Source organism: Bacteroides salyersiae WAL 10018 = DSM 18765 = JCM 12988, assembly GCF_000381365.1.
Classification (GTDB): Bacteria; Bacteroidota; Bacteroidia; order Bacteroidales; family Bacteroidaceae; genus Bacteroides; species Bacteroides salyersiae.
The window spans coordinates 1,434,749-1,492,419 of the sequence record NZ_KB905466.1; the positions used below are offsets into that span (position 1 = coordinate 1,434,749).

Here is a 57,671-nt window from a genome sequence, read left to right on the forward strand (position 1 = left end):
GCAGCAGTAATCGTATGGTATATTATACTTTCACTTTTTACAAGAAAAAATAAATAAACAATCCTTTTGGCACGTTTGTTGTACTATCAGTTTCAAACAACGTATAAAACTAATAGCCCATGCATATCTTAGGATTAATATTCATTTTTATCATAGCTATCTTTATTATCGGCGTCTCAGTCATAGGCGGCATCCTACGAGCTATTTTCGGCTTCGGACGACGTTCACGACCAACTCCGCACACTTATGCAACATCCGGTGAGAGGAGACAACAGCAAAGTTCTCAAAGAAGAGAGGAAGAAGAGGAAGTATGCAATACGGAAGAGAACATCCACCCCCGAAAGCATAAGAAGATCTTCACGAAAGACGAAGGAGAATACGTTGACTTTGAAGAAATTAATTAATAATTATTCATCTTTTCGCTGCAAAAAAGGCTTTCATCAATGCAGCACACTCTTCCGCAAGCACCCCTTTGACAACGATCGTTTTGGGGTGCAATGCCCGAGCGGCATACCGTTGATATCCACGCTTCTCGTCTTCCGCTCCAAATACTAATCTTCCAGTTTGTGCCCAAGCTATAGCCCCGGCACACATTACGCAGGGTTCCACAGTTACATAGAGCGTACATTCATTCAGATATTTTCCACCAAGAACATTAGCGGCAGCAGTGATGGCTTGCATCTCGGCATGGGCAGTCACATCATTCAGTGTTTCCGTCAGATTGTGGGCACGCCCGATAATACGCTCCTTACATACGACCACAGCACCTACGGGAACTTCTCCCCTATCAGCCGCTTTCTGCGCTTCAACAAGCGCTTGCTTCATAAAATAAGTATCATCCAGCATATCATTACATTATCAGCGTCTCATATCGTGCTCACCAAAAAGGGTGGGATAATCTTCTTCCATATTCTTATGAATAAACATAAGAATCGTCTCGCGAAGCCAACGTGATTTATTTGTGATCTTATACTTTTCCAAATAACGATCTACAATCATCTGCTCGTCTTCGCTTAATAAAATGCTCATCCTCCGTTCACGCTTTGTAACTTCGTCGTGCATTCTCAGACACTTTTTCCCTCTCCTTTTCATATATTCTGCAAAATTACTTTTCCTTCTGTAAAAACAAAGAATAAAAAAGAGTATTTTTGCATTCCGACAGCTAAATTATGGTTATTAGCCACTAAGTCCCAGCTGCCAGCTACTAAATTCTAACTACTGACTACTCAAAAAATATGGCCGAGCACAACGAATTAGGAAAAGCCGGAGAAACTGCTGCGGTAGCTTATCTGGAAGCCCGTGGTTATGTGATCCGACACCGAAACTGGCGAAAGGGTCATCTCGAATTGGATATTGTGGCAGCTAAGGATAATGAATTGATCGTTGTAGAGGTCAAAACACGAAGTAGCAATGATGTCATGCAACCGGAAGATGCAGTAACCCACCAAAAGATAAAAAACACGGTGAGAGCCGCAGATACCTATATCAAACTTTTCCAAATTGACGCACCGGTACGCTTTGATATCATCACAGCCATAGGCCGGACCGGCAATTTTAAAATAGAGCATATAAAAGAAGCTTTTTATCCACCCTTATTTTAAAAAGACATGAATGTAGAAAGAGCCAGAGAATACTGTTTAAACAAAAAAGGAACGATTGAATGTCTTCCATTCGATGACGTGTCACTCGTAATAAAAGTAATGGGCAAAATGTTTGCTCTTATCGATCTGGAAAGCGCCAATACCATCGCCTTAAAATGTGATCCTGAGTATGCCCTTGAACTGCGTGAACGTTATACCGCCATAGAGGGTGCCTATCACTTCAATAAGAAATACTGGAATAAAGTCTGCTTTGACCTGGATGCAGACGATCGTCTGATAGAGCAGTTAATAGATCACTCATATGAAGAAGTCATAAAAAAATTCACGAAGAAATTACGCGCCGAATATGATGCACTTCCCTAAAACATTCCCTGTCCCTTTGATTCATTTGGAAGAGACAGATTCGACCAATAAATACCTGAATGAACTCTGTAACAAACAATGTGTAGAAGAGCTGACTACCATAACCGCCGATTTCCAAACTTCGGGCAGAGGTCAACGCGGCAACAGTTGGGAATCGGAAGCCGGACAAAACCTGATGTTCAGCTTTGTCCTCTATCCCACTTTTCTGAAAGCTCGCAGACAATTCCTGCTATCGCAAATCATATCATTGGCCATTAAAGAAGAATTGGAAAGATATGTTTCGAACATTTCTATCAAATGGCCGAACGATATATATTGGAAAGACAAGAAAATTTGCGGCATGCTCATTGAAAACGATCTGACAGGTGTACATATCAGCCGCAGCATCACAGGGATCGGGATCAACGTCAATCAGGAAACGTTCTGTAGTGACGCTCCCAATCCCGTATCTCTGAAACAAATCAACGGTCAGTCGTATGACTGTCCCCAGATACTCGCTTCCGTGATGAAACGGATAAAAACTTACTATAATTTGCTGGCAACCGGAAAAGCCGATATCCAATCTCTTATTGCCGACCGCTATGCCTGCTCCCTTTTTCGCAAGGAAGGTTTTCATCGGTACACCGATGCTAACGGAGATTTTATGGCCCGCTTGTTACGAGTAGAACCAGACGGACGGTTTATCCTTGAGGACCAAACAGGAACTATACGAAATTATCTATTTAAAGAGGTACAATACATACTTCATTAAAACTTCGCATTGCACAAAAACACAATCAGTCTGCCTTTTCAAATACCTTAAGCAGCTATTTCATTTCCGCTTCCATCTTTTTTATCTTCTCCAGCGTTTTCATTACCTCTGCAGAGGGAAACTGTCGGATCACATTCTGTAAATATTCTTTCGCCTTACCGTAGCCATCTGTCATAAGTTTACTTAATCCGTCTTTATAACGGGCATACTGCATCCGGGTAGGCGAACTGATCTTTTTATAATCACGCATCAGTTGCTGCTTTTCCTGCTCCGCCATCAGATAATAATAGTTTCCGACAAATATATTAGCGGCCAAATGATTTACATCCAGCGAAAGTACCTTCTGATAGGTCAGCAAGGCATCTTTTTCTTTTCCACGACACACTTCTGTTTCCGCGCAGGCAGCAAGCCACTTCACGTCATTAGGATTCTTTTGAAGCACTTCTTTACAGAAGAGGTAGGCTTTGTCATAATTCCGCATAGTTTTGTAATGAAAAGCAAGTTCCTGAGCCATTTTAGTACCCACACTGCTAGCCTTATCAACGCTTGTCCAATAAAACATCTCCGACTTATCAGCATTCAACTGAATAGCCTGGCGGAACAAACTGACCGCTTGCTCCCACTGTTCGGCAGTCATGGCCACCGAAACCTTCTGCAGTACACCTTCGGCGGACTGAGCCGAAAGTGCCAACGGAAAAGAAATTAAAAAAGTAAATAGCAAAGTTAAGGTTTTCATCTCATTAATATTTATTTAGTTAAGCGCTCTGCAAAGATAATGATTTTTATTCTCATTTGTTTATTACGAACTATTTAAATAGCGTTATTGTTCAGTTAAATTTCATGATATATATTTTTTAATATAACTTTGCCTTCAAATGGATAAAAAGAGATCGATCAACACCGGAAACAAACGCATCCTCAAGATAGCAATACCCTCTATTATTTCGAATATAACAGTCCCTCTGCTGGGGCTGATCGACGTCACGATCGTAGGTCATTTAGGTTCCGCCGCCTATATCGGAGCAATTGCCATAGGAGGCATGTTATTCAATATTATTTATTGGATTTTCGGTTTTCTGCGTATGGGAACAAGCGGAATGACCTCGCAAGCCTACGGGCAACGCAATTTGGACGAAGTTACCCGCTTATTGTTACGATCTGTCGGCATAGGATTGCTGATTGCGCTTTGCCTGCTACTACTCCAATATCCCATACAAAAAACAGCTTTTACCCTTATCACTACTACCCGTGAAGTAGAGAATCTGGCAACTCTCTATTTTCGTATCTGTATCTGGGGTGCCCCTGCCGTACTCGGACTTTATGGTTTTGCAGGATGGTTTATCGGGATGCAGAATTCACGTTTTCCCATGTATATCGCGATCACACAGAATATCGTGAATATAATAGCCAGCCTCAGCTTTGTCTACCTACTGAATATGAAAGTAGAAGGAGTCGCCTTAGGCACACTCATAGCCCAATACGCCGGATTCCTGATGGCTCTCCTATTATGGATGCGCCATTACAAACCGCTACGTAAACGTATTGCCATAAAAGGCATTTGGCAAAAGCAGGCTATGTCCCGTTTCTTTTCGGTGAACCGTGATATTTTCTTCCGTACCCTTTGTCTGGTAATCGTCACGATGTTTTTCACATCTGCCGGAGCCGCACAAGGTGAGACCGTACTTGCCGTGAACACTTTGTTAATGCAACTATTCACCCTTTTCTCTTATATTATGGACGGTTTTGCCTATGCCGGCGAAGCTCTGGCCGGTAAGTATATCGGTGCCCGTAACCGGACAGCCCTTCATCAGACTGTCCGGCAACTGTTTGGCTGGGGCATCGGACTTTCTCTATGTTTTACCCTGCTTTACGCTATTGGCGGTAGATCCTTTCTCGGATTACTCACCAATGAAGTCGATGTTATCAACGAAGCAGAAAATTATTTTTATTGGGTGCTTGCTATTCCTCTTGCCGGATTTTCCGCTTTTCTTTGGGACGGTATCTTTATCGGCGCCACAGCTACCCGGCAAATGCTTGTTTCTATGTTTATAGCTTCCACCTGCTTTTTTGCCACTTATTATTCCTTCCATAGCCTGATGGGAAATCACGCCTTATGGATGGCCTTTCTCATCTACCTTTTTCTACGCGGAATCATACAGGCTTTCCTTTCAAGAAAAATCCTGAATATCTTTCCCACTACTTAGAAAGTCCGTTTAGATTCTACTTTTTTTATACAGATCTCTATTTTGCATAGACCTTTGTGGAGTAAGTTGCCCTACCTTCATTCTGTATATTAGATACCGGCATGGATAAACCCGGTCATAGTCCCCCCTTTCACCCAGCTATTCTCCAATGAACTCATATAGATACAATTCTGATCGACGTTCGCTTTCGAACTGGCTGGAGTACGCTCGAAAGAGATGTGTAAATTCTCGATACCGATATTATGACGGATAGTCGTAATATTATTTATCTTATAAATATAGGCTTGTGCATAAGTCTTATCGAGCGTGTAGTACAACGGCGCATCCAATGTAACGACATTCCCTTCTATCTTCTTGATATTCGGTGATAAGACATGTCTACATCACTCGTTTTCCACTTCATCGATTCATCCGTATTCCGATTGGAGTTCCCACCATGCCACACAGCCTCCAGCCAAGCCGTCGTCGTGAGATACTTCACGCAAATAAGATACCCCACTTTGTAGGCATCCGCATCTGCCACACTGAAACTATAATCACCCGGCATCACTTTTTCCGTAGTAATATTAGTACGAGCACTTACCTTATTGATGGCAGCCTGAATGTGCGCCGTATTATCCGCAGCAACATCCGGCAGTGGACTGATCGTTTCCGTCCGGTCCGGCATATCTATTATCGGTACCGGTTCTCCATTCCTATATCCAGCCTGACTGAAATCAGGCAAAACAAATCCGTCGGCATTTTGAATATAAGTCAGTGCTCCGTCACCGGCCACCTTTAAGAGTTGCGACTGCCAACTGTCCTGGGCTCGGAGAATCCCGCAATAATGCAGAAACCACTCCCGTTAAAAGCAATTTAATACTATTCTTCATAATAATTATTTTTTTGACCTCCAAAGAAAGGCAATATCCCTTATACCGCTTTGCAGCATTGTCCCAAATGTTATTACAATTATCTCAATCCGAAGCCGGGCAGACAACCCCTCTTTTCCGTAAATTACAAACAGTCCCCGATTACATATTTCTCACATCCTGTAAGCCAAACAATATGATATTCATTTATATTCCTTATATTTGCACAAACTAAATAATATATATCTTATGACAAAATACAAGAGAATCCTATTAAAGCTCAGTGGTGAAAGCTTGATGGGAGAAAAGAAAAGCGGTATCGACGAGAAAAGACTGGCAGAGTATGCAGCCCAAATCAAAGAAATTCATGAACAAGGAGTACAGATAGGAATCGTAATCGGCGGTGGTAACTTCTTTCGTGGATTGACCGGTGCAGGTAAAGGATACGACCGCGTAAAAGGAGACCAGATGGGGATGTTAGCTACCGTAATGAACAGCCTTGCCCTTAGTTCGGCATTGGTGGCAGCCGGTGTGAAAGCCCGTGTACTGACAGCTATCCGTATGGAACCGATAGGCGAATTCTACAGCAAGTGGAAAGCCATTGAATATATGGAAGCCGGAGAAATCGTGATCATGTCTGCCGGAACCGGAAACCCCTTCTTTACTACTGATACCGGTTCTTCTCTCCGTGGCATCGAAATAGAAGCAGACGTCATGCTGAAAGGCACACGGGTGGATGGCATTTATACGGCCGATCCGGAGAAAGACCCGACTGCTACAAAATTCAATGACATCACCTATGATGAAGTGTTGAAGCGCGGCCTGAAAGTAATGGACCTCACAGCCACGTGCATGTGCAAAGAAAACAATCTGCCGATTGTAGTATTCGATATGGACACCGTGGGAAATCTGAAGAAAGTCATCGAAGGAAAAGAAATCGGTACAGTCGTGCATAATTAACAGTATATTTGCAGATAAGCAAAAAATAATCTACTTTTGTTCTATATTCAGTAAAAATAGCAAAACTATAAAAACTAAAAGATATGATAGACGTTAAGACTTGTATCAACGATTCACAAGAGAAAATGGATATGGCCATCATGTACCTGGAAGAGGCATTGGCTCATATTCGTGCCGGAAAAGCAAGTACGAGACTATTGGACGGAATCCGTGTGGATTCTTACGGAAGTATGGTACCAATCAGTAACGTGGCAGCTGTAACTACGCCGGATGCGCGTAGTATCACGATTAAGCCGTGGGACAAAAGCATGTTCCGAGTTATCGAAAAGGCAATCATTGATTCCGACTTGGGTATCATGCCCGAAAACAATGGAGAAATCATCCGCATCGGTATTCCTCCGTTGACTGAAGAACGCCGTAAACAATTGGCAAAACAATGTAAGGCCGAAGGTGAAACAGCCAAAGTCAGTGTACGCAATGCGCGCCGTGACGGTATAGATACACTGAAAAAAGCAGTTAAAGAAGGTCTTGCAGAAGATGAACAAAAGAATGCCGAAGCCAAACTGCAAAAGATCCATGATAAGTATATCAAGCAGATCGACGACATGCTGGCTGAAAAGGATAAGGAGATAATGACAGTGTAAATTTAGTTGAAAGTTGAGAGTTGAAAGTTGAAAGTTACTATTCAGCGTGATTGCATAAGTAATTTTCCACTTTTAAGTGACGGGTAACTCTCAACTATCTAAGAATTCTCAACTTTCAACTCTCAACTTTCAACTAAATAAAATATGCGTGGATTAGTTATAAAGAATACAGGAAGCTGGTATCAAGTCAGGACAGATGACGGACAATTTATCGAGTGTAAGATAAAGGGGAATTTCCGTCTGAAAGGAATACGGAGCACAAATCCTGTGGCAGTAGGCGACCGGGTGCAAATTATACTGAACCAGGAAGGTACTGCATTCATTAACGAAATAGAAGATAGAAAGAATTATATCATCCGCCGGTCTTCGAATCTTTCCAAGCAATCACATATTCTCGCCGCCAACCTTGACCAATGCATGCTGGTGGTGACAATCAATTACCCCGAAACATCCACCATCTTTATCGATCGTTTTTTAGCTTCGGCGGAAGCTTATCGTATACCTGTCAAACTGGTATTCAATAAAGTCGATGCATATGATGAAGATGAACTTCATTATTTAGACAGTCTCATTAACCTTTATACCCATATCGGCTATCCCTGCTTTAAGATTTCCGCTAAAAGCAAACAAGGAATCGATGCCATTCAAAAAGAATTAAAAGGACGGATTACGCTCTTCTCCGGACATTCGGGAGTAGGAAAATCCACACTTATCAATGCCATACTTCCGGGACAAGAAGTCAAAACGGCAGAAATATCTACTTATCACAACAAAGGAATGCATACCACCACTTTCTCCGAAATGTTTCCCGTTGAAGGAGGAGGGTATATCATCGATACTCCGGGCATCAAAGGGTTCGGAACATTCAACATGGAAGAAGAAGAAATCGGACATTACTTCCCCGAAATATTCAAATTTTCTGCCGACTGTAAATACAACAACTGCACCCATCGTCAAGAGCCTGGTTGTGCAGTAAGACAAGCCGTAGAGCAGCACTATATCAGCGAATCACGCTATACCTCCTACCTCAATATGCTCGAAGATAAAGAGGAAGGAAAATACCGAGCAGCCTATTAATTTATTAACTCTTTTTCACGCTACACATATTAAACTTTCCTGCCATACTCCTGTCTAACCTACAAGATTATCAATTGCTATATTTAACAGGTGCACTGCCACATGTACCTATATAACATAAAACATACATGGACAAGAGAATTAAATGGGGTATTATTATTCTTGTAGGTGCCGGATTAATAGGAGGTGGCATCTACTCTCAAATGCCTAAACAAAATGAAGAATTGGCTGCTGCCGATAAAGTATCCAAAGCTCAGAAAGGGAACAAGAGAATTCTAAATGTAAATGCACGGATTATCAAACCGCAACTGCTTACTGATGAAATCCGGATTAGCGGTAGCCTGCTGCCGGATGAAGAGGTAGACCTTTCATTCGAAACATCCGGAAAGATTGTAGAAATAAACTTTGACGAAGGTAGTACCGTTCAGAAAGGACAGTTACTGGCCAAAGTCAACGACCGACAGTTGCAAGCCCAACTTCAACGTCTCGTTTCCCAACTGAAACTGGCGGAAGACCGCGTATTTCGTCAGAATGCACTTCTTGAAAGAGACGCCGTAAGTAAAGAGGCTTACGAACAGGTAAAAACAGAACTGGCTACCCTGAATGCCGACATAGATATCGTAAAAGCCAATATCGCACTGACGGAACTCCGTGCACCGTTTGACGGAGTGATAGGTTTGCGCCAGGTCAGTGTCGGTGCATATGCCTCTCCCAGCACCATTGTAGCAAAACTCACAAAAATTTCCCCTTTGAAAGTAGAATTTTCCGTTCCGGAACGCTATGCCGGAGAAGTGAAAAGAGGAGCGAACCTGATTTTCAACCTGGAAGGAAAACTGGACGGATTCCCGGCTAAAGTATATGCCACAGAGTCTAAAATCAGTGATATGCACACCCTTACCGTACGCGCACTTTATCCGAACAGCAACGGGAGCATACTCCCTGGCCGATACGTCAGTGTCCATCTGAAAAAAGAAGAGATTCCGAATGCCATTGCAGTACCTTCGGAAGCGATCGTACCGGAAATGGGTAAAGATAAAATATACCTTTATAAAGACGGAAAAGCGCAACCAGTGGAAATATTGACCGGTATCCGTACCGAAGCAGAAGTGCAAGTATTGCGGGGATTGCAAGTAGGCGATACAATCATCACTTCGGGAACCTTGCAACTCCGTACAGGATTACCAGTAACTCTTGATAACATCGATTAAACCTGCCGCCTTATGAATATATCCGAATTAAGTATACGCCGGCCGGTATTATCGACGGTATTAACCCTCATTATCCTTCTCTTCGGATTCATCGGATACAGCTATCTCGGCGTCCGTGAATATCCGTCGGTAGATAATCCTATCATTTCGGTTTCCTGTTCCTATCCCGGTGCAAATGCCGATGTTATCGAGAATCAGATTACCGAACCGTTGGAACAGAACATCAACGGTATTCCCGGTATCCGCTCGCTTTCAAGCGTCAGCCAGCAGGGACAATGCCGCATTACCGTAGAGTTCGAATTGTCCGTCGATCTGGAAACCGCAGCCAATGACGTGCGCGACAAAGTATCGCGTGCACAACGTTATCTTCCCCGCGACTGTGATCCTCCTACGGTATCGAAAGCAGATGCCGACGCTACGCCGATCCTGATGGTAGCTCTCCAAAGCGAACGGCGATCGCTGCTGGAACTGAGTGAAATAGCCGACCTCACTGTAAAAGAGCAACTTCAGACAATATCAGATGTGAGCAGTGTATCCATTTGGGGTGAAAAGCGCTACTCCATGCGTCTGTGGCTCGATCCGATCAAGATGTCCGGTTACGGTATCACTCCCGTAGACGTGAAAAATGCAGTCGACAATGAAAACGTGGAACTTCCCTCAGGCAGCATTGAAGGAAATACGATAGAACTGACGATCCGTACTTTAGGTTTGATGCATACGGCAGATGAGTTTAATGATCTGATCATCAAGGAAGACAACAACCAGATTGTGCGTTTCAGCGATATCGGTCGTGCCGAATTAGGCCCGGCAGATATAAAGAGCTACATGAAGATGAACGGCGTTCCGATGGTAGGTGTGGTAGTCATCCCCCAACCGGGAGCTAACCATATCAAAATAGCCGATGCCGTGTACGACCGTATGGAAAGGATGCAAAAAGACCTTCCCGAAGATGTACATTACAATTACGGATTCGACAATACCAAATTTATCCGTGCTTCTATCGATGAGGTCGAACAGACTGTATACGAAGCATTCATATTGGTCATCATCATTATCTTCCTCTTCTTACGTGACTGGCGCGTAACACTCGTGCCTTGCATCGTGATCCCCGTTTCATTGATCGGTGCATTTTTCGTCATGTATCTGGCAGGATTTTCCATCAATGTGCTTTCCATGCTTGCCGTCGTACTATCGGTGGGACTTGTGGTAGACGATGCCATTGTAATGACAGAGAACATCTATGTGCGTATCGAACAAGGAATGGCACCTAAAGAGGCCGGTATCGAGGGAGCAAAAGAAATTTTCTTTGCCGTTATCTCCACCACCATCACACTGGTAGCCGTATTCTTCCCCATCGTATTCATGGATGGTATGACAGGTAAACTCTTCCGTGAGTTCAGCTTGGTTATTTCAGGATCGGTTATCATTTCCTCTTTCGCCGCATTGACTTTCACACCGATGCTTGCCACCAAGCTATTGATAAAACGTGAAAAGCAGAATTGGTTTTACAGGAAAACAGAACCCTTTTTCGAAGGGATAAACCGCATTTACAGCCGTTCACTGGCAGCTTTCCTGAAAAAGCGCTGGTTGGCACTTCCGGTTATCGCCGTTACCATCGGTATCATTGTCTTTTTATGGGGATACATTCCGGCAGAAATGGCTCCGCTTGAAGACCGCTCACAAATCAGTATAAATACACGCGGAGCAGAAGGAGTAACCTACGAATATATACGGGATTATACAGAAGATATCAATGATTTGGTAGACTCGATCATTCCCGATGCGGAATCTGTGACAGCCCGCGTTTCGAGCGGTAGCGGAAACGTGCGTATCACATTGAAAGACATGAAAGACCGAGATTACTCTCAGATGGACGTAGCCGAGGAGTTATCAAAAGCCGTACAGAAAAAAACAATGGCGCGTTCTTTCGTGCAGCAGTCCTCATCTTTCGGCGGACGTCGCGGTGGCATGCCGATACAATATGTATTGCAAGCCACCAACCTGGAAAAACTGCAAGAGGTACTGCCGAAATTCATGGCAAAGGTTTATGAAAATCCGGTATTCCAAATGGCCGATGTCGATTTGAAATTCAGCAAGCCCGAAGCCCGTATCAATATCAATCGTGATAAAGCCAGTATCATGGGAGTCAGTACCCGTAACATAGCCCAGACACTCCAATACGGTCTGAGCGGACAACGTATGGGATACTTTTACATGAACGGAAAACAATACGAGATTTTAGGTGAGATCAATCGCCAGCAACGCAATAAACCGGCCGATCTGAAAGCCATCTATGTGCGAAGCGACAAAGGGGATATGGTACAGCTCGACAACCTCATAGAACTGACAAACGGTATCGCCCCTCCGAAACTGTATCGTTACAATCGTTTTGCATCGGCCACGGTTTCCGCAGGATTGGCAGAAGGAAAAACTATCGGTCAGGGGCTGGACGAAATGGATAAGATAGCCAAAGAGACATTGGACGACTCTTTCCGTACCGCACTGACCGGAGACTCCAAAGAGTATCGCGAAAGTTCATCAAGTCTGATGTTTGCTTTCATATTGGCTATTTTCCTGATCTATCTGATCCTCGCTGCTCAGTTCGAAAGCTTCAAAGACCCGTTAATCGTAATGCTGACCGTGCCCCTCGCCATTGCCGGTGCACTGATATTTATGTACTTCGGTGGAATAACGATGAATATCTTCAGCCAGATCGGTATTATCATGCTCATCGGATTGGTGGCTAAAAACGGTATCCTTATCGTGGAGTTCGCCAACCAAAAACAGGAAAGCGGTAAAGATAAAATGAACGCCATCAAAGATGCTTCATTACAGCGTCTGCGCCCTATCCTAATGACGAGTGCATCTACCATATTGGGACTGATACCACTTGCCTTTGCCACCAGTGAAGGCTGCAACCAGCGTATCGCCATGGGAACGGCAGTAGTAGGCGGTATGCTGATCTCCACACTGATGACGATGTACATCGTCCCTGCCATATACAGCTATATTTCAACGAACCGTAATAAGTTAAGAGAATCATGAAACGAATCTTAATGCTCGCTATCGTTTGCAGCCTGCTCCTCACCGGACAGGCTCAGAAACAAGTATATACTTTAAAGTCCTGTCTGGAAGAAGGACTACAGAATAACTATTCGTTGCGCATCACCCATAATGAAGAGCAGGTCAGCAAAAACAATGCAACGTTAGGAAATGCCGGCTATCTGCCTACGCTCGATTTCAGTGCCGGATACAAAGGAACTGTAGACAACACACGAACGAAAGTCCGTGAAAGCGGAGAAACAATCAAAGAAAACGGTGTATTCGATCAAACAATCGATGTAGGGCTTAATCTCAACTGGACTATTTTCGACGGCTTCAACATTCAGGCCAACTACCAAAAGCTCAAGGAACTGGAGCTACAAGGCGAAACAAATACCCGTATAGCCATCGAAGACTTTGTGGCCAGCCTTGCCGCAGAATACTATAACTTTGTCCAGCAAAAAATACGTCTCGCCAATTTGCACTATGCCGTAAAACTGTCTAAAGAACGGCTCCGCATCGTGGAAGAACGCTATCACATCGGTAACTTCTCCCGTCTCGACTATCAGCAAGCCAAAGTAGACTTTAATGCAGACAGTGCCAAATATATGAAACAGCAGGAGTTGCTGCATACCTCCCGTATCAATCTGAATGAGCTGATGGCAAATGCGGATGTAGACCAGCCGCTCTTCATCGAAGACTCCATCATCAAAGTAAACGCCCATCTGAACTTTGAGGAGCTATGGAATGCCACGCTGCAAACCAATGCGTCTTTACTGAAAGCCGACCAGAATACTACCATTGCCCAACTGGACTATAAAAAAGTAAATTCACGTAATTATCCGTACCTGAAACTGAACACCGGTTACGGATATACTTTCAATAAATACGACATAGCTTCCAACAGTCAACGGGGGAACTTGGGATTCAATGGCGGACTGACCATCGGTTTTAATATATTCGACGGAAACCGCCGGCGTGAAAAACGCAATGCCAGCATTGCCGTAAAAAATTCCCGTCTGCAACGTCAAGAACTGGAACAAGCATTACGGGCAGACATCAGTAACCTGTGGCAAGCTTATCGCAATAACCTGCAATTGCTCAATCTGGAACGCCAAAATCTTATAGCCGCCAAAGAAAACCATGAGATAGCTATGGAACGTTATATGCTCGGTGACCTCGCCGGTATCGAAATGCGTGAAGCTCAAAAGAGCCTACTGGATGCCGAAGAACGAATACTCTCTGCTGAATATGATACAAAGCTGTGCGAGATCTCACTTTTACAGATTAGTGGCAAGGTATTGAAATACATGGAATAGGGATTAGGTATAAGTGATCATTTTTTCTCCCACATAAAACAATATTTACCTCTTCTTCCCCCTGTTTTCCCCTATCTTTGCCACATACAATAAGGTAATAAACAACAGCAAACCATGAAGAAAATTTTATTAATTGCCCTGTCATGCTTCTTTCTGACAGGTCTTTCTGCCCAAACGGACACCAATTACAAAGAGAAACACCCATATAAAGACTGGGTAAAGATTGCACCGAAATTTGACGATGCATTTTTTAAAACGCCGGAAGCCATCCGCATTGCCGACAATGTATTACTGTATCAGCAAATTACCGGAGGATGGCCTAAAAACATTTATATGGCGGCCGAACTGACAGACCAGGAACGTAAAGATGCTCTCAAGATGAAAGAGAACGTGAATTTAAGCACAATCGACAACCGTGCTACCATCACAGAAATGAATTATCTGGCCCGTATCTATCTGGCAACTCAAGATGAAAAATACAAAGACGCCTTCCTCCGTGGACTACAATATCTCTTCGAAGCACAATATGAAAATGGAGGTTGGCCACAATTCTATCCACGTCCCAAAGGGTATTACATCCATATCACATACAATGATGACGCCATGATCAATGTGATGAAGCTTTTGAGAGATATAACCAAAGCGAAAGCTCCCTATACTTTCGTTCCCGATGCGGCACGGCAACAAGCACAGGTAGCTTTGGACAAAGGAGTGGAATGCATTTTGAAAACCCAAGTAAAACAAAATGGCAAACTCACCGTATGGTGTGCACAGCACGACCGCGAAACACTTGCTCCTGCCAAAGCACGCGCCTACGAACTTCCTTCGCTAAGCGGACAAGAATCAGACGATATCGTACTCTTCCTTATGTCCTTATCTAAACCGACTCCGGAAATGATTGCTTCCATCGATGCTGCTATCGAATGGTTTAAGGAATCGGAAATAAAAAATATAAAGAAAGAGTATTTCACCAATGCAGATGGCAAAAAAGACTACAGAATGGTACCTTGTACAGATTGTGAACCACTATGGGCCCGTTTCTACGAATTAGAGACCAACCGCCCTTTCTTCTGTGACCGTGACGGAATTAAGAAATATGATATCTCCGAAATCGGTTATGAACGCCGTAATGGTTATAGTTGGTACAACAATGGAGGTCTGAAAGTATTGGCAAAGTACAAAGAGTGGAAGAAGAAATTAGAGAAGTAATCATCCTCCCCAATATATAAATTATTAAATCCCATTATTTGCAGTTAGTACACCTACTGTAAATAATGGGATTTTTATCATAACACATCAGATAGTTTCTACTTATTGAAACCAATGGTTCCATCGGCATGGAACTGTTGGTTTCGTTCGTATGGAACTCTTCGTTTCATCCGTATGGAACCAATGGTTTCTCCGAAAGAAACCTTTCGTTTCATACGGGGAAACAAAATCAAACACAACATCTACAAAAACAGAGCAAGAAGCTTCATCCTATTGATTTTCATTAATCTTTATGTGTTTTTCCAAATTTCCCTCGATGAATTAATAATAAATTCTTAATATTGCAAATGTTACCATCATCAACTGCTATGAACAAATCGTTAACCATACTCCTCATTACTTTATGTAGTTGCTATTCTTATGCTCAATTACCGGTGATTCCGGTACCTGTTCCTAATGCGATGGATACTTATGGAACAAACATTAATTTCCCGTCTTCTCCCGGGCCATCTGCTCCCTTTACCCCAAGTAAACAGCAAAACAATATATACGACCCCAATGAACTGATACGCCGGAGACAAAGAGCACAACAAGAGATAGAGGAGGCAACCGCCATAATGAGAGAAATAGAAGAATGTTACAGTATAGCGAGCTCTCTGACAAAAAATGGCTTTCCATCTCAAGCCAATATCCCCGGCACAGAATATTTCCGTTCTGCTTATCAAGAAATTAGCGACATGTTGCATGACTCCATTACTCTAAATCTGAAACGGGCTATTTTCCTGATAGAAAACGCATTCCTGAACAACCAATTAAACTTTAACGATTTTCAAAAAGTATCAGTGAAAAGGCAGACTATTGTAAATGGAGAATGAGAGAACTAAAACTCAATCCGCATGACAGACTGGCACAAAATATGGCTATCTTCAGCTTGCTCACCGATACCTTGAATGTCCGGCAACCCGGAAACATTAAAGAAAATATCACCGGAAGCTTATAAACATTATGAACATATGCATAAGCTCTATAAGGAAATCGACAACAGTGGCTATGAGGATATGCCTAAAGAAATCTATGCACGTCGGTTACGCCATGTAGAGAAACTTAAAAAAGAAGAAGACGGACATGACTAACCCGCTATAAGAAAAACAGTGAAATAACAATCTTAAACAAAATATGGACTGGATCGGATAAAAAGCAAGGTCACTCGATCATGGATTTTTATGACCAAATAACCAATCTTCCAGAGGGACGTTATCAATTTATAGATGGAAAGTTTATTTCATATTAAATTACGTATACAATGAAAGCACTATTTTCTAAAAAGAGTATCATAACGCTGTCGATCTTATTGGTAATTGATATAATTATGATTGGTTGTTGGACGTTGTATAGCCAACCTGATGAAAGTATGACTATCATATTATTATTCATTATTCCTATGGTATTTTTAGCCAATTTAATGATTGCCGGTATATTCTATTTTATCAAAATATATTACACTCCTTTTTTCGTGATTAATGCTTTTTTATCTTCTTTTTTAGTGTACCTTTTTTTTGTACAATATATTGAAATTGATAAACGTATTCGTATGGATAGTTGGAAGTTTTTTATTGGTGGAGTTGAATATACCATATCGTGCGACGACATCAATAAAGATGGTAGTTATTATAGCATACAACATAGTCCTGAACCGGGTTTATCAATTGGTGGTGAGAATGAAAGAGGAATAGTTTTCACTCGAAACGATACTGTATATTTCACTGCCATAGATAGTACAACATATTTCATTTGTAACAATTATTTATATGGATACAAAAATATTGATAAAGTAAAAGTGAAAAAGAAGTATTAGTCGGGGGTTATTGAATTATTAATAGCAATATCATTGTAACATAATTCTCCCATTCCGCTTTCTGATAAATAATAAAAGACAAGAAAAAGATACATTATTAAAGCATTTCACTAATTATCAATCATTTTTTCATACTTTTCTTGATCAAGTAACAATAAATTCTTAATATTGCAAATATTACCATTATCAACTGCTATGAACAAATTGTTAACCATACTCCTCATTACTTTATTATGTAGTTGTTATTCTTATGCTCAATTACCGGGTATTCCGGTACCCGTCCCTAATGCGATGGATACTTATGGAATAAACATTAATTTCCCGTCTTCCCCCGGACCATCTGCTCCCTTTACCCCAAGTAAACAGCAAAACAATATATACGACCCCAATGAACTGATACGCCGGAGACAAAGAGCACAGCAAGAGATAGAGGAGGCAACCGCCATGATGAGAGAAATAGAAGAATGTTACAGTATAGCGAGCTCTCTGACAAAAAATGGCTTCCCATCCCAAGCCGGTATCCCCGGCACAGAATATTTCCGTTCTGCTTATCAAGAAATTAGCGACATGTTGCATGATTCCATTCCTCTAAATCTGGAACGGGCTATTTTTCTGATAGAAAACGCATACCTGAACAACCAATTAAACTTTAACGATTTTCAAAAGAGTATCAGTGAAAAGGCAGACTATTGTAAATGGAGAATGAGAGAACTAAAACTCAATCCGCATGACGGACTGGCACAAAATATGGCTATCTTCAGCTTGCTCACCGATACCTTGAATATCCGGCAACCCGGAACAGAAAAGACGGTCACACATTATCCCCTGAAATACAATTTGGACGATTATGACAGCCAAAAGAATTTTACCAGTCATTTTGTAAATACCCTACTGACAACCAATGTAGGGCAATGTCATTCGATGCCTCTTCTTTATTTGATTTTAGCAGAAAGGTTAGGTGCAAAAGCTTACTTGGCTTTGGCTCCTCAACATTCGTTTGTGAAAATACAGGATGATAATGGAGCCTGGTATAATCTGGAGCTTACTTGCCGCTCCATCTTGAGTGACTATCACTATATGAACAGTAGTTATATCAAAAGTGAAGCCATACGCAATAAACTATATATGAACCCACTAAGCAAGAAAGAAACGGTTGCTTCTCTTCTTACCACGCTGGGGCAATATTATCTCATGAAATATGGTTATGATCCGTTTATTTTGGACTGTTTACATACGGCGGAATCCTATTCACCTCATGATATTTATAATAAAATCATGGAAGCCGACTATGAAACCAGATTAACTTTGGAAATAGCCCGTTTGTTGAATGCCCGCCACCCGGAAACATTAAAGAAAATATCACCGGAAGCTTATAAACATTATGAACGTATGCATGAGCTCTATAAGGAAATTGACAACAGCGGCTATGAGGATATGCCTAAAGAAATCTATGCACGTTGGTTACGCCATGTAGAGAAACTTAAAAAAGAAGAAGACGGACATGCCCAACCCACTATAAGAAAAACAGTGAAATAACAATCTTAAACAAAATATGGATATGAAGAAATTTACGGGACTTATCATGTTGGTAATTGCAACCTGTTTGAAATTACAAGCCCAGCACTCCGAAGGAAATCCATTTGCACGTTTGGGGTATAAAGCCGATGTGTATACTTTCGGAGAGAAAGAAGAATTTCACGATCAAGAAACGATTGTAGAAATTGGGGAGGTACTGTTTAATACGAAGACAAACGAGGTAGTCGGCTTTGTAAACGGTGCAGATTCGTTGATAGAACTAAAACCGGAATTACAAAGTATGTCAATTGATCCGCACTGTGAGAAGTATTACTCGATTAGTCCTTATGCATATTGCATGAATAATCCGGTAAAATATATTGACCCAAATGGAAAAGATGCCGTTCTTGTCGTTTTTCCTGATTATAAAATATCAACTCCTATTGGCAAAATGGGAAATTTAGGGCATGCGGGAGTTCTTCTTATCAATAACAAAACAGGACTTACAAAATATTATGAATATGGACGATACGACAAAGAAGGGAAAGGAGAAGTTCGCAACATTAAAATCTCTAATGTAAAAATAGATAAAAACGGTAAACCAACCACGGAATCATTAAACAAAGTCATGGGAGAATTATCAAAAAAAGCAGGGCAAAACGGACGTATAGATGGAGCATATATCGAAAGCGATAAATTTGAAAATATGGATAAATATGCTACGATAAAGGAAAATGAAAATTCAAACCCATCCAGAAAAACATATAGCCTCACAGGGAATAACTGTGGAACATTCGCAGCTGATGTTGTAAATCAAGATGAAAATGTAAATAAGAAAGCACCTATTATAGTTGATCCACGCCCCAACAGTATAGTCGAAGAATACCAAGACAAATTTAAAACAATAACATATAATCCCAATATAAACAGAACTGAACTCAAATAAAAATGGAAAACCAATACCCTATTTCACTAATAGATCTAATAATATTAAACATATATTTAGGAAGTATTATATTCATATTAGGAACTATTTTACTCTTCTTTCTTATTAAAAGAAGAAACAAACTAAAAATTTCTTTTTTGGCTACAGTAGCGCAATTAGGTGGTAGTATCTTTTTGTCTTTATTAATATGGAAATTATGGCCTTTTAAAACAGATATAATGTACAGTTTTATCTTCTACCCTGCATTATGTTCAGAAATAGGAACTATTTTATTAACTTGGGGCATTTTTAACAAGTGGAATCCCCACTAATCAAATATTTTCGATAGATGAATCGTCTTATAAATCCCATTAAAAGAACATTGCTTACTTTAATGACATTAATAATACTATTAATCATAGGTGGGACTATCTTCATTGAAAAAGAAAAAGTAGACACTTTAACTTTTTTAGTATACTCTTTTTATCCAACTCCGTTTATTTGCATGGCATCTTTTGTTATAAGTTCGTTTTTTTTATCGGTCTTGGGTAAGGAAACACAAAATAGTAACTATTATAATCTCAACAATTCTAATCAGCTGGGTGTCATATATCTTTTTCTATATAAGTTCACTTTAAATAAAATATGTGGCACATTAAAACAAAGAAGTATAGATTATAAGAGATGGAAACAAAAAAATCGCTAACCCCAATCTATGAATTAGAATTGTCAGATGGCATTTCTTTAAAAATTCATGTAAAGAAAGCAAAAACAGGTATACTAAGTATTATTTTATTTTTTGCACTTTCAATCTTTTTTATTCCAATAATAGTCTTTATATATTTAGCTACAACCAGTGAAGGTATTCCTTTTGGTTTCATTATCACTTGTATAGTAGGTTTTCTTTCTTCAGGTTATTTATTGAAATTATATTTATGGAATAAATATGGGACAGAAGTCTTTATTATAAAAAAGAAAAATTTAGTACTATATTATGATTACAAACTATTCAAAGATAACTATAAAAAGATTCCTTTTGAGTCAATTCAAGTTTATTTTGAAGACAACGGTATATTGATGAATGCACCTCAGGGAGTTAATGTTCCTAAGGGGAATACGAATGTAAACAATGTGATTTGCTTTGATTTAGATGGTAAAGAAGTAAAATCTGAAGGTGAAATACCTCTTGAAGTAATTATAAAAATCAGCAAACATTTGCATCAAAATCGCTAATAAGTAGTTCATATATAGTATAATATCAGGAAAGTGCTTATAGAAAATGATATAGTTTTATCTCTCCTAAAGATAAACATGAAAGCATTAATTATTTCAGTAAAGATACTGGTTCCAAAGTTAATTTCAGATGTATCAAAACTAAAGAAAAGAAATATAGGATGAAAAGACTGATAAAAGCAATCGGGTTATTGTACGCATTATTAATCGTAACTGCATACCCTGTATATTCCCAGGCCGCCTACTTCAAAGAGCAATTAACACTTGCCAACATGCTTTCCGGCAAAGATTCTTTGAATCTTCAAAAAGCTGTTTATGCTGTCGAAAACGCTTATTACAACGATAACTTGAACGAAGAGGTTTTCAATCATCAGATAGAATGGTATGCTAATTTCTGCCGAGGAATTATGCAATCCGGCGACATCCGATACGAAGGACAGGGAGACGAACAAGCTGCCAAAGCACAATGTGCTGTTTTCGTATTCATGACGGATTCTATTCCTATGCAAATAGGAGATACAGTGGTAGCACATCTGCCTTTCGAATACAACTTCGATGATTATGCCGGACGTCAAAATTGGAGCAGCATGTTCGTATCGTATATGATGGAAACAAGAAAGGGAAATTGTCATTCCATGCCACTACTATACAAATTAATCATGGATAAGCTCGGTGAAAAGTGCTGGCTTTCATTGGCACCGAATCATATGTACATAAAAGCATGGAACAAACGTGCCGGATGGTACAATATAGAATTAACCTGTGCGGATTTTCCAACCGACGCTTGGCTGACAGCATCCGGATACATACACCTGGATGCAATAAGAAACGGCATATACATGGATACACTTTCCGTACAGCAATCAGTGGCACTATGCTTGACTGATCTGGCGCAAGGATACATGCATAAATATGGAACCGAAGACGGGCATTTCATTGTACAATGTTGTGACACTGCCTTGAAATATTATCCGGATTACATCAATGCGCTATTGCTAAAAGCACAAATCATTGCAGAGCAATATAAACGAAGCCCTTCGGTTACTTCCCAAAAACACATGAATGAATTATATGCCAAAATCCATCGTCTGGGATACCGGAAAATGCCGACCGATATGTATCTGAACTGGCTATATTCACTAAATGAATACAGTAACGAATACCGGATAAAGAAAATAATCAGCTATTCAAAGTAACGCTTACCAGAGAAAAACAAAAGGAGCGCATCAACAGTAATCTTTCTGACACACTCCTTAAGAAGAATTGAAAGCATTTTTACCCTATCCCACAATGTACTTCGCTTTCTTTCCGCAACAACGGTAGATCACCCAAACGATAAGCCATGATACGGCAAAAGCAATCACTGCCGCTACCGGAATCTGAACCGGGGCGGGTACACCGAGGGCACGTACCAACTCTACGCTCGGCCCTGTCAGGAAGTAATGCACCATATAGACGCCAAAACCGCAAAGGGTAAGATTAGCCAAAGCTTTCTGTACTTTCTCCGAACGGATTTGTACTTTCTTCGCCAGCATAAACACGGGAATCGTCATCATCACCACGTTGATGGAGCAATAAGTGAAAAAGAGTTCATACATTTCGTCCGTATATTCCGGCAGTGAAGAAATATAACGGAAACCGAAGAAAGTAATCGCATAACCGACAACAAACATCGGAATACCGATAGCCAAAGTTTTACTCAAAGACCAATCTAATTTTCTCAAATAATGCCCCAACAGCAGATACCCATTGAAACCGGCAAAAGCATAGAACATGCCAAACGCATTCCAGGAACATGTGCCCCACAGATACGAAGCAACAAACTGGTGATAATAAGGCAATAATAAGGTGACTCCCCAAGCTGCAAGAAACCAGAGCTTGGCACGATCGGACGCTTTTTCTACCCAAGCCGAAAAGATCGGCAGATAAAGATAAAGCCCTATCAGCAAGTAGATGTACCACATGTGTACGGCTATCGGAGAAAAATTCAGAGGAATCTGCGATATATACTCCAAAGCCACAGAGAAGGACTGACGCATCACTTCTTCACCGGCATAAGGGAAAAAATTAAGTATAACCTGCGGTTCAAAGCCCAATACTCCCGTTATCCACGGAAAAAGATTGTAAAGCACGGACCAGATGAGGAACGGAAAAAATACACGTGGAATACGTTTCTTATAAAACACGGAGGCATCGCCACGTACGGGCAAGAGTAAAGCTCCCGTAATCATTACAAACAGTGGAACGCAAGGACGCAGGACTGCTCCGTAAACCGCCCCCCAGAATTTTATTTCATCAATATTGGAGGCTGTGCCCGGATAGAAATTGAACGGATCGGTGCAATGGCAACAGACCACGGTAAACATGGCTATCAGTCGCACGACATCCAGCCAGACAATGTGATTTTTTTGTTGTAGCTCAATCGGTGCTTGTTTCATGATATGTATTAGTGTTTTTATTACAAAAAAGGGCATCTGTACTTAATAAGAAGATACAGATGCCCGGAATTATTTCAGTCGTTACAGGTCGTACAACGACGCAATATGAATATTATTTGCCATCACAACTACCACCTGCACAACGCGGCTTAATCTGTTTGAAGAAGTCATTGCCTTTGTCGTCTACCAGGATAAATGCCGGGAAATCCTCCACTTCGATCTTCCAGATAGCCTCCATACCTAATTCAGGATACTCCACGCATTCGATGCTCTTAATGTTATTCTGAGCGAGGATAGCAGCCGGACCACCGATAGAACCGAGGTAGAAACCACCGTATTTCTTGCAAGCATCGGTCACCTGCTGGCTACGGTTACCTTTAGCAAGCATAATCATACTTCCACCGTGACTTTGGAACAGGTCTACATACGGGTCCATACGTCCGGCAGTAGTCGGGCCCATAGAACCGCAAGCCATACCGGCAGGAGTCTTTGCCGGACCGGCATAATAAATAGGATGGTCTTTGATATATTGAGGCAGATCTTCACCACGATCCAAACGTTCTTTCAATTTGGCATGAGCGATGTCACGTCCTACGATGATCGTACCGTTCAGCGACAAACGGGTAGCCACCGGGTACTTAGTCAACTCTTTCAGAATCTCCGGCATCGGACGGTTCAAATCGATCTTCACTACGTTGCCTTCACCGGCATTGCGAAGTTCTTCAGGAATCAAACTGCCCGGATTTTCATCCAGCTTCTCAATCCAGATACCATCCTTGTTGATTTTACATTTGATGTTACGGTCGGCAGAGCAAGAAACTCCCAAACCGACGGGACATGATGCACCGTGACGGGGCAGGCGGATGATACGTACGTCGTGTGCCAGGTACTTACCGCCGAACTGTGCACCGAGGCCGATCTTATGAGCTTCCTCGAGTACCTGTTTTTCAAGTTCGATATCACGGAAAGCACGTCCGTACTCATTACCTGTAGTAGGCAATTCATCATAATAATGAGTAGAAGCCAATTTCACAGTCAGCAGGTTTTTCTCGGCAGAAGTACCACCGATTACGAATGCGATGTGATAAGGAGGACAGGCTGCCGTACCAAGGGTTTTCATCTTTTCGACTAAGAACGGAACCAGCGTAGCAGGGTTCAAGATAGCCTTTGTTTCCTGATACAGATAAGTTTTATTGGCAGATCCACCACCTTTTGTTACGCAAAGGAATTTGTATTCCATGCCCTCCGTTGCTTCGATATCGATCTGGGCAGGCAGGTTACATTTGGTATTCACTTCATCGTACATATTCAAAGGAGCATTCTGCGAATAACGCAGGTTCTCTTCCGTATAAGTTTTATAGACACCCAGCGAAAGGGCTTCTTCGTCGGAATATCCGGTCCATACCTGCTGTCCTTTTTCACCATGAACGATGGCCGTACCGGTGTCCTGGCAGAAAGGAAGTACACCTTTGGAAGCCACTTCCGCATTGCGCAGAAAAGTAAGTGCCACATATTTGTCATTCTCGCTTGCTTCGGGATCGCTCAGGATCTTCGCTACCTGTTCGTTATGCGAACGGCGAAGCATGAACGACACATCACGGAATGCAGCATTTGCCATAGCTGTCAGACCCTCTTTCGCCACTTTCAGAATCGGATTTCCTTCAAACTCGCTTACCGATACATAGTCTTTCGTAAGCAGATAATACTCAGTCTTATCTTCGCCATGCTCGAACATGGGCTGATACTTAAACGGAGGTGTTGCCATATTTTTACTTTTTATTACGTAATGTTAGTTAGTGTGGCAAAGGTAACAATAGTTTTTCGAAGTACAGAAAATGGAGGGCTAAAAAAGATAAACAGAAGATTATAGACATATTAGGACAAAAAAAGAGCGAAAAAAAGAAAAGGCTGAGCAATTACTGAAATCTTGCCAAAAACAGTCCGGTTGATTTTTATGAACAGTTTAAATATCAATATCATATAAATTAAATAATCGTTCCTTGATCTCATTCTTTTTCTGTTCTACATCTTGGCAACTATTCCGATTAACGATAAGATAAGAACTAACTTCCGGAAACTCATAGTCCTGAAAGATAGAATCACCAAACAAATGTTCAGCAACGTATTTATATAACCTAAAGCGTTGATTATTTGCTTTACTTTCAATTTTATCCGACTTCTTATCTATGGTCTGCGCACCATTGATAACAAACGAAGCAAATGGATGGTCAGACAGTATCAAAGGGACAACACTTGCACAAGTCAGAAAGATACGTAATGTTTGTGAATAGTTATATGCTTGAATAAGACGATTGTATTTGTTATCTAATTTACCATCACGTGCTGCATAGAACTTAATAGCAAATAAATCGCCAATAGCTTCCACCCGTATGATATACTTTAAACTTTGATATTTTACTGTTCTTTCCGTACGGAACTTATAAATATATGAAAAATCAAAAGCGTCACCATTGCTTGTCGGAGACGCTTTTTGGATAAAGTGAATATCGTATGGTTCTATACTGTCTAACATCAGGGAACGAGTTTAACTCTTGTAGAGCGGCATGTTTTTACTACTGGTATACCATCCCCTACAACAGTTCTTAAAGGCACAGGCCTATACCCGGACAAAGATTCCCATCCGAGACGCTCTCCTTTACTCTTCTTCTGGCCTTTAGTTTGGACAGAATTTTCTTTTCTTACATTAAATTGGTTTCCCATGTTGATCTTTGTTGTAATAACATTGTGCAAATATAGTGATTTTATTAAACTTATTACAGAACAGCCATTACATTTTGTATATAATTCACGATTTATACAATTCATCATGCTAAAAGTATACCCTCATATTTTTCCTTTCAGCAACAACCTTATTCCGTTTCAACGGTCAGTAGCGCTTTCTTCAATCCTTTTCCGGTTGCTTCCAGAACGATCTTCCCGGCTTTATCCGAAGATTGCACAATGGCTGTCATCATGCCGTTAAACACGTGCATCTGTGGCAAATGAAACTGTTCCAAGCTGGCCGGATTACCATTAGCACCGGCACGATAACTCCCTTCTCCTTTCACCCTGAATTGAATCAAAGTCTGTGCATCGGGACAAAGATTCCCATCTTTGTCAACCACTTTGACCGTCACAAACGCCAAATCTTTCCCATCTGCCCGAAGCCGGTTTCTATCGGCAACCAATTCAATGTGATGAGGCTTTCCGGCAGTATGCATTTCTGTTTCGGCAACCGCTTTCCCGGTTTTATCGTAGGCAACGACTTTCACCGTTCCCGGCTCATAACGTGTATCCATCCACATCAGACGGTAACGTTGCTGACGTTTAAACTCGAATATAGAAGTAGAATCGGCACTGTTGTGTACCGTAACGCTAAGGTCTTTCGTACGCCTTCCCTGGCTCTTCCCATTGATGAAGAGTTCGGCTGACGGATAGTTGGTATACACGAACACCGGAGTGACCTCTCCTTCGCGTCCTTCCCAATTCCAGTGGGGCAAAACATGCAAAATCTCTTGCTCCTTGTTCCAATGGCTGCGATAGAGAAAATACCGGTCTTTAGGCAATCCTGCCAGATCGACTACACCAAACAGAGAAGAATGGCTGGGCCAATCGGTATAGTATGGAGTCGGTTCTCCCAAATAATCGAATCCGGTCCATACGAATTCGCCGATGCAATAAGGTAAATCCTCGTGCTGGATAAAATCATCTTCCGGTAAATTAGACCATGCACAAGATTCTACGTCATAGGAAGAAGACTGATGATCATCGTATTTCTTCATCCACTGACGAGTTACGGGAAATTTGTATACTCCACGGGAACTGACGGTAGAAGCTGTCTCACTTCCTAAAATGATCTGTTGCGGCAATTTATCGTAAGCAAGCTGATATTTGTGAGGGCGATAATTGAATCCGGGAATATCCAACGTAGCAGCCATATTATTCTTTATAACGGCATCCACGCCATCCATCCCCATTGTAACCGGACGCGTAGGGTCTTCCCGATGACAGATATCCCGCAGGAAACGGGTAATCTTTGCTCCCAATTCTCCGGCTCCCCACTGTTCGCTCACTTCATTCCCGATGCACCACATGACAATACTTGGATGATTGCGATACTGATGCAACAGGTTTACCAGATCCTTTTCCGCCCATTCGTCAAACACTTTATGATAACCGTTCATGCATTTTTCTTTTTTCCATTCATCAAACGATTCGGCCATAACCATCATTCCCATTTCATCACAAGCCTTTATCAGTTCCGGAGCCGGCATGTTATGTGAAGTACGAATGGCATTGCACCCCATATCCTTCAAAATACGAATCTGTCGGCGGATAGCCGCATCATTGACAGCAGCACCTAACGGGCCTAAATCATGATGCATACAAGCACCCTTGAAATAAGTCTTCTTTCCATTCAAGAAAAAACCTTTATCGGGGATGAACTCAAGCGAGCGGATACCAAAGGGGGTGGTATGCTCGTCAATCAACTCCTGCCCGTCATAGACTCTCGAAACAGCAGTATACAGGACAGGAGTTTCAGGCGACCATAATTCCGGTGAACGTACCACAAAACTCTGCTCGAACACATTCCCGTCGCCATAAGCCAGTACCTTGTCACCACTCGCAACCACTTTACCCCACTGATCTTTCAGTTCTGTCACAATCCGATAACCGCTTGCTTCGGGTTGTCCCGTTTCCAAAGCCGTATTCAAATGAACTTTAGCATATTCACTTTTCACAACCGGAGTAGTGAGGTAAGTCCCCCAAACCGGTATATGCACCGGCTTATTCACCCGTAAATGCACATTACGATACAAACCCGCTCCCGGATACCAACGGGAAGACTCGGTCTCATTCTCCAGCCGGACAGCTAACAGGTTACTCTCTCCCGGCTTCATATAAGGAGTGGCATCCAGATAGAAAGAGTTATACCCATAAGGCCAATAGCCAATCTCATGCCCGTTCAGGTAAACTTTAGCATGACTCATCGCTCCATCGAATATCAATGTAGCTTTATCGGAGGAAGTAAACGCAGGTGCTTCAAACCGGAGACGATACCACCCAACTCCGACAAAAGGTAATCCGCCCGTACGTCCGGCATGTTCCAATGCCGCCTTTTGCCCATCCTGCACAATGGCTACTTTTTGCTGATCATTATGAATGCTGAAAGGGCCGTAAATAGCCCAGTCGTGAGGTATTTTCACCGATTGCCAACGGGCATCGTCATACCCGGGTTTCATAAAGTCTGTCCCGTCTTCACGGGTAAATTTCCATCCTTTTTCAAACAGGTACTCCGTACGTACCTGCGCCTTCGTACACAAAGTACACAACACTAAAAATAACAGTACACTCAAATTCTTCATCATACAATTCTATTCCTTACAATAATTATAAACTTTCAGATTCTCAACGCGACTCTTAAAATCACCGGCTTTTTGCAACGGAAAAACAAGTGTGCGGAAATACGGCATGGAATCTTTTCCGCAGTTATAATAAAGTTTCCGGGTATTCAACCGGTCAATCAGCTTTCCATCCACTTTAAGTGTTGTCGAATGAGGCGTACCTTCTATCTGTACATTCACTTTCTCACCTTCACGCACTTTGTATCTAAAGGTATCCAAATAGCCGTCACGTGCAAACCCAACCAATCCTTTCACTGGGTCGGCCAGATAAAAGACAGCTTCCGGAGAACGGAAAAGTATGGTGCCCGGAGTCTCTTCCCTGCCGGCCAAATCAAAGTTCACCATATAATCATACCCGATTTCAGTTAAACCATTTTCACTTCCTGCCGGAACATCCGATTTCTGATAAACTAAAGTCCCCGGCTTCCCGGCTCTACCCAACCGATTCACTCCCGGTGCCTCACTTAATGCGGCACGAGCCTCATCAAACACAGCATAAGGCAACGTCGGATTCTTACCCGTCCACATCTTCACTGCCAATGTCTGTAAGGCAGGAAAAGCCCGGTAATGAATATCTTTCACCGTAATACCATTACCCACATGATCATTCCATAGAGCAAACATTCCTCCGAGAATGGACGGATGCTTTTCTTCAAATACACTTTTTCCGATAACGGCAGGAGTCCACTCATTATACAACTTTTCTTCTTCCAGATAATCGTGATAGTAGGATGCTCCCGGCACAATATATACCGACTGGTCATTCATACTAATCAATTGATATCCTTCCGAAATCATCTCTTGAGGATCGGCAAAACCGGGATTCCATAAATTCATAATTACATTTTCCGACTTCACGGGAGTAGTCCCCTTGGCATGGGTCAATGCTCCCCATACGCAAGCCTGTTTCCCATATCCTTCTACCAGATCGATATAGTGATCCGTAAACTCACGAAACTTCTCCACCAATTCCTGCGTTTCATTCGAGTATTCATCCGTACCGATGTGTACGCGCTTTCCGCAGAATACCGGTTCATCACCTTCCAGATACTCTTTAAAAAGAGCATCGATAAAAGGATATGTTTCGGGAGCAAACAAATCCAGATGATCCATACCATATTTTTTACTGCCTATCCTTGGGGTATACTGCGTGAAAGCCAACGAATGAGCCGGAACATCGATTTCCGGGATAATCTCCACCCCTAACTCCATCGCCTGTTTCTGCAAATCAATAAACTCCTTTTTAGTATAAAACCCATCATAGGCAGCCAATCCCGGATACGTTTCCGACTCCAGACGGAATGCCGAATAAGTCTTACTCCAATCATGCTCGAAATACTGCTTGAAACCATTGTCATTCAAATGAATCTGTAATGTATTCATCTTATAGTAGGACATGATCTTTACCAAATCCTGCAAATAAGATATCGGGATAAACTTCCGACCGCAATCGAGCATAAAGCCACGTAAGGAATAATCGGGATAGTCACGAATTTCTCCTTTGGGCAAACAACCGTTTTCATTTTGTTCAGCCATTTGCAACAAGGTACGGGTTCCCCAGTACACACCTTCTGTCTGGGAAGCCGACAAAAATATTTTATCGGATATTTTAATGGAATATCCCTCTCTACCCAGATGCTTATCCGGCTTCAATGCCAATACGATATCACCGTTTTTTGCCTTGCCGGATACAACCTCCGGCTTCCGCTGAAACAACCTGAAACAATCATCGGCCATCAGTTCGGCTATACGGAGTAACTCCGGCTGCTTCGCGTCATACACAATTCTTGTTCTGCTGCCTAAGGTCATGCTTCCCTGGGCGGGCTTCCACTCTTTCAGTTCCGGAACCACAAATGGTTTTCCGGAAAAAGAAGCCATCAGCTTGGCGCTCATCACCAAACACAATAGCAACAGACTCCATTTTCTACAAATCATACTTTCCATTTTTTAAGGGGCTATCAAATACAAACGACTATAATTATTCGGTCAGAATACCGATCTCTCCTACGGTAACCAATTGTTTTCCATTGATTTCTGTCAGTGGCTCCAATTTCAAATAACGTGCAGATTGTTTCTGCCAACGTACAAACCGAGGCAAAGGATTGTGCATGATATTACTAAATTCTCCACTTACATCACATTTCGTCCATTGTTTGCCATCCCATGTTAGTAGTTGTTGTATAGTCAATCTTCTTATCATAACTTATATTCTCATAAAAGAAACGGTGGACAATATACGATTATTTTATCATTATTGCCCACCACCTCCAAGATTTATTTATAAAAACCTATCAAAAAAATCCACCTTATGGCTTCACTCTATCATCTCTATCTATCCTCATTTACTATATCCCGGATTCTGGTCATTAATAGAAATCATATCATTGGTGGTCAATTCCATTTGTGGAATAGGAATCAACTGATTACGTACCAGATAACTATTCCAATCCTCTTCTCCATCACTCGGATACCAATACTCTCTCCACGGAGCAGCATACCCATTTTCAAGGCCATAATGATAACAAGCAGAAGTTATATGGTGATTATTATTACGTTCAAGCAGTTTCTTGCGCCATTCAATACCTCTCCTTCTTGTGTCCGTAAACCCGTCAAACTCTGCTGCCAATTCGAAAAGACGTTCATGGAAAATATATTCCCTCACTGCCTCTTTCGACAAGCCGGCCGATAAATCTTTCGGATAAGTGGATGCCGGTTTCACCGAAGCACGTGCACGCGACAAAACCCTGTTTACCAAAGACACAGCAGTACCAGTATTCCCCAACTCATTCTCAACATCTGCCATCAGTAAAAGGAAATCAGCAAAACGATATACATATAGATTGTTATTAGCATAACGTCCGGAACAATCGTTAGTCATATACTTCCCAAAATAAGGCCAGTCATTGATGTTCCAATCAGACGGTCCTTTCGTCTTGCAATACGCTTCCTGTAACAAAGAATCCAGTTCTTCCACTTTCGGATTCGTCGGATCCTCATATCCGCCATTGATATAATCGATAGAATCTACCAATTCTCTGTGAGTTGTTACTACCGGCACCTTTATAGGAGGTCTTCCCGGTCTGACAATCGAATCTACCCAAACCGTATCATTAAAAGATTTCATCACATACGGATAAGCAGCCTGCCACTCGTCCGACGGCATTTTATTAACATACTTCACCCATTTAGAAATGAAAGTGACTTTCAAGCGTGGATCATCCTGATAAGTGCCATGCGCCCAGTCATAAAAAGATTTATTAGGTTGCGAACGTCCCCAAGTTTCCCCCTGAGAAGAGTTCTGAGGAGAAAATGTCCAATGTAGTGAATTGTATCCTACATTCTCTGTCGTATTTTTAGTAGCATCGATTACGAAGACAAATTCTTTAGAAAAGCTGAGACGTGTACCATTATATAAAGTATTAAAATCCGGTTCAAGGTCAAAATCACTTTTATCCAACACCAAGTCACCATATTCCTTCGCCTTCTTAAAATAAACAGTACTGGCCTGCATTTCCGGCCATGTTTGTTTCAGAATACCCGTAGCCCAATAGTCACCGTTTTCAGCAGCCCAGGCATTACATCCCATTACCCAATAAAGTTTTGCCAGATAAGCATATGCCGAATATTTATTAGGAGCAGTAGGCTTATTACTTGCCAAAGAAGAAGTTTCATCCAAATCAACAGCAGCCTCTGTCCAATCCTTTATAATTTGGTCGATTGTCTGTTGCCGGGTAGCACGTGATATCGCCAAACTTTCCCGATCAGACGGTTCTAACCGTAAAGGTACTCCTCCATAAAAAGAATAAAGAACATAGTAACATACTCCCCGCATAAACTTAGCCTGGGCCACCATATTGGCTTTCGTACTCCAATCAGCACTTTCACTGTCTTCACATGCCTTTATAAAAATATTACAGTTCGCAATAGCCTGATAAAGCGCACCCCATACAAGATTATTAAATTCATTTTCAGTAGGAATAGCTCCTGCAGTATACTGGCAACGGTTATCGGAGGTATTATAAGAAGTCCAGCACAAGCCGGAAGCCTCGGTATTAATCTCAGGAAGCAATTGTGCAAAGGATCCTTGTACAGCCATCAGACCATAAATTCCGGTCAGAGCCATTTGTGCTGACTGTTCGTCACTGTATACCACTTTAGAATTTGTAGTATACTTCGGATCCTCGTCCAAACAAGACCCGAAAACAGCCAACATTAAAAACAGATAAATTATATTGATTCTTTTCATAATCAAACCAGAATATTAGAATGAAACATTAAGTCCAAAAATAAACGAACGGGTATGAGGCATAGAACTCGTATCGATACCCGGACGCGTTCCGTCAAAAGCGAAGCTGTTTACTTCAGGATCATAACCGGAGTAATTGGTTATTATAAACGCATTTTTCACTGATGCATAAATCCCAATGCTATTAAACCCAATCTTTGAAACCAGATTTTTCGGCAGATTGTATCCCAATGTAATGTCCGAACAACGCAGATAACTTCCATCCTCCACATATCTGTCCATTATGACCTTAGGAGTGACCGCACTTGGTGAAGGCATTTCATTTCCATGATATTCCCCTATCCACGGATTATCGTTTCTCCACATTTTTTCAAAAGAGCTTTTATAAATCATACTGGTGGAGTTAGACGGCAAGATAGAATAACGTGCATTCGTATTTAAAATATCATTCCCCTGTACACCGGTAAATGCCATAGAAAGTGATAAGTCTTTCCATCTGAAATCAGTCTGGAATCCATAAGTAAAGTCCGGATTCGGATCTCCCAGAATGACCCGATCTTTTTCATTAATAGCGCCGTCACCGTTCTGATCTACAAACTTCAAGTTACCGGCCTTTACCGTTCCTATAGATTTTGTCGCATCTATCTGTTTTATATAAGGATCATTCTCCTGAATAATTCCATCCGTCTGATAGCCATAAAACAAACCGGGAGCTTTTCCGGCAATAAATATATTCGCTTCACCGAAGTGATCACCCAAACTGTTTCCCATATAGGCCTTCCAATTTTGTCCGGTTCCCCATTCTTCCTCCGGTAATCCGAAATCCAGAATTTCAGGCCGATTGAAAGCTATATTACCGGAAAGCGACCAAGTAAAGTCCTTCGTACGAATAATATCTCCATGCAACGAAACCTCCAAACCGTTGTTACGCAAACTTCCCTGATTGATTGTCATTGATTTATAACCTGTTGAAGGTGGCAAGTCACGCTGTATCAGCAAATCTTTCGTCTTTTTGGAATATAAATCAACAGTACCTCCGATACGATCCTGAAAAAAGGAAAAGTCAACTCCGACATTATAAGAAACAGTTCGTTCCCATTTCAGTCCATCATTTTCCATTTTGTCTACTACAAGTCCTATCAATTTATCACCACTACCGGTTGCTCCTTGTGCCGGTTTTTCCGCCCCCTGCGGCGTATTTGTAAATTGCGTACCATAGCTTGAGAATGTGCTGTACGGGTCAATAGATTGAGAACCCGTTTCACCGTAACCGGCACGTAACTTTAATTGATTAATCCATGAATGGTCTTTTATGAACTCTTCCTGTTCCAGACGCCATGCAACTGTTGCGGCAGGGAAGTATGCCCATTGGTTACCTTTTTTAAACTTACTGGAACCATCACCACGAATAGATGCCGTCAGTAAATAGCGCCCTTGCAAAAAGCTCAAATTGGCACGTGCCAGAAAAGACAACAGTTGATAATCCCGTTGAGCCGGTTGTTTATATTCCACATTGCCGGCCATATGCATGCCATTTGAACGGAAACTATAATTATTAAAATCATTTCCGACAGTCAGTGTATTTAGCGAACGGTAGGTATCATACGTAATACCGGCCGTAGCATTAATATCTACAATGCCCTTTACCTCGTGATTAAACTGGAACACGTTCTCTACCGAATAGTTGCTACGGTTAAAATCCGACTGAGTAATATAACCGTTCTGTGCAGAACCGGTATAAAGCGTAATGTTGAACCAACGATCACGGTCTTGAATAGAGATATTACCACCGGCACGTAGGTTATAAGATAAAAACTTGAATATTTTCCAATTCAAATCCAATGATCCACGGAACGTTTTCTCAATAGTAGTGTCGTCATAGTCTTCCACCCATGTCCAAACCGTGGCCCGGTCGGCAAGATTCGGAGTCGTCAGTTCCATTTCTTCCTGTGATTTAACATAAGGCGCACTCGACAGAGCCACATTCGAGATAGAACCTGTAGCACCACCAGTCGTATTACCACCGGACATCATATCATTCTGTTTGATAGACCCATTCACAGAAATTGCCATTGTGATATTCTTGGCAAGCGTAGAATTCAAATTCAAGCGAAAGTCACCTTGTTTCAGGCCAGTGCCTTCCACTAATCCTTCAATATCCTTATAAGAAGCCGAAGCAAAATAAGTTGTTTTCTCAGAACCACCATTTAGTGTAACTGAATAATTCTGTGAGAAAGCAGTACTATATATCTCTTTCTGCCAATCTATCGGATTCAACAGCGTCCACTTCTCTTTCAACTTAGAGTTTTCACCATTTTTCCTGTACACACCGCCATCTTGTAAAAAGAACTGGAAAGCATCGTTCCATTCATTTTCGCCTGTTTCCTTATTTATCTTCCATAAGTTCCAATCCCCGTTGTCATCCTTTTTATAACCTCCACCATATACCAAACGATATTGAGCATATTCCTCAAGACTCATCAAATCCAGCAAATTGGCAGCATTAGCAACCGTAAAGTTAGCCGATACTCCCACAGTCGTCTTTCCCGACTTACCTTTCTTGGTAGTAATCAAGATAACCCCGTTCGCACCACGAGAACCATAAATTGCAGTAGCCGAAGCGTCTTTCAACACTTCGATACTTTCAATATCGGCCGGATTCAAAGAGCTCAATGCATTGGTTGCAATGGTAAAAGTACCGTCATTACCGGAATTTGCAAATTCCCCAGTAGAAGCTTGGGGAATATTATCGATAACATACAAAGGCTGGTTATCTCCACGCAATGAATTGGCACCACGAATCGTTACCGACGAAGCAGCACCCGGAGCATCGATAGAAGCTCCGATCGAAAGCCCGGCAATCTTACCTTGCAACATGTTATCGATAGAAGCTATTTTACCAACTTCCTTTTCATCGGGACGATAGGAAGAAACGGCACCCGTCAAGTCACTTTTCTTCATAGTACCATAGCCTACCACTACCACCTCATCCAACATCTCACTGTCATCTTTCAGAACAACGTCAATAGTGCGTTGCTTACCCACGGTTATTTCCTGCGTAGACATACCGATGAAACTATAAACCAGTACCGATTTTTCGGATGGAACAGATATGCTGTAGTTACCATCCACATCAGTGATAGTGCCATTTGTAGAACCTTTCAGTAGTACATTGGCTCCCGGCATTCCAAAGCCGTCTTCTGCTTTCACTGTTCCTTTCACCATTATCTGTGAAAAAGCCAAAGCAGGAAGAAATAACAAACAAAACAACGCTAAGATGCGTCCCTGTGTTTTTCTTTCCATAATATTAAGATTTAATTAATATGTATTTTTTGTGTGTAATTTCCATTATGGGTACGTACTTGTATCAAATAAGTCCCCTTTGTCAAAGATAACGGAATTACATTTGTAACGGCATTCAGACACTCTTGCATTACAACCTTACCATCTATTGTACAAATCTCACAGAAAGCATTTCCTGCATCCTCTTCTACGGAAAGAGTTAAAGTTATCTGATTACCGGATGGACTGAGATAAAATGAAAATGTTTCAGTTTGACCTTTCTTTTCCATATTCTGTATTCCTACCGGTCCCAAATCCACATTCGTAATCAATGTATCCACATTGGATGCAAGTACATCATTTTGTGCACGTATCAAACTCTTATAATCACTGACAGGTTGATCATTCCCCATATCAAAGTACATTGTTCCACGACAATCTTTTTCTATAATAAACTCTTGCTTACGTTTCGTTTGATTCACCCCATTATAATACTTGACAATACCATCACAATCCCATGAATTCAAAGCCGGATCAAAATTACTATCATTCATTCCGTATTTTTCAAACAGATCTTTATAGCCTTCCTCGCCATTATTAACGAGCAATACTCCACAAGACATCAAAATCTTATCTTTAGGAAATCCGTAATTTATAAACCAATTGTAGGCTTCCGGATAATACTCCCAATAATAAGTCTCTTTATTAGGTCCATAGAGTTGGAAGGTAAAGAAATCAACATCATTTATCATTGCTTTATCAAATCCACCATAAGACACTTTATGCAATGAACAAGAAAATGTTTTTGTATCTCTATGACCTGCCATGACTTCGTCAATCAGACGTTTTACGACGTGGTTATAGATAGTCCAATCAGACGAACTGTACATCCATTCCAAATCAACATCCAAACCATCACAATATGTCAATAGCTTTTTTGCATCATTAATCATATTATCCAGATATTCCTCTTTATTCAAAACACCCCATTTCCATTTTTCTCCATCCGGATAAATAATACCCATACGAATTTTCATACCACGATGTCCGGCATAATAATTACGGATAAATTCGATCATACCAATATAGCTCTGAGAATCCTTACCTATATTTTCAGGGTCATCCCCTTTCCAATAGGCATTTAAGAAAATATTATTCCAACTTCCGATATTCCATTGATAACCGTTTTCAGCATCATTCTTCGCCGATCCGGAACGGTCACTTCCCCAAACCATAACCTCATCCAGTTTTCCATCCAGATTATCTCCTAACGTTATTGTGCTATTTGCAAATACCGGTACCACTTTTATTGTCATATCTTTACCACTAAGTTCTACGGTTTTACTGGAAATCTTATCATGTATTACATAATCAACACTTATAAAAATCGGATTGAATCTACGACCTGTTATTTCTCCTTCGGATGGTTTAAAACAAACACTCAAATAATGCCATTTTCCAACTTCCACTTGATTCTTCAGAGTAGCTATAGTTCCGCAAAAATCAACAACAATCTCTTTATTAGTCTCTTGTCCCAATTTAATAATCATACAATTATCTTCGTCCTGATAATTAGAAAATATTCCAGCACCTTCTACCCATTTATCAATATAAATCCAACCCGAGACAGTGGCAACGTTAGGAGTACCACAACCAAATCGTTCAGTTGGATCAAAAGGTGCACGACCATCTTCTGCTACCATCTTAGACCCTATTCCATGAAAATCCATCACTCCCTTATGTCCCTCAAATTCGTCCAAATAAGATACATTTACAGGAACGGCAGAGTTATCCGGGTATTCTGGAAACAAAGATCCGTCTTGCTGTACTTTAGCAGAAAGCAGAATCAAATCATTGGTCATTAGAAACATATCCCGATTAATATTACCCCGGTCTGTAAAACGCATCAGATTCGTATATCCGGTCACGATACGATAGCGCATCACAGCATTATCTTCAACAACCACGCGCTGTAAATTATTAATAATTCCATGATGAGCAAATTGGTAATCAACTAAATTCTCACATTGTTCCTGATCGCATTTCCAATAAGAGACCAATGTATCATAATTAGGATTAAACTTATTCAACGTATTGTTCCAAAAAAAGTCTTTCTGTTCCAATGCTTTCTTCCAAACACGTATTTCATCTATTTGCCCTTTAAAGTTCTTACCAATATAACAAGTATGCACTGCATCCGGTAAAATTGCCGGTAATGTGCCTGTTGTCTCTTTCAGTTCATTATTTACATATAACTTTACTGTACCATTATCGTATACCATGGTCAATTGCGACCAGGTATTCAGTGCAATTTCCGGAGTACAAGTAACAGAAGAAGTCCCGGCTTTTACAATCAGCGACCGGTTTTCTCCCAATTCCATAATCAGATTACTTTGATTATAAAGCTGAGCACCTTTCACCCATTCTACTGGTTTAATCCATATTTGTACGGTAGCTTCCGCCAGTCCGTTCAACTCATTTATAATGGTTGACGTTTGAACAAAACCAGTGCCATCATTATTTATCGCATAATTGGTTGTTTGCGAAAAAGAGTTTAAAAAGAAGCATCCCAAAATGCATGCTAACATAACTTTTTTTAAAACCATACTAATCAATTTAGATCATTAAATACATGATTAACAAAAAAAGAAACGAATCTTGACCCCTGCTATGAAGTTGTAAAGATTCGCTTCTTAAATTTCTCAAAATTACAACACTATTTTTCTACAACTTTCTCCGATCTTAACAATATAAACTCCCTTTTGAGCTACAGGAATTGTTGTTACACTTGAAATAGGAGATTTGAAGGAAACCAATTTTCCTGAAACTGAATAAACCTGAATAGGAGATTTTGCATCTACCACCGTAATTTCACCGTTAGATGCCCAAACAACAGCGTTCTGGTCAGCTATCTTATAGCTTATTCCGGTTGGAGAATCATTCCACTCCACATCTTCTATTTTCCCCGGAACATACTTATTATCAATTGTTTCTATTTTCTCCAGTTTTATATCACTAAACAATACAATCGCATTTTCAATACCACTACCTAACCACATCTTTATTACCAAAGGCAACTCTTTATAGTTAGGATCTGTATTATCTGCAATAGTTATATCCATGGTAGCAGTACTCCAATAGTCATTAAAGTCAGCATAGAAAGGTAGTTCCAATTCGCGATAAGTCCCGTTAGCCAAATCAGTACCATTATCTATTCCATCATAAGCAGAAGTAGCCAAAGTCAATTTCATTGCATTATTCCCTGAATTTGCAATAACCCGATATCCCATAGAAACACGGTAATTTGCTGCCAAAGGAATATCTGTATTTGAAAGCCAGAACATAGTAGCATTAGGCATTGCCTTGCTATTCTTTACAGCTCTGGGGTCAGACATGGTAGAAGCACTACCTTGATAGCAGAACAAATTGCCTAACTCACCACCATCTACAATCTGACATGCTTTATAAAACTCTTCAAACACAGCTTTATCTGCATCAGTTACATTAGCATACAAATCACTTCCCGGTCCTGTCACATCACCACCCACAGCGCATGCCAACCCGATAGAACCATCTAAGGCGTCTCCTAAACGGAAAGGAGCTTTACAGTTCCAGTTCGTAGAAGCCATTTCTTTAATGAATAATCCTGCTGCGCTACCCTGCTGTTGCTTACTAAATGTCCATGCAGCAGGAGCATAATTCTGAGCTGTTGCACCTAACGAAAAAAGACAAACAGTTGAAACCAAAAGTAAACTTCTTTTCATAATAATAAAATTAAAGTTAATAAATAAAACATTGATGTAACATCAATCAAATTATCATATTATATAATAATTCGATTTTTATTGGTGCAAACATAGATGATTAAATACAAATTAATGTTCAAAAACGGCTGTTTGTTATTCCAAAAATGTACCAAACAACGCATGTATAGGAGTTTTGAACGATTTTTGAAAATATATGATTGATTTTGAAAATAGCCCGGTTTAACAACTCATGATACCAAGACAAATGAATATATACACATATAAAGTAAAGGATATACAGTATCCATTACATATATTTGCAATTATTTATGTAGTATGCTTTCTGTTCGTCTCTTTTGTCTTCAAATGCGTGTTAGAATAATAGGACATCAACGCAAAATCACATAAAATATTCGTTTTTTGAAGCATTATTATATTTAACTTGAATTCGATATAAGATTAAAATTATCTTTCTTAGAAATAAAATTTTGCACAATCTTTCTTTTATATTGATTCGTGATATCCTACTATGTTCATCTACTCCAAGCATCACTTTTGTAACAACAAATCCGTTTCTACCGACTTTAGCGGTCTCTTCTCTGGTAATCCTAAACACCTAGTACTTGAAACAACTTCAAACATAATAAACAATTTTAAACACCGGAGACAATAAAGCACACCGTCTATTTATACTTATTTAAATCACAATTAAAATTACAGAAACTTGGTAATAGAGAATGATTACAATAAAATAAATCGCTATAACAATACCACCATAACATACTCATATTCAATAATTAAACAAGTAAATTTATTACTATTGCAAAAGTATACACTTAAGCTTGTGTTAATAACGTTTCTTTATACAATAACAGTATATACTTTTGCATGATAAAAGTATATATTATTGTATTCATTAATTTTATAGTTAAAGAAATAGATTAACAATGTTAATAACTACCCCCCGTTATCTTTGCTTCAAAAAGACATTATTTTCCCATACCCTTTGTTTATCTGTCACATTTGTTTTAATTTTGTCTACACTAATCAAAAAAACGATTATGAAAAACTATGGAAACGTACTAACCAGTTTATGCCGGTTTGTCGGATGTGTTCTATTGATGCAATGCTCCGTTTCTTCCTTACACGCTTTTCCTGATTATTATTTCAAACAACTATCCCTACAAGAAGGGCTATCACAGACAACGGTCAACTGCGTACTCAAGGATTACAAAGGAATCATCTGGATTGGTACTCAAATGGGATTGAATCGTTTTGATCAGTATGAACTTAAAAATTACTTTTATGATTCATATTCTCCTAATTCATTACCAGACAATGATATCTGCTTTCTAAAAGAAGACTCCCTGCTCAATCTATGGATAGGTACTCAGGAAGGATTGGCAATTTACAACCGGGGAGAAGATAATTTCACTTTGATCTATCATAACAATGCCCCTGTACAAGCAAAGGCCGCTTGTCTGCTGACGGACGGAATATTATTTGCAGGAACAGGACTGTGGATATACAGCTATGCCGATCGCCAATTGCACAGTCTCCCCATTATTAATAAAGGCAAAGCAATTAATGACTATTTTAAATATATCAAACCTTGGAAAAAAAATACGTATGTGGTAGGCACCCAATGGAAAGGTGTTTATCTCTACCACACAGACAGCCACCAATTAACCCCTTTCACCTCTTGCAAAAAACAACATATAAGTTCTTATTTTATTGACAAACAAAAAAACTTATGGTTATCACCTTATGGTGAAGGTATGATATGTTATGATGTAAACGGCCAAGAAATCGCCCGCTATTCCACACAAAATTCCGATTTGTGCAATGACATTATACTTGACATGCTCATTTACAAAGACGAACTGTGGATAGCTACCGACGGAGGTGGCATTGCGCGTTTAAATCTCGCAGACCGTACCTTTCGCACCATCGAACAGCAAAGCGGAAACAACAACTCACTGCCCAGCAATTCAATAAAAAGCCTGTATGTGGATCATTCACAAAACCTATGGGCCGGTACCATCCGAAACGGACTGTTGAATATTCGCGAAGTATACATGCACACCTTTCAAGATGTACCTTTAAACAACCTTTATGGTCTGAGTAATAAAATAACCTTATGCTTGTATGAGGAAGACGGTTTTATGTATATCGGGACAGATGGCGGAGGTATCAACCGGCTAAACCAAACTGAAAATATATTTAAGCATTACCCCTCATGCAGCAAAGAGAAAGTAGTATCGATAGCAGGATATAATTCAGAAGAACTGATCGCCTCCTTTTATGGGAAAGGACTCTATTTCTTCAACAAAAGAACAGGCCTCTGCCGTCCGTGCAACTTTATAAGCCCGAATCTCAGAGAGCAAATCAATTCCATGGGAATAGCTATCAACATATATCAATTTTCTCCCGGAAAATATTACATACTGGCAGAACAAGTATATATTTATGACCTGAAAACAGCCCGGCTTACCCCTGTACAGATGACACAAATACGCAAAGATACAGACACTCCAATCAGTAATCTTAAAGTTATTGCCTCAAACGACTCCATCACCTACCTTTATGGAGTTAAAAATATTTTTTGTCTGAACAACCGCACCCAAACACTGTCACCGATCTATTATTCCGATTTCAATATCACTATCAACTGTGTCTGCTGCGATTCGCAAGGAGATTTCTGGATAGCAACCAATCGCGGGTTACTAAGATACAACCGTCACAATAAATCTGCTGAAAAAATCGAGACGTCTCTGTTCAGTGAAGCCAGAACAACCGTTTATGATCCTACAGACCGAATTTGGATCGGTGCCCGAAACATGCTGTTCGCTTATTCCATATCGGATAAACGATTTACCATCTTCGACGAAAACGACGGGGCTTTAGCCAATGAATATATGTATACCAACGTTCCCATATCACAATCGGGAGACATTTACCAATGCGGAGTAAACGGCTTATTGCGTATTTGCAAAAATTACCCGTTTAAAGACGGCAATATTCCCACCATAAAATTAATGGATATAGAACTGAATGGAGCAACCATCACCAATCAAGTCTCAGCAACAGGCAAATTGACCATTCCCTATCATTACACCTCACTTATCATCAAACTGATAAGAAATGAAGAGGATGTATTTCGACGGAGAATATACCGGTTTCACATTTCCGGTTTGGCACGCGATATCGAATCGTATGCTCCTTCTTTGGCTCTCTATTCACTATCTCCCGGTCATTATGAAGTATCCGTTTCGTGCAGTAACAGAGATGGTAGCTGGACAGAAATGACACCTATATTAAATCTGGAAATCCCCACTCCATGGTGGCAAAGTCCTTATCTGAAACTGGCACTGATTATTCTCTTTATCATTATCTGCATAGGTTATGTGACTTATTACAACCGGAAAAAAGAGCGTAAACTGCAATGGGAGCTGAAAGAACACAAGCAAAATATGAATGAAGAAAAAATACGTTTCCTCATCAATATGAGCCATGAGTTGAGAACACCCCTTATGCTTATATATGCACCGCTCAAACGTCTGCTTAATAAAGAGGCAATAACCGACAATAAACTAAAAGAACAACTGGAAAGTATCTGCCGGCAAGTCAGACGTATGAAAAATCTGATTGAAATGGTACTTGATGTACGTCGCATAGAAATGGGGCAGAAAGTATTACATCTTTCCACTTGTACGTTCAACAATTGGTTGGAAGAAATCGCCGGGAGTTTCACAAATGAATATGCCAACAAGAATGTACGTCTCCTATATAATTTTGACAACCGTATTAAAGAATGGACATTTGATACCAGCAAATGTGAAATGATAGTATCCAATCTATTAGCAAATGCATTAAAATTCACTCCGGAAGGAAATTCCGTGACATTAACAACGCAAAAAGAAAAGGGAAACATACGTATTTCCGTCATCGATGAAGGTATCGGACTGGACGAAGAAGACATAAAACAGCTTTTTGTACGCTTCTATCAGGGAAAAGACTCAAAAGAAGGAAGCGGCATCGGGCTATCCTATGTGAAAGTACTGGTGGAACTGCAAGGAGGAAAGATCGAAGCCTATAATAATGAGAAAACAGGGGCCACTTTCTGCTTCGAATTGCCCGAAAGAGAAGATAAAAAAAATCCTTCTGAACAGTCCGTCAATATATCACTCAACGATGTGCTCCGTTTTTCCGACAGAGAAAGACAAGAACAAAAACCATCCCAAGAGGAAGAGAATTTCGACACACGCAACTATTCAATACTAATAGTAGAAGATAATATTGAACTGTCCAACTTTCTCAAAGAGGCCTTGAAGGAGCACTTCCAAAAAGTATATACAGCCAACAACGGAGAAGATGCATTCAACATTGCCACACAAAAATTACCCGATATCATTGTCAGCGATATCATGATGCAACAAGGCGATGGTCTGGAACTATGTCAACAAATAAAAAGGCAAGAAAAAACCTGTTTCATTCCCGTGGTGCTACTCACTGCGCGAACGGACATGGAAAGTACAGCATCCGGCTATAAATCGGGAGCTGATATCTATCTTACCAAACCTTTTGAAGTAGATGAATTAATAGTTATAGTACGCAATTTATTGAAAAATCGTAAGATATTACAAAAACACTATCGTAACTATGTGAGTAGTATATCCTCCTATCCAAATATAGAAGAAGAACCGAGTAATGCGGACGAAAGATTTCTCTTCAAACTAAATAATATTATCATAGAGAATCTAAGCAACAACCAATTGGACGTAGATTTTATAGCAGACAAAATGGGCATGTCGCGAACCACGCTCTACAACAGAGTAAAAGCAGTAAATTATGTGGGTATCAACGACTGCATCAATAATTTCCGTATAGAAAAAGCCCTTCAAATGCTACGTGAAACAGATTGCAATATGCTCGAAATATCAGAAGCGGTAGGGTTTAGCAGCCAACGTTATTTTAGCACATTCTTCAAAAAAATGGTAGGTTGTACCCCATCTAAATACAGAGAAGAAAATCAGAAACAGGAGTTAGAAGCAGGAAGTTAAGAGTTAGGAGTTGGGAGTTAGAATAAGAAAATAGCGAAAGGCATCCTCTACTTACTACTTGACTACTGGCTACTAACTACTATATTCCAGCTCCTAAATTCTGACTCCTAACTCCCAAATTCCAACTCCTACCCCAACTGTCCGATACGATTTATCAGTTCGTCACCCAATGCATTCTTATCATCGATATGCTCCAGTACGGCAGTTACAAATGGATTACTTTCAAAATCTCCACGAACTTGCTCGAAATCAAGTTTCATCTCATCTTGCGACCCGTCAGCTCCAAAACCAGTCATTGATGACATGGAGAATTCCTTACGTGCATCGTTATACACCATACGATCCAGCCCGATAACAGCTTCTTTCCAGGATTTTACAATACAGATAATGTCTTTGGCGGTAATTGTCTCCGGATCAAGACCATAAAACTCCTGAATCTTATTATAAGCCCATGTCCACTCATAGGTATAGTAATTGTTGTGCATCTCGGCAAAGCGGGCATTTATTTCTTTCAAACGATTAATTTCACCACTTTCTATCCCGGCCATCAGCTTTTCTATTTCACTCTTCGGAGCGATCAATCCGGATATGTCAACCCATTCTCCCAAACCTATCTCCGTATCCGGTTTCAGCCGTTGGCGAATTTCCTCGTTACTCTGGAACTTAATACCTTCAAGACGTTTGATGATAGAATTGCCCAAAAATTTATGAATGGCTATCTCATAATAACGAATACCGCTATTCAGGGAAGAATTCTTAATCTTGGCACTCTGATAAGAATAAGTTTCGGAAGTTTCGCCGGATACACGTTTCAAATCCTTTAAAATAAAACGCCCCTTAAACATTTTCTGAATAGTATATGGGCTCAGCAAATTATAATTAATATAATCGAGCTTGTTCGGATCTTTACGTTTATCGCGTTTCGGCCATTTCTGGGCATCACGAATGGTACCCACACTCCGTAAGTTCACTCCCGGTACAAGGAAAGTGGTATTCTGCTGTTCGATCAGATAAGAAAACGGCAGATTGGATGTATCGGCATGGTTCACATGACGTCCCATTACCAATGAAAATGCACCGACACGGGCCGGCCAGAGGATATAAGAATCCGAAGTGGTCTTCGCTCCACGTTCCAATGTACCTTGGTGAATAGGACCGAGTTTATACATGTGGTTACTCTGATTAGACCCGGAACCGGCATTCATAAACGAAAACATACCGGCAATCAGCAAGGTCGACTTATGATGTGTAACCGTATAAGGGCCGGCGAAAATAGCACAAGCCTCTCCGTTTTCTCCCTGACAATTACTGAAAAATAAGGAATCGGAAGCCGAATAATTATGCCCTAACTGACAAGCTTGTCCCACAAAACAACGAGTCAGCAGCGCACCGTCATCCACGTGTGATCCGGAAGAAATAATGAAATCGTCACAGATCACCCCGTGTCCGATATGAACCGGTGCCACCGCATTACTATTGACACTACCATTCGATAAACGGCATGTACCGCAAATATGACAACAATCGCCTATCCGTACATTTTTAATGGAACCGGTATTAAGTATCATCACATGATTACCGATTGTCCCCACAGTGGAAGCATGCTTATTAGAATAATAATCGGTAATCTTCTTCATACGGTCTATCAGCTCCGGACGATGACGATATAAAGCTAAGATATAAGCCTGATGCGCTGAAAGTTTGTCATTAATCAGCACTTCCCGGCCACCCGTTTCATTTAGAACAGCAACTTCTACTCCATTGCCAAAAGTCGTACGACCATCTACCAAAATGATATCTACATTTTCAATAAATGCATTATCCCCAATTTCATAGTTCGCAATGTAGTTCTGAATATTTTCAATGCAGCAGTTATCCCCTACTGTCACATTGTGCAGTGTCACATGACGTAGGCCGGCATGTTTTTTTATTCCACCCGGCAATGTAAAATCCGAATGAAAAACTCCTAACTTTACTTCACCCGAAAAGCGGGTGTGATGAACGTACTCGGTGGTAAAATCTTCTGCTACAAAGACTTTTCCCCAATCATCCGCCAGACACGACTGACTCTTTAACTGAAGAATTTCGTCTTCAGTCAATCCTCGGTAAATTTTTCCCATAATGTAAGTAATATAATGATGTGCCGATACAACAATGTATCCATACGACAATTGGCCGCACTATATTATTTACTAATACACCGCACGGCAATTGGCACATTGGCGTATTGACACATTAAATAATTATTCCTCCTCTTCTTCGTAAGTCTGATAAAGGAAATCATTATAGGGATACTTCTGTACGTGTAACTCTTTTACGCGTTTATAAACTACACTCTTCAGTTCTTCTATATTGATTCGTTCGCGGGCGGAAATGAACAGGCAATTGTCTTCCATTTTTGCCATCCACGTCTTCATCAGTTCTTCGAGTGTTAAGTTTTCTTTTGTTCTGGGGGTAAGGTCGTCTGCCGCTTTCTCCACGTAGGTATAAGCGTCTATTTTATTAAATATAAGTATCATAGGTTTCCCGGCACCACCGATATCGGCCAGGGTTTTATTCACCACCTCTATCTGTTCCTCAAATCCGGGATGGGAAATATCGACAACATGCAGCAACAAATCCGCTTCACGCACCTCATCGAGAGTAGATTTGAAAGAGTCTACGAGGTCCGTCGGCAATTTACGGATAAAACCGACGGTATCGGACAGCAAAAAAGGCAAATTGTCAATTATTACCTTGCGTACGGTAGTATCGAGAGTTGCAAAGAGCTTATTCTCGGCAAACACTTCACTCTTTGCAAGAAGATTCATCATGGTCGACTTTCCGACATTGGTATATCCCACAAGAGCCACACGAATCATTCTGCCACGATTTTTCCGTTGAGTAGATTTCTGTTTGTCAATTTCTGCTAAACGTTCCTTCAACAACGACATACGGTTCAATATGATACGGCGGTCCATCTCGAGCTGAGTTTCACCGGGACCACGAAGTCCCACTGAGCCACCTTTACCACTACCCGATCCGGAACCACCCCCCTGTCGTTCAAGGTGAGTCCACAAACGCTGCAAACGGGGGAGCATGTACTTATACTGAGCCAGCTCCACTTGCGTTTTCGCATTGGCAGTCTGTGCACGCATCGCAAATATGTCGAGGATAAGCGAAGTACGGTCCAATATCTTGACTTTCAGTTCCGCTTCGATGTTACGTATCTGTTTAGCCGAAAGTTCATCGTCAAAAATGACCATTCCGACTTCCCGTTCGTTTTCTTCTTCATTCAGGATATATTCTTTTATCTCTTCCAACTTTCCTTTTCCCACATAAGTTACAGAATTGGCGGTCGGCAACTTTTGGGTAAACTTTTTCACAACTTCCGCCCCAGCCGTCTCGGCAAGGAATGCCAGTTCATCGAGATACTCGTTCGTTTTACGCTCATCCTGAACTTGCGTAATAATACCGACAAGTATCGCTGTTTCGACCTGAGCTTCGGAGATTACAAATTCTTTCATTCTTTATTTCTCGTATATAATATGTGCGCAAATATATAGTTATTTTTGCAGAAAGCCTTGTTCTATAAGCTTATTTAATTCGGAAACAATATTTTTATAGTCCGCCCGCCGTCCGCATTCATGCCATTCAGTGATAGGGTCTTTATCTCGGATATGTGCTTTCAACTCCTCCATAGAGGGAGCTGAGGACAATCGGCTATACTCTTCATAAGTATAAGAAAGGAAAGCGACATTCCGACCTATTCCCCTGTTGTCCAACCAATAGCCATCGTTCAGAAGAGTCGGCAGGCAGAGTTTTCCTCCAATAAAAAGATCACGCGGATGCGGATAAGAGAGAATTTGTGTACGGGAATCGTCCATCAATACCGGAACCAGATGAGAATAATCGCCTTTAGTCTTATAAACAAACACTCTTGGGGAACTGACAGCCGCAGACCCTCCCCGTACAGGTGTCTCTATAATCATTTGATTTCCCATATTCTGCTCCTCTTTCAATTGTGTAGCCGGAGTACGACAAGCACTCAACATCAGTGCAAAAAACATACAACCGGCCGTGATACAAACAATCTGCTTCATGTAGATAACTTTGTGATTTCAAACAAAAATAGAAATAAAACACAAAACCGGCAAGTTTGAATGCTATTTGTTTCAAACTTACCGGTTACCTTTATTTAATTATATTTACACCTATCCGGATCGTTTCTTAATAAACTTCCCACGATAAATCTTATCCTCAGAATGTAATATAAGAATGTAACCTCCTTTAGTCAGAACGTCTACCGGCAAAGCATAAGTCTCGCCATCGTGTATAGGTGGATATCATTGCCATACAAAAAAAGACCATTCTTTCACAAGAACGGCCTTTCAAAAACACTTTATTTATAATGTAAAGGGACGAAACCCTTTAAACATTTCATTGATTATCAATTCAAGCAGTAGATCACAACCCTTCATTCAAGTCGGTTTCTCCAGTAGGTATCGACCACTTCCAGAATGTCTTGTCACATACTCCGTCTTTGTAGCCGAATGTTCCGGAAACAGAAGCATCATAGTTACCGCCTTCTGCAAATGATTTTCTGACAACAGCAATTCCCCAACGTTTGCAATCGAGCCAACTATGTCCTTCACCCCAAAGCTCCAAACGTCTATACTTAGCTATTTCCTCAAAAAGCTGCTCTCCTGTCAAGTCACAAGAATACTCCGGATCACGGCCGGATGTTTTATTCAATTCAATCAGATTATCCCGTGCCGGTTGAGGGTTACCGCTATTCAGGAAATAATTGGCTTCTGCTTCAATTAGCAACATTTCCGAAGACCGGATCAACGGAATGGAACCGATTCCCGGCATACCTTCACAGGCATATTTAAGGCTGGTATAAGCATTATAAGGAGTCTCTGTCATATCTGAGAAATTGGTTTTGATGTATTCTTCTGCATTTGCATATGCTTCATCGCCGTCAGCACCGTCAGCAAACATTCCAACCATACTGGAAGTCTGTGTATCCAAAACTTCTTCTACAGTTTTGCCCTCAGGAAGGAATGTTCCTTTGTGTAAGAATAATCCTTTACGAATATCACTGTCTGATATCTCATCGATAAAATCACGAGCTACACAAACATGATAATGTTGGTTGGTAGCATAATAACCGTTTCGAGCGAAAACGACTAAAAAAGCACCGTAATACAGTGTTTCCTGCGCATCATTAAATGTTCCCCAAATCCATTCGCTGTTGTTCTGGTAGAATCCTGCCTTATAGTCTGATACACTCATCAGAGAGCGACCTTCACGAGCTGCCTTGGCATTGTCGAGTGCAGTCTGGTAGTCGCCTTTGGAAAGAGCCACACGGGCTAAAATAGCTTCGGCAACATTCTGATCGGGATAACAGGCAGCCGACGTTCCATAGAAAGAATCACGAGTAATGTCACCGTTAGCTTTAAACAGGGAAATTGCTTGATTCAGATCCGAATAGATTTGCTCGTAGGTCTGAGCTAAAGTCGATAACGGCATATCACCGGTAGATTCATCTATACGCAGAACGATTCCTTCGGATCCTCCGTTATTGCTTTCTTTCCATGAATCGCAATATATCTGGCTTAAGCGAAAGAAAGAATAGGCACGAAAAGTAAGTGCACCGGCTTTAATATAATCTTTTTCGCTTTGTTCGCCTTCGGCAGCATCGATATTTGCTAAAACCGTATTGGCGTTTCCTATGATGCTATAGTAGTAGTACCATGGATAAGCACAGTAACCGGATGTTACATTCTGTGTAAACTTATTATTAAATATAACAGACCATCCCGGCGACATCAACGGATAATTGAAATCACGCCCCGGATATTCTAAATAGTATTGTATGACAGTACCTTCGCCATTATTTGCAAAGTAATCCCAATATGCTCCGTGTTGCATACTCATCAATTTACATAAGCCATTGATTGCTTTTTTGGCATTTTCTGTCGTACTGAGAACAGCTTCATTCGAAGCCTGATCGGTCGGTTCGGTCTGCAGCCAACTGTCAGAGCAACTGCTACCGAAAATTAATATTCCACTTAAAGCGGAAGCAAGTATATATTTAGTCGAAATTTTCATATTTCTGAATTATTTAGGGTTAAAATTTCAAGTTCAATCCGAATGAGACAACACGTGCGGTCACATAAGTCTGGTCTGCACCTCCACTGTAGCTATACTGTGGATTCATACCTTTACGAGCAGCAATTGTAAATGCATTTTCGACTGAAGCATAGACACGTAAACCATCTATATTCAATTTATTAGTAATTTTAGATGGGAAATCATATCCCAAGTTAATATTCTTCATCACGAAATAAGATGCATTCTGTAACCACCGGGAACTTGATATACCAAAATATTGAGAAGCAGTAGACATGGCTGCACGAGGAATTCCGTTCGGATCGATACGATTCGGAGATGTCTCTGTAATACCTTCGGGAGTACCATTCCATGATTGAAGCATGTCTTCATGTAATGCCGATGCACTATTGGCAGACATTCCCATCAAACTGGCATAATTCGTATCATACACTTTCCCGCCTAAAGAGAATGTTCCCAACATAGATAAAGAAATTCCTTTATAAGTCAACGAAGTATTGATACTGCCGTAAGTTTTTGGCAGAGCAGAGCCATGCCATTCACGAAGGCCGTAACTACCCGGATTATAACAATAATATTGACCATTGATTTCAAAAACATTTCCACTACTGATATTATCGTCCGTCACTTTTTCCGGATCGGCTACATATATGGCCATACCATCCATTTGATCGACACCCGCATAAGTGTAAGTAAAGAACTCATAGATACTCTTACCCTCACTCAACTTCTGCACCCCTTTAGTAATGTCTTTATGATCAGGCAGTTTGACTATTTCATTCTTAAGGAAAGTCAGATTGACACCTAAATTCCAACGCCAATTCTTATTATAGATAATATCAGCATCCAATGCCAAATCCACTCCTTTGTTGGATACAGTACCGATATTTTTAGTTATGATAGAACGTCCGGTAGGATCAACCGTAGTGGTTCCCCAAAGATCTGTAGGACCAGCTGACAACGGGTTATAAACATCGAATAACAGATCTTTGGAACGTTTGTCAAAATAATCGATAGAAAAGTTCAAACGATCAAACAGTCTTCCTTCCAACGCAATGTCAATAGAACTGGACTTTTCCCATTTTAATTCAGGATTGGCAAGCTGGCTCTTGATGTATGCTCCCTGGTGTGCATTGGTATCAGCCAGATATAATGCTTGATAAGCATAATAAGCAGCACTTTGGTCATTACCCACTTCACCATAAGAAGCACGAAGCTTTAAGTTATTAATCCAATTGAGTGATTTCATAAAATTCTCCTCCGAAATGATCCAACTGGCACCGATTGACCAGAAGTTACCCCAAGGATCTCTGAAACGGGATGAACCGTCCCTACGAAATGAGAGATCTGCAAAATAACGCATAGCATAACTGTAACGTGCTCTTCCCAAATAACTTTCCGTAGTATAATTATCCTCATATCCGGTCGCGCTTGTAGTTTCTGCAAAATTGGAACCTTGCGTATTCCCCTCAAGCATCATGTTGGTTTTGGAATACTGATTCAACGAGTAAGTCATTTTATATGCTTCGTGTGCCAACAACACATCTACATGATGAAAATCAAAGTCATGTTTCCAATAAAGCTCCTGACTGAATCGATATTCACGCTGGCGGTCATCATAGTTAAACAATCGTCCGTTATTGGCCGCACCGTCTCCTACATTGGTATTATTAAAACGTACCCGGTTTTGATTATATGTATAAATATCTCCCTTGACCGTCGCTTCAAAATCTTTTAAAAATGAAACAGTACCATAAGTCTGTCCACTGATTGTGGTTCTATTTTTACGGTCAAAGTCATTTTTCATTTCATAAATGATGTGACGGTCATTCAAGTAATCATTGGCACCTCCAATGTGCAGATTATATTCTTTACTTCCTTCTTCGTCAGTCATAATACTACCATCGGCATTATGTTTGTATATCGGGTACACCGGTGCCATCATCATAGTTTGATAAAACGGATTAGCATATGCTGCTCCACCTTCGCTGGCCCCCTCCGAATAATTATTCTTACTGACAGCTCCGTTAAGATTGACACCTGCCTTAAACCATTTCACCGGACGGAAATTAGCATTCAGACGAGCGGAGAAACGTTCAAAATCAGAACTGATAGTATATCCCTGCTCTTTCAAATAACCGAATGATGCAAATACGTCATATTTGTCTTTTGCGACATCACTGCTCATATTGTATTCCTGACGGTGTCCGGTGCGTTCCACTTCTTTGCTCCAATCCAAATCGTCATATCCCGGAAGTACATTAGCGATGAAATTACCGTTACTATCAAATAACTTATCATTTGCCGCATCAAATATATTCGATTTGATAATTCCCATCACATTCTTAGTTGCATATTCTCCCGGTGTCATAGAGCCCAACTTGTCAGCCATGTCTATGGCTGCATATTCAGCTTCCCCTTTCCACATAGTTTCCATCCAATCTTTGATACCCAACCGATCATATTGTGGAAGACCACGCATATACATACCCTGTTTGATGCTAACCCGGAAATTAAGGCGTTCCGATTTACCTCTTTTGGTATTAATAAGTATGACACCATTGGCTGCCTTATTTCCATAAAGAGCAGAAGAAGCAGCATCTTTCAATACCGAGATACTTTCGATATCATCACTGTTAACGTCATTGAGACTACCGCTATAAGGAGTTCCATCGATAACAATCAAAGGAGAGTTCTCACCGTTCACAGAACTAAAGCCTCTGATTCGAATAGACATTTTGTCGCTTCCGGGCTCACCATATGTATTATTGATTTGGATACCCGGTGCCGAACCTTCCAATGAACCGGCGGCATTGGTAACAGGACGCATCTCTATATCTTTTGCATCCAGGGCAGATACAGCACCTGTAATAGACTTTTTACTGGCTGTACCATAAGCCACTACTACCACTTCTTCAAGTGACTGTGCATCAGACTTTAGCACAACCTTTACAGTCGGTTTGATCGCCACTTCCTGTGTCTGCATTCCGATGTAAGAAATCTGCAAAGTCTTTGCAGAACTATAATCATTATCAATGTATTTATAATCAATTGATTACATTTATTATTTTAACTTTGAAATATTATTTTTTATCATACTATCAATTTGATAATCAATTATATATCGTTTTTGACTCTCCTGGTATAGTTATATATGAGATACCTATTTGTTGTTAAAATCTATATGTAATTAATTGGTATTCAATCAATAGTGGTTTGTAATAATAATAAATTGAAATACTATTTCTTCACTTTATAGTTAATTGATTATTGTAATGTTAATTATTATTGCAGACCTTAAGGCAGTTTTATAATATCGAATATAAAAATGAAATCATAATTGCACTTGTAAAATGTGTATAAATATATTACTTGCAAATAGGCTCTTATTAGTGTTTTACAATAAAACATGAACTCTACCTATATTTAAATTGCCATATAAAAATGGCGCATATAGTTAAAATTGCAATTTAAAAGTTGCAATTTATTTGATTATTGCAACTTTTATCTGGCAGTTTTGTATCTTTGTACTATAAACTTATATAATATGGAACAATTATTTGAACTTTTCCGTAGATTACTGAATTTGACAGATACATCCTACATTCGCTATTTACACGACGATATCAATTGGTCTGCCAGAATGTTAGGAATAATAGGACCCAGAGGAGTAGGAAAAACAACTATGCTATTGCAGCATATAAAGTTACATCACTCACTGGAAGATACGCTTTTTGTCAATGCCGATGATCTTTATTTCGCAGAACATAAGCTTTTCGATTTAGCTTCTGTTTTTTATAAAAATGGTGGGAAACACCTTTTCATTGATGAAGTCCATAAGTACCAGAACTGGTCTAAAGAATTAAAAATGATTTATGATTATTTCCCAGACTTTCAAGTTGTATTTACCGGTTCCTCTATTCTTGATATTTACAAAGGAAATGCTGATTTAAGCCGCAGGGCATTGAGTTATTTCCTGCCAGGGCTTTCTTTTCGAGAGTATATAATGTTATCTAAGGGGATACAAATACTACCTTATTCTTTACAAGATATATTAAATCATAAAGTAGAACTTCCGGGAGTTAATCACCCGTTACCATTGTTCAAAGAATATTTAGAAAATGGTTATTATCCATTTTTTAGTGATCCCGGATATGACCAACGCCTACGTAATATCATTAATTTAACTGTCGAAAATGATATACCAATTTATGCAAATATGAATGTAGCAACTACCAAAAAAATCCGGCAATTACTTTATGTTATATCACAAAGTGTACCTTTTAAACCCAATTTTACCAAAATTGGACAACTGATAGGCGTACATCGTAATCTTATTACTGATTTTCTATATTATTTAGAAAGAGCTGGTATAATAGCTCAGCTACGTAATGGTACAGGAGGAATTCGTTTACTCGGAAAAATAGAAAAGATCTATTTGGATAATACTAATTTAGTCTATGCCTTGGCTGAAAACAAACCCGATACAGGAAACATTCGGGAAACATTTTTTCTCTCTCAAATGAAAGTTCACCATAAAGTGATTTCATCAGAGAAGTCAGATTTTGAAATAGATAACTATACTTTTGAAATAGGAGGGGCAGGAAAACAGCAAAAACAAATACATGGTATAGAAAATGCTTATGTGGTAAAAGACGATATAGAATATGGATACAATAACACAATACCTTTGTGGCATTTCGGATTCAATTATTAACATTGCGGTAAATAGTAGCGCATGTTAAATCCATCCTATATTCCCAACAATACAATAAATAATTCAGATGGTCATGTAAAGAAATGAAAAGAGGGTGCGCTTCACAAAAGGGTACCCTCTTACTATATATGCAATATAGCATCATTTCAAATAAATGTTATGAATTATAAGCCAGATATAAAATCGACGATTTTGACTATGCTTTCTGTATCATTCTTTATTCGATTCTTCTTTATAAATAATGCTATCTCTTTCTTTAGATCAGGAAACAACTTTACCAGTTCTTTGGCTTTAGTAAATTTCTTCAATTGATTATCTACTTCAATATAATACAGAACGTAAGGTTCCGCTTTATAGTTTTCGGGTAATTTCAATTGATAGATTTCCCCGGATGTGTTTAATGATGAAATATTATCAACAGCCGTAGTTGAAGAAGTACCATAGCCGATGTTTTGTGCTTGAATACTCATCCGGCAACGATAAGAAGCGTATAAAGTATACTTATTCCGTGACAAGACTTCATAAAAACGATTGTCAACCGGAACAAACTTTCGTTTATCAAAATAGACCGTATCAATCTGATCTATCGGATACAATGCCATATTCTTACCTTCTGGTGAAATATAAATCATCTCTTCTGTGGCTTTATTATAATTGAGTGCAGTCCGATTTTCCTTCTTGTTTTTGTATAAAATCGTGGCGTCTCTAAACTGGTTGAACAGAAAATGATTATCTATACTCTGTCCTACAACATTAACTCCCCAAAACAATAAGGGGGCTATTTGTATGATACGGATTTTTAGCAAATTCATTCTATAAATATTTTTCGTTTATACATATTGTTTCCGGATAGAATGGATACAATATAGATACCTTGAGAAAATTGTTTCAACGAAAGTTGGTTCGTGTTTTTAGTTTGTTCCAAAACTTTGCCTGAAATATCTGTTACGACAATAGACTCAACGTTTTCATCTGATGACACATACAGTGTATTATCCACCATTTTTAGTTGCATCTTTCTATCATCAAAAAGATTTTCAAAGCCAGTAGGAATATCTTCTATTTCGAAAGTCAACTTATCATCTTCCATGATCACATTTCTAATTCTCAGGCCACCGTCCGAATTATCTGACAAGAAAGGCTTAGGGAATGTTTTATCTGTCATTACAGCACCCGAAGTTGTCTGATAAGCGGCTTCATCCAAAAAACCATTTTCCGTTAATGAACCAAAGGGACGATAAATATAAACTTCATCAGGAGGACCGTTGCGATTCCCTTCACTGACCGTTGTATTGATTCTATAAATGAGTAGCCCTGACCGGATCAGATTTTTTTCATACTTTCCTTCTTTTTTCCGGTATTCCAAAACAAAATATTCATTTGGATTAGTAGAGTTAACTTTATAACAACTATTTTCTGCACTCTGAGATAATGGAAGTAGTGTATAGGTACCCGGTTGGGTTATTGTAGGCATATCTTTAATCCAACTTTGGCCTGCATACATCCATTTCATATAGGCTCCCATGTGACACCAACCACTGTTCATCAGATCCCAACTACCCACAGGATCGAGATTCTGACTTTCTTCACTATAATGATATAAATCCGGTGCACCTAATGCATGGAACATCTCATGGCAAAGTGTATTCACGGTAACTTGGTTCTCGGGTTGGAAAACATAATCCATCACTCGCTTACCATGAATGTAGCATTCCTTAGTATAAAGCGACCAACGGTGTGCCCACAATAAATCACTCCAGCCATCACTATTTCCTTGAATGACAAAACAGACATTGTCTATATAGCCGTCGTTGTCATTATCCAGCTCATCCGGCGTAAAATCTTGTTCGATACTGGCTTTTACTGCATCAATAGCATTTACTATCAAGTTATGTTCTCT

The 57,671-nt window shown here is 40.3% G+C and carries 43 protein-coding genes and 1 pseudogene (2 of these 44 running past the window's edge); 22 read left to right on the top strand and 22 right to left on the bottom strand.

Annotated elements, in window-relative coordinates; genetic code table 11:
• Positions 1-57: the end of a CDP-diacylglycerol--serine O-phosphatidyltransferase gene (pssA, locus tag HMPREF1532_RS05410; RefSeq protein ID WP_005925949.1), read on the top strand. Its footprint begins 651 nt before the window's first position; the window shows 57 of its 708 coding nt (coding positions 652-708); its start codon lies off the left edge, out of view; it ends in the stop codon at positions 55-57.
• A gap of 62 nt (positions 58-119) precedes the next feature.
• Positions 120-404, top strand: coding sequence for a DUF4834 family protein (locus HMPREF1532_RS05415; RefSeq protein WP_005925952.1), 285 nt, complete (start codon positions 120-122; stop codon positions 402-404).
• Positions 405-411: 7 nt separating this feature from the next.
• Here the strand turns inward: HMPREF1532_RS05415 and HMPREF1532_RS05420 are convergent, their stop codons facing one another.
• Both HMPREF1532_RS05420 and HMPREF1532_RS05425 read right to left on the bottom strand, forming a co-directional pair.
• Entirely contained in the window at positions 412-846 is a 435-nt protein-coding gene (locus HMPREF1532_RS05420) for a nucleoside deaminase (RefSeq protein ID WP_005925954.1), read from the bottom strand.
• Between the two features lie 12 nt (positions 847-858).
• On the bottom strand, positions 859-1,092 hold the full coding sequence (locus HMPREF1532_RS05425; protein ID WP_005925957.1) for a hypothetical protein: 234 nt from the start codon (positions 1,090-1,092) through the stop codon (positions 859-861).
• A 143-nt stretch (positions 1,093-1,235) separates the two neighbouring features.
• Here HMPREF1532_RS05425 and HMPREF1532_RS05430 point away from each other — a divergent pair, with 143 nt between their 5' ends.
• From HMPREF1532_RS05430 to HMPREF1532_RS05440, 3 genes are read left to right on the top strand one after another with little or no spacing between them, the layout of a single operon-like run.
• Complete coding sequence (locus tag HMPREF1532_RS05430; RefSeq protein WP_005925960.1) at positions 1,236-1,601, top strand: YraN family protein; 366 nt, start codon at positions 1,236-1,238, stop codon at positions 1,599-1,601.
• Between the two features lie 6 nt (positions 1,602-1,607).
• Positions 1,608-1,964 (top strand): MmcQ/YjbR family DNA-binding protein, encoded by a 357-nt coding sequence (locus HMPREF1532_RS05435; protein ID WP_005925963.1) that lies wholly within the window; start codon positions 1,608-1,610, stop codon positions 1,962-1,964.
• Positions 1,948-2,715: a biotin--[acetyl-CoA-carboxylase] ligase gene (locus HMPREF1532_RS05440; RefSeq protein ID WP_005925966.1), complete on the top strand. Its 768-nt coding sequence runs from the start codon at positions 1,948-1,950 to the stop codon at positions 2,713-2,715. Before HMPREF1532_RS05435 ends, HMPREF1532_RS05440 begins: the two co-directional genes overlap by 17 nt.
• A 55-nt stretch (positions 2,716-2,770) precedes the next feature.
• Here the strand turns inward: HMPREF1532_RS05440 and HMPREF1532_RS05445 are convergent, their stop codons facing one another.
• Positions 2,771-3,451 (bottom strand): tetratricopeptide repeat protein, encoded by a 681-nt coding sequence (locus HMPREF1532_RS05445; RefSeq protein WP_005925969.1) that lies wholly within the window; start codon positions 3,449-3,451, stop codon positions 2,771-2,773.
• 139 nt (positions 3,452-3,590) lie between these two features.
• Between HMPREF1532_RS05445 and HMPREF1532_RS05450 the strand changes: the two genes are divergently transcribed.
• Positions 3,591-4,919 carry an MATE family efflux transporter gene (locus HMPREF1532_RS05450; RefSeq protein WP_005925972.1) on the top strand — a complete coding sequence of 443 codons (1,329 nt, stop codon included), beginning with the start codon at positions 3,591-3,593 and terminating at the stop codon, positions 4,917-4,919.
• 89 nt (positions 4,920-5,008) lie between these two features.
• Here HMPREF1532_RS05450 and HMPREF1532_RS21705 read toward each other — a convergent pair whose 3' ends face one another.
• Positions 5,009-5,248 carry a hypothetical protein gene (locus HMPREF1532_RS21705; protein WP_025818971.1) on the bottom strand — a complete coding sequence of 80 codons (240 nt, stop codon included), beginning with the start codon at positions 5,246-5,248 and terminating at the stop codon, positions 5,009-5,011.
• Positions 5,249-5,265: 17 nt separating this feature from the next.
• Complete coding sequence (locus HMPREF1532_RS21710; RefSeq protein WP_005925975.1) at positions 5,266-5,694, bottom strand: hypothetical protein; 429 nt, start codon at positions 5,692-5,694, stop codon at positions 5,266-5,268.
• A 325-nt stretch (positions 5,695-6,019) separates the two neighbouring features.
• Here HMPREF1532_RS21710 and pyrH point away from each other — a divergent pair, with 325 nt between their 5' ends.
• The 14 genes from pyrH (at position 6,020) to HMPREF1532_RS05535 (ending at position 21,953) form a co-directional block, all read left to right on the top strand.
• Positions 6,020-6,730, top strand: a complete 711-nt coding sequence (gene pyrH / locus HMPREF1532_RS05460) for a UMP kinase (RefSeq protein ID WP_005925979.1) — start codon at positions 6,020-6,022, stop codon at positions 6,728-6,730.
• Positions 6,731-6,813: 83 nt separating this feature from the next.
• Entirely contained in the window at positions 6,814-7,374 is a 561-nt protein-coding gene (gene frr / locus HMPREF1532_RS05465) for a ribosome recycling factor (RefSeq protein WP_005925982.1), read from the top strand.
• A 144-nt stretch (positions 7,375-7,518) separates the two neighbouring features.
• Positions 7,519-8,451, top strand: a complete 933-nt coding sequence (gene rsgA, locus HMPREF1532_RS05470) for a ribosome small subunit-dependent GTPase A (RefSeq protein ID WP_005925985.1) — start codon at positions 7,519-7,521, stop codon at positions 8,449-8,451.
• A 128-nt stretch (positions 8,452-8,579) separates the two neighbouring features.
• Positions 8,580-9,659 carry an efflux RND transporter periplasmic adaptor subunit gene (locus HMPREF1532_RS05475; protein WP_005925988.1) on the top strand — a complete coding sequence of 360 codons (1,080 nt, stop codon included), beginning with the start codon at positions 8,580-8,582 and terminating at the stop codon, positions 9,657-9,659.
• A 12-nt stretch (positions 9,660-9,671) separates the two neighbouring features.
• Positions 9,672-12,704, top strand: a complete 3,033-nt coding sequence (locus HMPREF1532_RS05480) for an efflux RND transporter permease subunit (protein ID WP_005925991.1) — start codon at positions 9,672-9,674, stop codon at positions 12,702-12,704.
• Positions 12,701-14,020 carry a TolC family protein gene (locus HMPREF1532_RS05485; protein ID WP_005925994.1) on the top strand — a complete coding sequence of 440 codons (1,320 nt, stop codon included), beginning with the start codon at positions 12,701-12,703 and terminating at the stop codon, positions 14,018-14,020. Before HMPREF1532_RS05480 ends, HMPREF1532_RS05485 begins: the two co-directional genes overlap by 4 nt.
• A 114-nt stretch (positions 14,021-14,134) precedes the next feature.
• Positions 14,135-15,229, top strand: a complete 1,095-nt coding sequence (gene pelA / locus HMPREF1532_RS05490; RefSeq protein WP_005925997.1) for a pectate lyase — start codon at positions 14,135-14,137, stop codon at positions 15,227-15,229.
• A 368-nt stretch (positions 15,230-15,597) separates the two neighbouring features.
• Positions 15,598-16,104, top strand: coding sequence for a hypothetical protein (locus tag HMPREF1532_RS05495; protein WP_244266403.1), 507 nt, complete (start codon positions 15,598-15,600; stop codon positions 16,102-16,104).
• Positions 16,101-16,229, top strand: coding sequence for a hypothetical protein (locus HMPREF1532_RS21915; protein ID WP_005926001.1), 129 nt, complete (start codon positions 16,101-16,103; stop codon positions 16,227-16,229). Before HMPREF1532_RS05495 ends, HMPREF1532_RS21915 begins: the two co-directional genes overlap by 4 nt.
• A 303-nt stretch (positions 16,230-16,532) precedes the next feature.
• Entirely contained in the window at positions 16,533-17,084 is a 552-nt protein-coding gene (locus HMPREF1532_RS05500; RefSeq protein WP_005926005.1) for a hypothetical protein, read from the top strand.
• 195 nt (positions 17,085-17,279) lie between these two features.
• The gene (locus HMPREF1532_RS05505) at positions 17,280-18,620 is read left to right on the top strand and encodes a hypothetical protein (protein ID WP_005926007.1); all 1,341 of its coding nucleotides are present in this window, start codon (positions 17,280-17,282) and stop codon (positions 18,618-18,620) included.
• Positions 18,621-18,642: 22 nt separating this feature from the next.
• Positions 18,643-19,545 (top strand): hypothetical protein, encoded by a 903-nt coding sequence (locus HMPREF1532_RS21715; protein WP_005926009.1) that lies wholly within the window; start codon positions 18,643-18,645, stop codon positions 19,543-19,545.
• Positions 19,546-20,208: 663 nt separating this feature from the next.
• Entirely contained in the window at positions 20,209-20,757 is a 549-nt protein-coding gene (locus HMPREF1532_RS05530) for a hypothetical protein (protein ID WP_005926014.1), read from the top strand.
• 161 nt (positions 20,758-20,918) lie between these two features.
• The gene (locus HMPREF1532_RS05535; protein ID WP_005926017.1) at positions 20,919-21,953 is read left to right on the top strand and encodes a hypothetical protein; all 1,035 of its coding nucleotides are present in this window, start codon (positions 20,919-20,921) and stop codon (positions 21,951-21,953) included.
• Positions 21,954-22,037: 84 nt separating this feature from the next.
• Here HMPREF1532_RS05535 and HMPREF1532_RS05540 read toward each other — a convergent pair whose 3' ends face one another.
• The 10 genes and pseudogenes from HMPREF1532_RS05540 to HMPREF1532_RS05590 all read right to left on the bottom strand — a co-directional run bounded on the left by HMPREF1532_RS05540 (position 22,038) and on the right by HMPREF1532_RS05590 (position 39,892).
• Positions 22,038-23,195 (bottom strand): acyltransferase, encoded by a 1,158-nt coding sequence (locus HMPREF1532_RS05540; protein ID WP_005926020.1) that lies wholly within the window; start codon positions 23,193-23,195, stop codon positions 22,038-22,040.
• A 112-nt stretch (positions 23,196-23,307) separates the two neighbouring features.
• A complete protein-coding gene (locus tag HMPREF1532_RS05545) occupies positions 23,308-24,960 on the bottom strand; it encodes a fumarate hydratase (protein WP_005926023.1) in 1,653 nt (550 codons plus the stop codon).
• Between the two features lie 198 nt (positions 24,961-25,158).
• Positions 25,159-25,728, bottom strand: a complete 570-nt coding sequence (locus HMPREF1532_RS05550; RefSeq protein ID WP_005926026.1) for a hypothetical protein — start codon at positions 25,726-25,728, stop codon at positions 25,159-25,161.
• 337 nt (positions 25,729-26,065) lie between these two features.
• Positions 26,066-28,564 (bottom strand): beta-galactosidase GalB, encoded by a 2,499-nt coding sequence (gene galB, locus HMPREF1532_RS05560; RefSeq protein ID WP_005926029.1) that lies wholly within the window; start codon positions 28,562-28,564, stop codon positions 26,066-26,068.
• Positions 28,565-28,570: 6 nt separating this feature from the next.
• Positions 28,571-30,535, bottom strand: a complete 1,965-nt coding sequence (locus HMPREF1532_RS05565) for a family 20 glycosylhydrolase (protein WP_005926033.1) — start codon at positions 30,533-30,535, stop codon at positions 28,571-28,573.
• Between the two features lie 43 nt (positions 30,536-30,578).
• Positions 30,579-30,761: pseudogene (locus HMPREF1532_RS05570) on the bottom strand (hypothetical protein); the annotation flags it as partial.
• Between the two features lie 177 nt (positions 30,762-30,938).
• Complete coding sequence (locus HMPREF1532_RS05575) at positions 30,939-32,846, bottom strand: RagB/SusD family nutrient uptake outer membrane protein (RefSeq protein WP_005926039.1); 1,908 nt, start codon at positions 32,844-32,846, stop codon at positions 30,939-30,941.
• A gap of 15 nt (positions 32,847-32,861) precedes the next feature.
• A complete protein-coding gene (locus HMPREF1532_RS05580; protein ID WP_005926043.1) occupies positions 32,862-36,149 on the bottom strand; it encodes a SusC/RagA family TonB-linked outer membrane protein in 3,288 nt (1,095 codons plus the stop codon).
• Between the two features lie 11 nt (positions 36,150-36,160).
• Positions 36,161-38,716 (bottom strand): LamG-like jellyroll fold domain-containing protein, encoded by a 2,556-nt coding sequence (locus HMPREF1532_RS05585; RefSeq protein ID WP_005926046.1) that lies wholly within the window; start codon positions 38,714-38,716, stop codon positions 36,161-36,163.
• 120 nt (positions 38,717-38,836) lie between these two features.
• On the bottom strand, positions 38,837-39,892 hold the full coding sequence (locus HMPREF1532_RS05590; RefSeq protein ID WP_044093560.1) for a T9SS type A sorting domain-containing protein: 1,056 nt from the start codon (positions 39,890-39,892) through the stop codon (positions 38,837-38,839).
• A 1,043-nt stretch (positions 39,893-40,935) separates the two neighbouring features.
• Here HMPREF1532_RS05590 and HMPREF1532_RS05595 point away from each other — a divergent pair.
• Positions 40,936-44,937, top strand: coding sequence for a hybrid sensor histidine kinase/response regulator transcription factor (locus HMPREF1532_RS05595; RefSeq protein WP_244266404.1), 4,002 nt, complete (start codon positions 40,936-40,938; stop codon positions 44,935-44,937).
• Between the two features lie 128 nt (positions 44,938-45,065).
• On the opposite strand, the gene HMPREF1532_RS05600 is transcribed toward HMPREF1532_RS05595, so the two are convergent.
• From HMPREF1532_RS05600 to HMPREF1532_RS05620, 5 genes are all read right to left on the bottom strand, one after another.
• Positions 45,066-47,057 (bottom strand): DUF4954 family protein, encoded by a 1,992-nt coding sequence (locus tag HMPREF1532_RS05600; RefSeq protein WP_005926055.1) that lies wholly within the window; start codon positions 47,055-47,057, stop codon positions 45,066-45,068.
• A 123-nt stretch (positions 47,058-47,180) separates the two neighbouring features.
• A complete protein-coding gene (gene hflX, locus HMPREF1532_RS05605) occupies positions 47,181-48,443 on the bottom strand; it encodes a GTPase HflX (protein ID WP_005926058.1) in 1,263 nt (420 codons plus the stop codon).
• A gap of 39 nt (positions 48,444-48,482) precedes the next feature.
• Positions 48,483-49,019: a hypothetical protein gene (locus HMPREF1532_RS05610; RefSeq protein ID WP_005926061.1), complete on the bottom strand. Its 537-nt coding sequence runs from the start codon at positions 49,017-49,019 to the stop codon at positions 48,483-48,485.
• Positions 49,020-49,383: 364 nt separating this feature from the next.
• Positions 49,384-51,033: a RagB/SusD family nutrient uptake outer membrane protein gene (locus HMPREF1532_RS05615; protein WP_005926063.1), complete on the bottom strand. Its 1,650-nt coding sequence runs from the start codon at positions 51,031-51,033 to the stop codon at positions 49,384-49,386.
• Positions 51,034-51,052: 19 nt separating this feature from the next.
• A complete protein-coding gene (locus HMPREF1532_RS05620) occupies positions 51,053-54,061 on the bottom strand; it encodes a SusC/RagA family TonB-linked outer membrane protein (protein ID WP_224206859.1) in 3,009 nt (1,002 codons plus the stop codon).
• A gap of 540 nt (positions 54,062-54,601) precedes the next feature.
• Between HMPREF1532_RS05620 and HMPREF1532_RS05625 the strand changes: the two genes are divergently transcribed.
• The gene (locus tag HMPREF1532_RS05625; RefSeq protein ID WP_005926069.1) at positions 54,602-55,771 is read left to right on the top strand and encodes an ATP-binding protein; all 1,170 of its coding nucleotides are present in this window, start codon (positions 54,602-54,604) and stop codon (positions 55,769-55,771) included.
• A 164-nt stretch (positions 55,772-55,935) separates the two neighbouring features.
• Here the strand turns inward: HMPREF1532_RS05625 and HMPREF1532_RS05630 are convergent, their stop codons facing one another.
• A complete protein-coding gene (locus HMPREF1532_RS05630; protein WP_005926073.1) occupies positions 55,936-56,583 on the bottom strand; it encodes a hypothetical protein in 648 nt (215 codons plus the stop codon).
• Positions 56,580-57,671: the 3' portion of a M6 family metalloprotease domain-containing protein gene (locus tag HMPREF1532_RS05635; RefSeq protein WP_005926076.1), read on the bottom strand. It continues 690 nt past the right edge of the window; only the last 1,092 of its 1,782 coding nucleotides appear in the window; its start codon lies beyond the right edge, outside the window — the gene reads right to left on this strand; it ends in the stop codon at positions 56,580-56,582. Before HMPREF1532_RS05635 ends, HMPREF1532_RS05630 begins: the two co-directional genes overlap by 4 nt.

Bases quoted from the DNA above. Each gene is read 5' to 3' on its own strand.
- HMPREF1532_RS05540 (WP_005926020.1), bottom strand. From the start codon at position 23,195: ATGAAACAAGCACCGATTGAGCTACAACAAAAAAATCACATTGTCTGG.
- HMPREF1532_RS05500 (WP_005926005.1), top strand. From the start codon at position 16,533: ATGAAAGCACTATTTTCTAAAAAGAGTATCATAACGCTGTCGATCTTA.
- rsgA (WP_005925985.1), top strand. From the start codon at position 7,519: ATGCGTGGATTAGTTATAAAGAATACAGGAAGCTGGTATCAAGTCAGG.
- HMPREF1532_RS05430 (WP_005925960.1), top strand. From the start codon at position 1,236: ATGGCCGAGCACAACGAATTAGGAAAAGCCGGAGAAACTGCTGCGGTA.
- pelA (WP_005925997.1), top strand. From the start codon at position 14,135: ATGAAGAAAATTTTATTAATTGCCCTGTCATGCTTCTTTCTGACAGGT.
- HMPREF1532_RS05415 (WP_005925952.1), top strand. From the start codon at position 120: ATGCATATCTTAGGATTAATATTCATTTTTATCATAGCTATCTTTATT.
- HMPREF1532_RS21915 (WP_005926001.1), top strand. From the start codon at position 16,101: ATGAGAGAACTAAAACTCAATCCGCATGACAGACTGGCACAAAATATG.
- HMPREF1532_RS05585 (WP_005926046.1), bottom strand. From the start codon at position 38,716: ATGTTAGCATGCATTTTGGGATGCTTCTTTTTAAACTCTTTTTCGCAA.
- HMPREF1532_RS05580 (WP_005926043.1), bottom strand. From the start codon at position 36,149: ATGGAAAGAAAAACACAGGGACGCATCTTAGCGTTGTTTTGTTTGTTA.
- HMPREF1532_RS05420 (WP_005925954.1), bottom strand. From the start codon at position 846: ATGCTGGATGATACTTATTTTATGAAGCAAGCGCTTGTTGAAGCGCAG.
- HMPREF1532_RS05485 (WP_005925994.1), top strand. From the start codon at position 12,701: ATGAAACGAATCTTAATGCTCGCTATCGTTTGCAGCCTGCTCCTCACC.
- HMPREF1532_RS05615 (WP_005926063.1), bottom strand. From the start codon at position 51,033: ATGAAAATTTCGACTAAATATATACTTGCTTCCGCTTTAAGTGGAATA.
- frr (WP_005925982.1), top strand. From the start codon at position 6,814: ATGATAGACGTTAAGACTTGTATCAACGATTCACAAGAGAAAATGGAT.
- HMPREF1532_RS05480 (WP_005925991.1), top strand. From the start codon at position 9,672: ATGAATATATCCGAATTAAGTATACGCCGGCCGGTATTATCGACGGTA.
- HMPREF1532_RS05565 (WP_005926033.1), bottom strand. From the start codon at position 30,535: ATGATTTGTAGAAAATGGAGTCTGTTGCTATTGTGTTTGGTGATGAGC.
- HMPREF1532_RS05600 (WP_005926055.1), bottom strand. From the start codon at position 47,057: ATGGGAAAAATTTACCGAGGATTGACTGAAGACGAAATTCTTCAGTTA.
- HMPREF1532_RS05450 (WP_005925972.1), top strand. From the start codon at position 3,591: ATGGATAAAAAGAGATCGATCAACACCGGAAACAAACGCATCCTCAAG.
- HMPREF1532_RS05590 (WP_044093560.1), bottom strand. From the start codon at position 39,892: ATGAAAAGAAGTTTACTTTTGGTTTCAACTGTTTGTCTTTTTTCGTTA.
- HMPREF1532_RS05535 (WP_005926017.1), top strand. From the start codon at position 20,919: ATGAAAAGACTGATAAAAGCAATCGGGTTATTGTACGCATTATTAATC.
- HMPREF1532_RS05545 (WP_005926023.1), bottom strand. From the start codon at position 24,960: ATGGCAACACCTCCGTTTAAGTATCAGCCCATGTTCGAGCATGGCGAA.
- HMPREF1532_RS05435 (WP_005925963.1), top strand. From the start codon at position 1,608: ATGAATGTAGAAAGAGCCAGAGAATACTGTTTAAACAAAAAAGGAACG.
- HMPREF1532_RS21715 (WP_005926009.1), top strand. From the start codon at position 18,643: ATGAAGAAATTTACGGGACTTATCATGTTGGTAATTGCAACCTGTTTG.
- HMPREF1532_RS05550 (WP_005926026.1), bottom strand. From the start codon at position 25,728: ATGTTAGACAGTATAGAACCATACGATATTCACTTTATCCAAAAAGCG.
- HMPREF1532_RS05445 (WP_005925969.1), bottom strand. From the start codon at position 3,451: ATGAAAACCTTAACTTTGCTATTTACTTTTTTAATTTCTTTTCCGTTG.
- HMPREF1532_RS05505 (WP_005926007.1), top strand. From the start codon at position 17,280: ATGAACAAATTGTTAACCATACTCCTCATTACTTTATTATGTAGTTGT.
- HMPREF1532_RS05610 (WP_005926061.1), bottom strand. From the start codon at position 49,019: ATGAAGCAGATTGTTTGTATCACGGCCGGTTGTATGTTTTTTGCACTG.
- HMPREF1532_RS05440 (WP_005925966.1), top strand. From the start codon at position 1,948: ATGATGCACTTCCCTAAAACATTCCCTGTCCCTTTGATTCATTTGGAA.
- HMPREF1532_RS05630 (WP_005926073.1), bottom strand. From the start codon at position 56,583: ATGAATTTGCTAAAAATCCGTATCATACAAATAGCCCCCTTATTGTTT.
- HMPREF1532_RS05625 (WP_005926069.1), top strand. From the start codon at position 54,602: ATGGAACAATTATTTGAACTTTTCCGTAGATTACTGAATTTGACAGAT.
- HMPREF1532_RS05495 (WP_244266403.1), top strand. From the start codon at position 15,598: ATGAACAAATCGTTAACCATACTCCTCATTACTTTATGTAGTTGCTAT.
- HMPREF1532_RS05530 (WP_005926014.1), top strand. From the start codon at position 20,209: ATGGAAACAAAAAAATCGCTAACCCCAATCTATGAATTAGAATTGTCA.
- HMPREF1532_RS05595 (WP_244266404.1), top strand. From the start codon at position 40,936: ATGAAAAACTATGGAAACGTACTAACCAGTTTATGCCGGTTTGTCGGA.
- HMPREF1532_RS05575 (WP_005926039.1), bottom strand. From the start codon at position 32,846: ATGAAAAGAATCAATATAATTTATCTGTTTTTAATGTTGGCTGTTTTC.
- galB (WP_005926029.1), bottom strand. From the start codon at position 28,564: ATGATGAAGAATTTGAGTGTACTGTTATTTTTAGTGTTGTGTACTTTG.
- HMPREF1532_RS05425 (WP_005925957.1), bottom strand. From the start codon at position 1,092: ATGAAAAGGAGAGGGAAAAAGTGTCTGAGAATGCACGACGAAGTTACA.
- HMPREF1532_RS05475 (WP_005925988.1), top strand. From the start codon at position 8,580: ATGGACAAGAGAATTAAATGGGGTATTATTATTCTTGTAGGTGCCGGA.
- hflX (WP_005926058.1), bottom strand. From the start codon at position 48,443: ATGAAAGAATTTGTAATCTCCGAAGCTCAGGTCGAAACAGCGATACTT.
- pyrH (WP_005925979.1), top strand. From the start codon at position 6,020: ATGACAAAATACAAGAGAATCCTATTAAAGCTCAGTGGTGAAAGCTTG.